Raw genomic sequence first — 57,671 nt, forward strand, 5'->3', positions numbered from 1 at the left:
GCGAGCTCCTGGAGCAGGCTTTCGAGACCTACCGGAGTTCGGCGCCCTGGGTGGCCGAGCACGAGCTGACCCCAAAGTCGGTGGTCCGGGACATGTACGAGCGGGCCATGACCTTCGGGCAGTACGTGCAGTTCTACAGCCTGACCCGCTCCGAGGGCATCCTCCTGCGCTACCTGACCGACGCCTACCGCGCGCTGCGGCAGACGGTGCCGATCGAGCAGCGCACGGAAGCGCTCGAGGACATCATCGAATGGCTCGGCGAGACCATCCGGCAGACGGACAACTCCCTGCTGGACGAGTGGGAGAAGCTCGCCCGCGGCGAGGAGTCTCCCGCCGGCACCTCGCAGGACTCCCTGACGGAGCTCATGCAGGAGCAGGCTCCGGCGATCACCGGCAATCCCAGGGCCTTCCGGATCATGGTCCGCAACGCCCTCTTCCAGCGGGTCGAGCTGTTCGCCCAGGAGAAGGACAAGACGCTGGGCGCCCTGGACGGCGACACCGGATGGGACCGCGATCGATGGGCCCAGGCGATGGACGACTACTTCGAGGAGCACGACGATCTCTATACGGACGCCCAGTCCCGGGGGCCGTCGCTGATCCGCATCGACGAGAAGCCCGCGGGGCTTCCCGGCTACTGGACAGTCCAGCAGGTCTTCGACGATCCCGACGGCCATCACGACTACGGCATCAACGCCAGGATCGACCTGGCGGGCTCCGACGAGGACGGCTTCCCCGTGGTGCTGGTGGACAACGTCGGTCCGATCACGGAGACCGGGCGCACCGCATAGCCGAACGAAATGCGGTTATAGTTACATATAAACCCGATATGCAGCGGAGAGTGCATCAGGAGGTCGTATGCCCTACGTACTGACCGTGGACCGGCGAGCCTCCCGGCAGCAGTCCGGCAACCTCAAGATGGCCGAGCATCGGGACGCGCTCGAGGCCGAGCACCCCAAGCCGCTCCTGAGCTGGCAGGTATCGGCGGGAGACGAGCTCCAGGGGCTCTTCGCCGACGCCGGGCCCGCCGTCGCCGCTGCCCTGCAACTGGCCGAATCCGGCGACTGGCATGTCGGCCTGGGCGTCGGGGCCGTCGACACCCCGTTGCCGCAGACCGTCAACGAGGCGACCGGCAGCGCGTTCGTCTCCGCCCGCGAGGCCGTGGAAGCGGCCAAGACCGCCACCGCGGCAGCGGCGGTGAGGGGTGCCGACGGCGGCGTCCGCAGCGACCAATCGGATGCTCTGATGGCTCTCCTGGCCTCCATCCGGCGCAGGCGCACCCCGACCTCGAGGCAGGCCGCGGCCTATGCCGACCGGGGACTGACCCAGCAGCGCATCGCGGACGTGCTGGAGATCAAGCAGTCCTCGGTCTCCAGGCGCCTCTCCACTGCTCTGTGGCACGAGGAGCGGGCTGCCCGCGACGTCCTGATCCAGCTCCTGCGCGAGGCGGACGAGGTGCATCTTGCCGGCTCCTGACGTCCAAGAATCCAGCGCACCCGGTGCCCGCGGCTCCCTGACCGGCTGGCGCGGTGCGCTGACCGTGTGGCTTCCAGCGGCGCTCACGGCGATCACCGGGCTCTGGGCCGTCATCGCCCCTCCCGTACCGGCATGGTGGCTGGGGCCGGCTGTGGTCGCCGTCGTGGCGCTGTCCGGGGATCCCGTCATCCGCCTGATCCTCCACCTCGCCCGTGACGCCGAGGCCCAGCGCACCGCCAGACGGCAGGCCATGACCTCCAGGACGCCTCAGCCGCCGCTGGCCGGCACCCAGCTCGAGCAGCGGGAACAGGTCCCGGAGCCCCTCGGTCCCCCGCTCCGGGGCGGCCTGATCATCGGAGTCCTCGAGCGCCTCGCTGTGGTGATCTGCCTGGCCCTGGGGTATCCGAACGGCGTGGCGATCGTCATCGCCGTCAAGGGGCTGGCCCGCTACGGGGAGTTCACGAACGCCCATCAGCGCGAGCAGTTCATCATCGGCACGCTGGCGTCCCTGCTGTGGGCGGCCGCCGGCGCGGGCGTGATCGTGCTGGCCGCCTAGGCCTGCCAAGAGCGGAAACCCGCCTCGGACACAGCGGTGGCCCGCTCCTGGGAGGAGCGGGCCACCACATGTCTTGAAGCCGCCGATCCGGCTCAGCCGGCGTCAGGCCGGTCGGTCACGAGTCACTCCTTCTCGGGCAGCTTCTCCGGTTCCGGGGCTTCGCCCGTGCGCTCGAAGTGCTCGTGCTTGCCTCGTGCCCTGGCCAGCAGGCTGCGGAACTCGGCCTCTTCCTCGATCAGCTCGTCCTGGTACTTCTGGGGCACGTTCGGCATCCGTGCGGCGAACTTGGCACCCTTGGCCGCCAGGCGCTCGCGATCCTCCGCCGGAGCGTCCTGGGGCAGCGTCACGTAGGCCTCGGCGACGTTGCGCACGCCGGAGATGACGCGCAGCGCCCGGCCCTTGGGGCTGTAGAGCGAGAGCAGGACGGTGACCACCAGGACACCCACGATCACGGTGAGCGACTGGCTGATCGTGACCTCCGGCGGGAAGTGCACGGGCTGGCCGCCGTTGATGAAGCCCAGATCGTTCTCGTGCAGGGCGTGCACGATCAGCTTGTACCCGATGAAGCCCAGGATGATCGCCAGGCCCCACGACAGGTAGATCAGGCGATCCAGGAGACCGTCGATCAGGAAGTACAGCTGTCGCAGACCCATCAGGGAGAACGCCACCGCGGTGAACACCAGGTAGGTCTCCTGGGTCAGGCCGAAGATCGCGGGGATGGAGTCGAAGGCGAACAGGATGTCCGTGCCGCCGATGGCCACCATCACCAGCAGCATCGGGGTCATGGCCCGCTTGCCGTTCTCGATGGTGAACAGCTTGTCGCCGTCGTAGTAGTCCGTCGTGTGCATGAAGCGCTTGGCGGTACGGACGATGAAGTTGTTCGCCTCGTCCTCCTCGTCCTTGTGCTTCAGTTCACCCTTGATGAGGTTCACGGCGGTGAAGATGAGGAAGATGCCGAAGATGTAGAACAACCAGGCCAGGGCGTTCAGCGCGGCCGCGCCCACGAAGATGAAGGCGGTGCGGGCCACCAGGGCGAAGGTGATGCCGAAGAGCAGCACTTTCTGCTGGTCCTCGCGCGGTACCTTGAAGGAGGCGATGATGATCAGGAAGACGAAGAGGTTGTCGACCGACAGCGCCTTCTCGGTGATGTAGCCGGCGTAGTACTCACCGGCGAAGGTGCCTCCCCACTCCCACAGCACGAACAGGCCGAAGAGCAAGGCCGCGCCCACGTAGATCGCCGACCAGATGGCGGCTTCCTTGATGTGCGGCTCGTGCGCCTTGCGCACGTGGAAGAAGTAGTCGAAGGCGAGCATTCCGAGGATCACCGCGATGGTGACCGTCCAGACCAAAGGTGATACTTCCACAGAAGCGTCCTCTCCAAGCGGGGTATGGTTCGAGAACGCAAGTCTCTCCGCCAGTGACCCCGCCGCCCGTCGACTGCTCGACGGTGGTGTGACCGGCCGTTGTGCCCGGCGGGACCCTCACGGGCCCTGCGTGTTGACGTTCACAACGCGAGTGGATACTCCCTTACGCTGCGCAATATCGTACACGGCCCGTCACCGGCATGAAGGATCACGAGCCGGCAGCGTCCCTCACGTGACGCAATTCGCGTTTGAGATCCGCCAATTCGTCCCGGATCCGCGCCGCCAGCTCGAACTTGAGATCCGCGGCGGCCTGGTTCATCTGCTCCGTCAGCTGGAGCACCAGGTCCTCCAGATTCTCCGCCGGGGCGGTGTCGAGACCGTCCTCGCGCATGCGCTGGCCCGCCCGCTCCACCACGGAGCGATCGGCGCTCTTGGGGGGCGCCGTCTTCCCGCTGGCCGCCGCGCGGGTGGCCAGCAGCTCATGGGTGTCCTCGGCCTCCCGGGCCAGCTGGTCCGTGATGTCGGCGATGCGCTTGCGCAGCGGTTGCGGATCGACGCCGTGCTCCTTGTTGAAGTCGACCTGCACCTGGCGGCGGCGGTTGGTCTCGTCGATGGCCGTCTGCATGGAGTCGGTGATCTTATCCGCGTACATGTGGACCTGGCCGTTGACGTTGCGGGCGGCGCGGCCGATGGTCTGGATCAGGGACGTGGTGGATCTCAGGAAACCCTCCTTGTCCGCGTCCAGGATGGAGACCAGCGAGACCTCCGGCAGGTCGAGCCCTTCACGCAGGAGGTTGATCCCCACCAGGACGTCGAACACCCCCTGGCGCAGCTCGCTCAGCAGTTCGACGCGACGCAGGGTGTCGACGTCGGAGTGCAGGTACTGGACCTTGACGCCGTGCTCCATCAGGTAGTCGGTGAGGTCCTCGGCCATGCGCTTGGTCAACGTGGTCACCAGCACGCGCTCGTCGCGCTCGACCCTGGTGTTGATCTCGTCCAGCAGGTCGTCGATCTGACCCCGGGTGGGCTTGACCACCACCTCCGGATCGACCAGGCCCGTGGGCCGGATGATCTGCTCGACGTAGCCGTCGGCCTTGCCGAGCTCGTACGATCCGGGGGTGGCCGAGAGATAGACCGTCTGACCGATCCGTTCGAGGAACTCGTCCCACTTCAGCGGACGGTTGTCCATGGCCGAGGGCAGCCTGAACCCGTGCTCCACCAGGGTCCGCTTGCGAGACATGTCGCCCTCGTACATGCCGCCGATCTGCGGGACGGTGACATGGGATTCGTCGATCACCAGCAGGAAATCGTCGGGGAAGTAGTCCAGCAGGCAGTGCGGAGCCGATCCCGGGCCCCGCCCGTCGATGTGCCGGGAGTAGTTCTCGATCCCGTTGCAGTAGCCCATCTGCTGCATCATCTCGAGGTCGTAGGTGGTGCGCATCCGCAGGCGCTGAGCCTCGACCAGCTTGTTCTGGCTCTCCAGAGCCTCGAGGCGCTCACGCAGTTCGTCCTCGATACCGGTCACGGCCTTGGCCATGCGCTCCGCACCGGCGACGTAGTGGGAGGCCGGGAAGACGTACATCTCCTCCTCGTCCCGGATGACCTCCCCGGTGAGGGGGTGCAGGGTGTAGATCGCCTCGACCTCGTCCCCGAAGAACTCGATCCGGATCGCGTGCTCCTCGTACATGGGGATGATCTCGACCGTGTCACCGCGGACCCTGAAGGTGCCGCGGTGGAAGTCGACGTCGTTGCGCGCGTACTGCATGTTCACGAACTGCCGCAGGAGGTCGTCGCGATCCCTCTCCTCCCCCACGCGCAGGGTCACCATCTGCTGGATGTACTCCTCCGGCGTCCCCAGGCCGTAGATGCACGACACGGTCGAGACCACCACGACGTCGCGCCGCGTCAGCAGCGCGTTGGTCGCCGAGTGCCGCAGCCGCTCGACCTCCTCGTTGATCGAGGAGTCCTTCTCGATGAAGGTATCCGTCTGCGGCACGTAGGCCTCAGGCTGGTAGTAGTCGTAGTAGGAGACGAAGTACTCCACCGCGTTGTGCGGCAGCAGTTCCCGCAGCTCGTTGGCCAGCTGGGCGGCGAGGGTCTTGTTCTGCACCATGAGCAGCGTGGGCCGCTGCACGGATTCGATGAGCCAGGCCGCGGTGGCCGACTTGCCGGTACCGGTGGCGCCCAGCAGCACGATGTCCTTCTCGCCGTCGTTGACGCGCTGAGTCAGCTCCGCAATGGCCTTGGGCTGGTCGCCCGCGGGCTTGTACTCGGATACGACCTCGAACGGTGCGACGACGCGGTGGATCTCCTGTGCCAGGCTCATGCGTCAAGCCTACGCCGGGGGTCAGACACCCCCGTTGCGCTGCCGGTACGCCTTGACCATCTCGGGCTGGTCGGGATGCTCCAGAGGCGCCGCATTCTCCGGCTCCGAGCCCTGGATGTGATCGGGCGCGACCACCTCGTCGGTCAAGGCGCCGGTGTCCGCCCGCCGTTCGTACTCCTCGGGCGGCAGGGTCCTTCGCCACTGCCGGCTGCGGATCACGCCGACCTCCCCGGCGTCCTCCCGCATCGCCCGCAGCAGGGACCACATCATGAAATACCCCAGCACGAAGAACGGCAGTCCGATCAGGATCGCCACGTTCTCCAGCGCCGTCAGGCCCGTCTGCCCGGTGGCCGTCAGCAGGACGGCCGCCACCACGCCGATGGCCACGACCCAGAACACCCGCTGATGCCGCGGCGCCGCGTCGTCGTAGCCGCTGGCCATCGAATCCATGACCAGGCCCGCGGAGTCCATCGAGGTGATGAAGAACAGCGTCACGATCAGGATGCCGACGGCGGACATGACGGCGGCCCACGGGAAGTGCCCCAGCAGTTCGAACATGGCGCCGGGGATGTCGCCCTGGCCCACCACGGTCTCCACCAGGCCGCCCTCACCGTTGAGCTCGACGTCGAAGACGGCCGTCCCGAAGATCCCGAACCATACGACCGAGAACAGGGTCGGGAAGGCCAGGACGCCGATGACGAACTGGCGGATGGAACGCCCCCGCGAGATCCGGGCGATGAAGATGCCCACGAACGGCGACCACGTGATCGTCCAGGCCCAGTAGAACACCGTCCAGCCGTCCTGCCAGCCGGTGTCGGCCAGGGTGTCGTTCCAGAACATCAGGCCGGGAAGGCTGGACAGATAGGCTCCCGCCCACTCGACCATGCCCTTGAGCAGCATGACCGTGGGCCCCGAGATGAGGATGAAGACCAGCAGTCCCACCGCGATCAGGATGTTCGTGTTGGAGAGCACCTTGATCCCCCGGTTCACCCCGAGCGCCGCCGAGATGGAGGCGACGATGGTGACGGCGGCGATGATGCCGATCTGGCTGATCGCCGACTCCGAGATCCCGAACAGCCTGGCCAGGCCCGCGTTGATCTGCAGCGTCCCCAGCCCGATGGACACGGCGACACCCGTCAGGGTGCCCACCAGGGCCAGGATGTCGATGATCTTCCCCGGGGCGCCGTGGATCTTCGCGCCGAGCAGAGGCTGGAACATGGACGAGACCCGCGGCGGCAGGTTCCGCTTGTACATGAAGTATCCGAAGGCCAGGGCGGGAAGGGTGAAGATCGTCCAGGTGTGCAACCCGAAATGGTAGAGGGTGATCGACATCGCGTTCGTCGCCGCTTCCCGGCTCTCCGGCTCCACGCCCTCGAACGGGGGCTCGGCGAAATGCGAGACGGGTTCGGCCACCGCCCAGAACATCAGGATCGTGCCGATACCGGCGGCGAACAGCATGGCGAACCATGCGACATTCGAGTGCTCAGGGCGTTCGTCGTCGCTGCCGAGCCGCAGCCCGCCGAATCGGCTGAGGGCCACGTAACCCAGGAAGATCAGGAAGACGGAGACACCCAGGATGTAGAACCAGCCCAGGTTGTGCATCACCCACCCCGCGCCCCCGGCGAAGAAGGCGTCGGCGGCGTCGGTGAAGAACACGGCGGTGACGACGAAGAAGATCACCACCGCGGCGGCTCCGAAGAAGATTGCCGGATTCGTGCGGAGTCTCAGGGCATCGTGCAATCTTTTGAGCATGAGGATTCCTCGACCCGCCGGAGTCGTGGCGCCACGGTCATCCGGCAAGCGCTAGGTCGTGGTGGAGGGTGTTCAGGCGGCATCGCATGACGTCGGTCAACGCGCGCCTCAGCGCCCCTTCAACCTTAAGCAAACTGCCGATGAGTGCAATTTCCGACCCGCAACGCCGCTCTGACGTGCGGCTTCATCTTCGGGCCACCCCGCGGTATCCGCCGAGAGCGCCCTTAGAGGCGCGGCTCCCCCACCCGGCGACGCCACCACTCGTCCACCGCGTCGACGAGCTCTTCGGTGGTGCCGTCGTTGATCAGAAGATCGTCGGCCGCCACACGACGTTGCGCGTCGGTGGCCTGGGCGTCGATGCGGGCGGCGGCCTCCGCCTCCGCCATGCCCCGGCGCTGCACCATCCGCTGGATCCTCAGCTCCCTCGGGGCTTCGACCACGAGCACCAGATCGAAGTCGCCCGCCTGACCGGTCTCGACGAGCAGGGGGATGTCGTGGACGAACACCACGTCCTCCCCCCGTTCGGCGAGGGTCTTCTGCACCAGGTCCGTGGACTGCTGCCGGACGAGCGGGTGGATGACGGCATTGAGGCGGGCCCTCGCCGCGTCGTCGTCGAACACGACCGCGCCCAGCGCCTGACGGTCGAGGTCACCGGCCGCGGTCAGCATCCTGGGGCCGAATTCGGCCACGATGGCCTCCAGGCCGGCCTGGCCGGGGGCCTGCAACTGCCGCACGATCGCGTCGGAGTCGATCAGTACCGCGCCGAGGTCCACGAGGCGGGCCGCGACCACCGACTTGCCCGCTGCGATTCCGCCCGTCAGTCCGATACGCATCATGCGCCCAGACTACCCAGCCACGGGCGCCGGCTGCGAAGCAGCGTCGAGGGCCGGTCGTCCCTAGACTCGGCACATGCCCCAGCGATACACGGTCCTGCAGCCGGATCAGGAGATACGTCACGAGATCGAGATCAAGAGGTCCCGGTTCCTCGCCGTACTCCGCCGCGTGAATACGGAGGAGGAGGCTGCGGCGATGCTGGCGGGGCTCCGCCGGGAGTTCCACGACGCACGGCACCACTGCTCGGCCTGGTTGGTCGGCCCCGATCGCACGGTGCAGAGATCCTCGGACGACGGCGAACCCTCCGGTACCGCCGGGATGCCCATGCTCGAGGCCATGAGCCTCCGCCGCACCCGCGTGGACGACTCCGGGCAGGAGGTGAGCGACCTGTCTGATCTCTGCGCCGTCGTCGTGCGCTGGTTCGGAGGCACCCTGCTGGGTGCGGGCGGCCTGGTGCGCGCCTACTCCGACGCGGTCTCGCAGGCCCTGGGGCAGGCCACTATGCTCCAGCGCGCCCGGGTGCAGGTCTTCGCTGTGGCTGCGCCCCTGGCAGACGGGGCCCGATGGGAGAACGAGCTGCGCTCGGCGGGGACGGCCGTGCTGGGAACGGACTGGTCGGCCACGGGTGCGACCTTGCGGATCGCCGCCGCCGACACGCCTGAAGATATTGAGAAGCTCCGCGCGCACCTGGCCGAGCTCACGGCGGGGGCGGCCAGGCCCGAGCCGATCGCGACCGAATGGGTCGACCTCCCGGCTCCGTTGCGCTGACAGCCGCCGAGGCCGGTGCAAGGCGGACCCGAAAAGGGGAAGACCCCCCGCTCTACGAGCGAGGGGTCTTCGAGGTGACCGATCAGAGGATCAGTTACCGGGATCAGTTACCGGTGAGCTTCTCACGCAGGGCGGCCAGGGCCTCGTCGGAGGCCAGGGTGCCCTCGTCATCGGCGGGTGCCTCCGAGGAGTAGGAAGCCGGAGCGGCGGCAGGAGCCACGCCTGCGCCTGCGACGGCGGCCTCGGCATCCTCGTTGAGGTGACGGCGCACCTGCTCCTTGTGGGCTTCCCAACGGGTCTGGGCATCCGCGTACTGCTGCTCCCAGGCGGCGCGCTGCTCCTCGAAACCTTCGATCCACTCGTTGGTCTCGGGGTCGAAGCCCTCGGGGTACTTGTAGTTGCCCTCGTCGTCGTACTCCGCGGCCATGCCGTACTGAGCGGGATCGAACTCGGTGGAATCCGGGTCCACGCCCTCGTTGGCCTGCTTGAGCGACAGGGAGATGCGGCGGCGGTCCAGGTCGATGTCGATGACCTTGACGAACAGGTCCTCACCGACGGAGACGACCTGGTCAGCCAGATCGACGTGACGCTGAGCCAGCTCGGAGATGTGCACCAGGCCCTCGATGCCGTCCTCGACGCGGACGAACGCACCGAACGGAACCAGCTTGGTGACCTTGCCCGGCACGACCTGGCCCAGGGCGTGGGTCCGGGCGAAGAGCTGCCACGGATCCTCCTGGGTGGCCTTCAGCGACAGGGAGACGCGCTCGCGGTCCATGTCGACGTCCAGGACCTCGACCTTGACCTCCTGGCCGACCTCGACGACCTCGCCCGGGTGGTCGATGTGCTTCCAGGACAGCTCGGAGACGTGCACCAGGCCGTCGACGCCGCCCAGGTCCACGAAGGCACCGAAGTTGACGATCGAGGAGACGTGGCCGGAACGGACCTGGCCCTTCTCCAGCTTGTTGAGGAAGTCGGAGCGGACCTCGGACTGGGTCTGCTCGAGCCACGCACGGCGGGAGAGCACCACGTTGTTGCGGTTCTTGTCCAGCTCGATGATCTTGGCCTCGAGCTTCTGGCCGATGTAGGGGGCCAGGTCGCGCACGCGGCGCATCTCGACCAGCGAGGCGGGGAGGAAGCCGCGCAGCCCGATATCGATGATCAGACCACCCTTGACAACCTCGATGACGGTGCCGGTGACGACGCCGTCCTCTTCCTTGACCTTCTCGATGTCGCCCCAGGCGCGCTCGTACTGGGCGCGCTTCTTGGACAGGATCAGACGGCCTTCTTTGTCCTCCTTGGTGAGGACCAGGGCTTCGACGTCATCGCCCACGGCAACGACCTCGTCGGGGTCGATGTCGTGCTTGATGGACAGCTCGCGGGACGGGATGACACCTTCGGTCTTGTAGCCGATGTCGAGGAGGACCTCGTCGCGGTCAACCTTGACAACAGTGCCTTCCACCAGATCGCCGTCGTTGAAGTACTTGATGGTCGCATCGACAGCTGCGAGGAACTCGTCCTCCGAGCCGATGTCGTTGACGGCAACCTGCGGGGTGGTGGTGGTCATGTAGTAGGGACTCCGATGGGATTGAAAATGGTCAGTGTGAAGCATCCGTGAGGCACAGCCCCGTGGACGCTTCGACTTCTTTGGACGACGCGCGCAGAACGCACGCCCGTACATTTTAGACATCGTGGCGGCATGGAATCAACAGCGAGGCCGCAGGTGTCGGGCGGAACGCCTGGGTTCGTGTGCCGGCGGCCGTCAGTGGGCGGCGGCGTTCCAGTCCGGGCCGACCCCCACGTTGACCTCCAGGGGGACGGACAGCTCGATGGCCCCGCCCATCTCGGTCCGCAGGATCTCGCTGATCGTCTCGACCTCACCGGGGGCCGCCTCGACGACGAGCTCGTCGTGCACCTGCATCAGCACTCGTGAGCGCAGGTTCTGCTCCTTGAGCGCGCGATCCACCCTGATCATCGCCTTCTTGATGATGTCCGCGGCGGATCCCTGGATGGGGGCGTTGAGGGCCATGCGCTCGGCGGCCTGGCGCAGCTGCCGGTTGTCGCTGGAGAGATCCGGCAGGTACCGGCGACGTCCGTCGATGGTCGCGGTGTAACCCTTCTCACGGGCCTCGTCCACGACCCCGCGCAGGAAGTCGCGGACTCCGCCGAAACGCTTGAAGTAGTCGGACATCATGGTCCGCGCCTCATCCACGGAGATGTTCAGCTGCTGGGACAGCCCGTAGGAGCTCAGGCCGTAGACCAGGCCGTAGCTCATGGCCTTGACCTTGGAGCGCATCTCCGGGGTGACCTCCTGCGGCTCCACGCCGAAGACCTTCGAGCCCACGTAGCGGTGCAGGTCCTCCCCCGCACGGAAGGCCTCGATCAGCCCCTCGTCGTCGGACAGGTGGGCCATGACCCGCATCTCGACCTGGGAGTAGTCGGCGGTGACCAGGGACTCGAAGGGCCCGTCCGCGTCGGAGCCCACGACGAACGCGGCGCGGATCCGCCGCCCCTCCTCGGTGCGCACCGGGATGTTCTGCAGGTTCGGGTCCGTCGACGACAGACGTCCCGTGGCGGCGACGGTCTGCTGATAGTCGGTGTGGATCCGGTCGTCGTCCTTGATGGCGGCACGCAGGCCCTGGACGATCTGCTTGAGCTTGGTGGTGTCCCGCCACCGGCGCAGGGCGAGCAGGAACTGCGCCCCCGGCGAGTCGAGGTCCACCTTGGTCAGAAGCTCCTCGAGCGCCGCGGCGGAGGTGGTGTAACCGGTCTTGATCTTCTTGGTCGGCGGCAGCCCGAGGGTATCGAACAGGACCGTCTGGAGCTGTTTCGTGGACCCCAGGTTCACCTCGGGCTCGCCCTCCTCGCGCGGGACCAGCGCCTGGGCGGCGTCCCACGCCTGGCGGATGGGACCTTCCAGGTTCTCGATCAGGGTGTCGATGCGACCGCGGTCGACCGCCACGCCCGTGAGTTCCATCTGTCCCAGGACCTTGGCCAGGGGGAGGTCCATCTCGGCCAGCAGCGCGCTCTGCCCGTCGGCTTCGAGCCGGGAGCGCAGGAAGGACGACAGCTGCAGGGAGGCGATGGCCAGCTCCGCCTCCCGGAGGGCCACGGCGGGGTCGGTGCGGGGTCCTTCGCCCCCGGTGTCCGCGACGTCGAGGGCCAGCTGGCCGTCTTTACCCACCGATGCGGACTCCTCGAGCTCCGGCACCTCGATGTCCAGATGCTGGGCGAGCAGCGGCTCGAGATCGTAATGCCGCCGGGCCGGCTCGATCAGGTAGGCCGAGAGCGCGACGTCGTCCACGGCGCCCTGGAAGTCGATCCCGCGCAGGGCCAGGGACTTCCACAGGTCCTTGAGGCCGACGACCACCTTCGGTGCCGAGGGCTCGCCGAGCCACGCGGTCAGCACCCCGTCCAGGTCGGCATCCGCTCCCACGAGGTCCACGAGGACCGCCGTGGCAGGGGCCCCCTCCGAACCCTCGCGGGCGAGCAGCAGCTCCGTGACCTCGCGTCCGCCGGGCTGCGGGGCGTCGTCGTCATGGCGGACCGGGCGGACCGCGGTCTCCTGCCCCTCCCCGGCGTCCAGCCAGGTGCTCAGCTCCTCCGCGGTCAGGACGCCCTGCACCGCTTCGAGGCCGGAGGCGGCGGCCGACGGGCCGGCGTCCTCCTCCGAGAAGGCGTCGAACACCCGCCCCCGGAGCCCGGATCCGAAGTCCAGTTCGTCGAACAGGGCGTTGACGGCCTCCTGGTCCGGGGTGGGCAGCACGGCGTCCTCGAGCGCCAGCTCCAGGTCCAGGCCGGTCTCCAGCCTGTTCAGCTTGCGGTTCCTGCGCACCAGCTCCAGGTTCTCCCGGAGGGCGTCGCCCTTCTTGCCGGTGATCTTCGCGGCGTTAGCCAGCACCGACTCGACATCGCCGTAGGCCTCGATCCACTTCGCCGCGAACCCCGGTCCCACGCCGGGCACCCCCGGGAGGTTGTCGGCCTGCTCCCCCGTTAGGGCGGCCAGGTCGGGATAGTGGGCCGGCGGCACCTTGTACTTCTCCATGATGGCCGCGGCGTCCATGAGCTTGAGGTCCGACGGCGTCCGGCCCGGGTAGACCACGGTCACGTGCTCGCCGACCATCTGGAACGCGTCGCGGTCGCCGGAGAAGACCAGGACCTCGAAGTCCTCGTCGGCTCCGCGCCTGGCCAGCGTGGCGAGGACGTCGTCGGCCTCGTAGCCCTCCTTGGTCACGACCGGTACGCCCAGGGCCTCCAGAATGGCCTGGATGCGGGGCACCTGGCCGTGAAAGGCCTCGGGGGTCTCGTCGCGGCCGCCCTTGTACTCCTCGTACTCCTGCGACCTCAGCGTCGGTCCGTCCAGGTCGAAGGAGACCACCAGGTGGGTGGGCTTCTGCTCGCGCACCATCTTGGTCATGGTGTTCAGGAATCCGTAGACGGCCTCGGTGTGCTCACCGCTGTCGGTGACGAAGGCCGGGCCGTTGCCGTACTCCGCGGCACGCGAGAGGGCGAAGAAGGCCCTGAAGGCCAGCGAGTGGCCGTCGACCAGCAGCAGGCGCCGCTCGGGGCGCGAGACGGGGGCCGGAAGCTCGATCTCCTGGGGGTGATCGGTTTTCGATCCGATGACGACGACGGCTGGCTGGGAGTTGCTCTGATCGCTCACGCCCCCATCCTAGGGGTGCCCGCCGACAGGCCGGATCCGGCCCGGGGCGCCAGCGGGCACCCGACCCGGCTCAGGACACCTGATTGAGGATGGCCTCGGCGACCTCGCGCATGGACAGGCGGCGGTCCATGGAGGTCTTCTGGATCCAGCGGAAGGCCTCGGGCTCGGTCAGGCCCATCTTGGTGATCAGCAGGGACTTGGCCCTCTCGACCAGCTTGCGGGTCTCGAACTGATCCTTCATCTCGGAGACCTCGTCCTCCAGCGAGACGATCTCCTCGAAGCGCGACAGGGCGATCTCGATGGCGGGGACCAGGTCGGCCGCCGTGTAGGGCTTGACCACGTAGGCCATCGCGCCGGCCTCACGGGCGCGCTCGATCAGCTCCTTCTGGCTGAACGCCGTGAGCAGCACCACGGGTGCGATCCGCTCGGAGGCGATCTCCTCGGCCGCGGTGATCCCGTCCAGCACGGGCATCTTGACGTCCATCAGCACCAGGTCGGGCTCCAGCTCCTTCGCGAGCTCCACGGCGCGCCGGCCGTTGTCGGCCTCGCCCACGACCTCGTAGCCCTCGCCCTCGAGCATCTCGATCACGTCCATGCGGATCAGGGACTCGTCCTCGGCCACGAGGACCCGGCGGCGTGCGCCGAAGGACTCCGGTGCCCCCACGCCCTTCATGGTCTCGGCCTGGCTGACGTCGACCGTCGTTTCGGCGCTGCCGCCTGCGGACTCCTCCGCCGTGGTCGGGACGGGCTGCTGCTGGTCTGATCGACCGGGGGTCTGACTCACTGTTGATACTCCTCGACGCTGTGGGTTCGACGCTGTGGATCGCTGGCTTCCAGGGTACAACCGGATGTGGGGTAGACTTCCGCGGGTGCCTGGCCCAAGTGGCGGAATTGGCAGACGCGCCGCACTCAAAATGCGGTTCTACGGAGTGTGGGTTCGAGTCCCACCTTGGGCACCGAGTCAGTCCTCCTGAGTCGCGACATCGTTCACGAACGGTGTCGCGACTTCGTCATTTTCAGACCGCGATCATCGTTTTCCCGCCGAGAAGCGAGTTGGACCGCCCATCGGGGGCGATGGGCGGTCCAAGTCACAGCTCAGGCACAATGCCGGGGCGGCCTCAACCGTCCTCGCGCCACGGGCCGACGGTCTCGACCGGCTGCGTGACGTCCGAGGCCAGGGCCCCGGCGTCCTGCTGGTCGCCCACCCGGTGCACCTTGACCAGGTTGGTGGATCCGGCCACGCCTGGGGGCGAGCCGGCGCAGATCACCACGAGGTCGCCGGCGCTGGCCGTCCCGGACTTGTAGAGGTAGCGGTCGACCTGCTTGGTCATGTCGTCCGTGTGGCCCACGGACTTCGCGTGGATCGACTCGACGCCCCACAGCAGCGCGCAGAACGCCTGGACCTTGGGGTTCGGCGTGAAGGCCAGGATCGGCTGCGGCGGGCGCAGGCGGCAGAGCCGGCGGGCCGAGTCGCCCGACTGGGTGAACGCGGTGATGTAGGGGATGTCCAGCTGACGCGCGATGGTCACGGCCGCGCGGGTGATGGCACCGCCGCGGGTGCGCGGTTCGGTGGTCAGACCGCCGATGCGCTCCAGGCCGTGGCGCTCGGTGGCCTCCACGATCTGGGCCATGGTCTGCAGCGCCTCGATCGGGTACTTGCCGATGGAGGTCTCACCGGAGAGCATGACGGCGTCCGCGCCGTCCAGCACGGCGTTGGCGCAGTCCGAGGCCTCCGCACGGGTCGGGCGCGGGTTGTCCATCATGGTCTCGAGCACCTGCGTGGCCACGATCACCGGCTTGGCCCAGCGGCGCGCGAGCTCGATCGCGCGCTTCTGCACCAGCGGGACCTCCTCGAGGGGCAGCTCGACGCCGAGGTCGCCGCGGGCGACCATGATGCCGTCGAAGGCGTCGATGATCTCGTGGAGGTTCTCCACGGCCTGCGGCTTCTCGATCTTGGCGATCACCGGGAGGCGAATGCCCTCCTCGTCCATGATCTCGTGCACGCGGGAGACGTCGTCGCCGCTGCGCACGAAGGACAGGGCGATCATGTCCACGCCGGTGCGCACGGCCCAGCGCAGGTCGTCCTCGTCCTTCTCCGACAGGGCCGGGACGTTGACGGCGACGCCGGGCAGGTTGATGCCCTTGTTGTTGGAGACCTTGCCGGGGACCTCGACGACGGTGGTGACGTCCGTGTCGGAGACGGCCGTGGCCCGCAGGCGGACCTTGCCGTCGTCGATCAGCAGTTCGTCGCCGACCTTGACGTCCTGGGGCAGGCCCTTGAAGGTGGTCCCGCAGCGTTCCTTGGTGCCCTCGATGTCCTCCACGGTGATCGTGAAGACGTCGCCGACGTCCAGGAAGTGGGGGCCATCGGCGAAGGTGCCCAGGCGGATCTTGGGGCCCTGCAGGTCGGCCAGGATGGCCAGGTTGTGGCCCAGGTCCGCCGCTGCCCGGCGCAGGGTCTCGTACTGCGCGAGGTGGGTCTCGTGGGTGTCGTGGCTCATGTTCAGGCGCGCGACGTTGAGTCCCGCCTGAATGGCCTCCGTGATCTTCTCGTAGGAGGAAATAGCCGGCCCGATAGTGGCCACGATCTTGGCGCGTCTCATAGTTGATACCTCTCGGTCGAGTACTGCTTGCGGCGTGAACGGCGCGCACGTCGACCCGTAACGTGCGTAGCTCCGGGGGCCGACGCGGCGTCACTGCCAGGACGTAGCGGAACATGGATGCCCGCTTCCCTGCTAAGCCTACCCGTACGCTTCGCCGGGGGCAGGAACGGCAGCGGCGGCGGGTTGCTCGGCCCGCCGCCGCGGTGGGGCACCGGGTTCACGGGTGCCGGGTACTGGACCGGCCCGGTGCGAGCCGATCCAGTACAGAACAGTTCAGTACAGGACAGTTCAGTACAGGACAGTTCAGCGCAGGTCGATGCCCCGCGTGGTCGGTCCCACGGGGAAGGGCAGCCGGGTGTCACCCGTCAGGAACTCCTCCACCGCGGCGGCGCAGGCGCGTCCCTCGGCGATGGCCCATACGACGAGCGAGGCCCCGCGGCCGGCGTCGCCGCAGGAGAACACGCCGTCGACGTTGGTCATGTAGGCGTCATCCCGGGCGATGTTGCCGCGGCGGTCCAGGTCGGTGCCGATCTGGGCCACCGCCTGCTCCGACTCGTTGCCGGTGAAGCCCAGCGCCAGGAGCACCAGATCCGCCGGCACGATCCGCTCCGTGCCCTCCTTGGGCACGCGGCGGCCGTCCGGCAGGTACTCCGTCTCGGCCACGCGCAGGCCGGTGACCCTGCCGTCCTCCCCCAGGAACTCCACGGTCGAGGACAGGTAGACGCGGTCGACGCCCTCCTCGTGGGACGAGGAGACGTCCTGGACCCGCGGGTCCATGGGCCACGGCTGGTCCTCCGGCCGGTCCAGGGGCAGCTCGAAGCCGATCGCGATGTTGGTCACCGACGCGGCGTTCTGCCGGTTGGCGGTGCCGATGCAGTCCGAGCCGGTGTCGCCGCCGCCCAGGACCACCACGTGCTTGCCGTCGGCGCGGATCTGGTCGGGCACCTCGTCCCCGGCCACCACGCGGTTGGACTGGGTCAGGTACTCCATGGCGTGATGGACGCCGTCGAGCTCCCGTCCGGGGGCGTTCAGCTCCCTGGCCTCCAGGGCGCCGGTGGCCACCACGATGGCGTCGTAGCGGCGGCGCAGCTGATCCCAGGTGATGTCCTTGCCGATCTCCACGCCCGTGCGGAAGCGGGTGCCTTCGGCCCGCATGACCTCCAGCCGGCGGTCCAGCACCTCTTTCTCGAGCTTGAAGTCCGGGATGCCGTAGCGCAGCAGGCCGCCGATCCGGTCATCCCGCTCGTAGACGGCGACCGTGAAGCCGGCCTGGGTGAGCTGCTGGGCCGCAGCGAGCCCCGCGGGTCCCGACCCGACGACGGCGACGGTCTGGCCGACCAGCCGGTCCGGGATGAAGGGCTGCACGATGCCCTCGTCGAAGCCGATCTCGCCGATCGAGTACTCGACCTGCTTGATGGTCACGGCCGGCTGGTTGATGCCGAGCACGCACGAGGTCTCGCACGGCGCGGGACACACCCGTCCCGTGAACTCCGGGAAGTTGTTGGTCGCGTGCATCCGCTCCACGGCCTCGCGGCTGCGGCCGCGCCACACCAGGTCGTTCCACTCCGGGATCAGGTTGCCCAGCGGGCAGCCCCGATGGCAGAACGGGATGCCGCAGTCCATGCAGCGCCCCGCCTGTGCTTTGAGCACCGCGGAGTCCTGCTCGGTCTGGACCTCGTTGAAGTCCATGATGCGCACGGGGACCGGCCGCTTGGGGCGGTCCTGGCGTTCGGTGGTCTTGAGGAATCCGCGCGGGTCAGCCACGGGTGGTCACCTCCAGGATCTTGTTCCAGGTGTCGGAGCCGTCGGGGTCCGCCCCGCTGGCCTCCGCCTCCGCACGGATGCCGAGCACGGCGGAGTAGTCGCGCGGCAGGACCTTCGTGAGCCGGGCGATCGTCCCCGGGAGGTCGCACAGCAGGGACTCGGCATGGGCGGAGCCGGTCTCCTCGACGTGACGCCGCAGCAGGTCCCTGACGGTGTCGACGTCGTTGTCGTCCAGCCCGGAGAGCGTGAGCTCCCCGGAGGTGCGGGACTGGAGGTTGACCGAGGTCTCGGCCAGGTCCAGGACGTAGGCCACACCTCCCGACATGCCGGCGCCGAAGTTCCGGCCGGTGGGGCCGATGATCAGCGCACGGCCACCGGTCATGTACTCGCAGCCGTGGTCGCCGATGCCCTCGACCACCGCGGTGGCCCCGGAGTTGCGCACCAGGAACCGCTCCCCCACGCGTCCGCTCAGGAAGATCTCCCCGCTCGTGGCGCCGTAGCCGATGACGTTGCCGGCCACCACGTTGTCCTCGGCCGCGAAGCCGGCATCGCGCTCGGGACGGACGATGATGCGTCCGCCGGAAAGCCCCTTGCCGGTGTAGTCGTTGGCGTCGCCCTCCAGCCGCAGGGTGATCCCCTTCGGCATGAAGGCGCCCAGCGACTGGCCCGCCTGCCCCGACAGGGCGACGGTGATGGTGTCATCGGCCAGCTCGTCGATCTGGAAGGTGCGGGTGACCTCGTGGCCCAGCATGGTGCCCACGGAACGGTCGGTGTTGACGATCGTGTGCTGCAGGGCGACGGGCTCGCGACCGGTCAGGGCCGGAGCCGCCTCCTCGATCAGGCGGACGTCGAAGTGCTTCTCCAGCTCGTGGTTCTGGCCCTTGCCGGAGCGCACCGCGCGCCCCTCGTGCTCGAGCACCGACGAGTGCAGGATCGGCGACAGGTCCAGCCCGCTGGCCTTCCAGTGGTCGATGGCCTTTTCAGTGCGCAGCACCTCGGCGTGGCCGATGGCCTCCTCCAGGGTGCGGAAGCCCAGCTGGGCCAGCAGCTCGCGGACCTCCTCGGCGATGAAGCGGAAGAAGTTCACCACGTGCTCGGCCTTGCCGGTGAAGCGCTCGCGCAGGACGGGGTTCTGCGTCGCGACCCCCACCGGGCAGGTGTCCAGGTGGCACTTGCGCATCATGATGCATCCCTCGACCACCAGCGGGGCGGTGGCGAAGCCGAACTCCTCGGCGCCCAGCAGGGCGGCGACCATGACGTCGCGTCCGGTCTTGAGCTGCCCGTCGGCCTGCACCACCACGCGCTCGCGCAGGTTGTTGAGCATGAGCGTCTGCTGGGTCTCGGCCAGGCCGAGCTCCCAGGGCAGCCCGGCGTGCTTGAGCGAGTTCAGCGGCGCGGCACCCGTTCCGCCGTCGTGGCCGGAGACCAGCACGACGTCGGCCCGTGCCTTGGTCACGCCGCTGGCGACGGTGCCGATCCCGATCTCCGAGACCAGCTTGACGTGCACCCGCGCGCTCGGGTTGGAGCGCTTGAGGTCGTAGATGAGCTGGGCGAGGTCCTCGATCGAGTAGATGTCGTGGTGCGGCGGGGGCGAGATCAGCGACACCCCGGGGGTCGAATGACGGGTCCGGGCCACCCAGGGGTAGACCTTCTGCGCCATGAGCTGACCGCCCTCGCCGGGCTTGGCGCCCTGGGCCATCTTGATCTGGATGTCCGTGGCGTTGGTCAGGTAGAGACTGGTCACGCCGAAGCGTCCCGAGGCCACCTGCTTGATCGCCGAGCGGCGGACGGGGTCCATGAGCCGGTCGACGTCCTCGCCGCCCTCGCCCGTGTTGGACTTGCCGCCGATCTGGTTCATCGCGATCGCCAGGGTCTCGTGCGCTTCCTTGGAGATCGACCCGTAGGACATGGCCCCGGTGGAGAAGCGCTTGAGGATCTCCTCGGCGGACTCGACGTCGTCGATGGAGATCGGCGTGCGGGAGTCGTCGAAGGCGAGAAGCCCGCGGATGGTCTTCAGCTCCTCGGCCTGGTCGTCGACCAGGCGCGTGTAGGTCTTGAAGATGTCGTAGCGGCCGGTGCGGGTCGCATGCTGCAGGCGGAAGACCGTCTCCGGGCTGAACAGGTGCGGTGCGCCGTCGCGGCGCCAGTCGTACTCGCCACCGGTGTCCAGGCCGATGTAGGGCTCCTTGACCCCGTCCGCCGGGTAGCCCCGGCGGTGCCGGGCGGCGGCCTCCTCGGCGATGACGTCCAGGCCCACGCCGTCGATCTGCGATGGCGTACCGGCGAAGAAGTCGTCGATCAGCTCGCGGGACAACCCCAGGGCCTCGAAGGTCTGGGCGCCGCAGTAGGAGGAGACCGTGGAGATGCCCATCTTGGACATGATCTTCTGCACGCCCTTGCCCAGGGCCTTGATCAGGTTGGTGACGGCCTGTTCCTCGGTCCGGCCTTCGACCTGGCCGGTACGCACTAGCTCCTCGGCGGACTCCATGGCCAGGTAGGGGTTGACGGCGGAGGCGCCGTAGCCCACGAGCAGCGCCACGTGGTGCACTTCGCGCACGTCGCCGGCCTCCACGATCAGCGAGCACTTGGTCCTGGTGGCCGAGCGCAGCAGGTGGTGGTGGATCGCGCTGGTCAGCAGCAGGGACGGGATGGGCGCCCACTGGCCGTTGGAGTCGCGGTCGGAGACCACCACGAACTCCACGCCGCGGTTCACGGCGGCGGAGACCTTCTCGCAGATCTCGGCGATCCGCTCCCGCAGGCCGGCTCCCCCGCCCTCCGGACGGTAGAGGCCGCGGACCTTGAGGGCGATGGGCATGCCGTCGTCGTCGTCCAGGTGCAGGATCTGGTCGAGCTGGTCGTTGTTGATCACCGGGAAGTCCAGGCCGACCTGGTGGGTGCGCACCTGCTTCGTGGTCAGCAGATTGCCCGTGGGGCCCAGGGCTCCCTTGAGGCTCGTCACGAGCTCCTCGCGGATGGCGTCCAGCGGCGGGTTGGTGACCTGCGCGAAGGCCTGTACGAAGTAGTCGAAGAGCAGCCGCGGCCGGTCGGCCAGCACGGCGACCGGGGTGTCGGTGCCCATCGCGTAGATCGGCTCCGCACCGGTCGTGGCCATGGGGCCGATGATCTTGCGCAGCTCCTCGTAGGTGTAGCCGAAGGTCTTCTGGCGCAGCTCGATAGACCGGGGCGGGTGCACCATGTGCTCGCGCTGGGGCAGGTCGTCGAAGCTGACCAGGTTGCCGGCGGTCCATTCCTTCCAGGGCCTGAGCGTGGCGACCTCGCGCTTGATCTCCTCGTCCTCGATGATCCGGCCGGCCACCGTGTCGACCAGGAACATGGTTCCCGGCGAGACCCGGCCCTTGCGCACGATCTTGCGGTCGGAGAGGTCGACGACGCCGACCTCCGAGGCGAAGACCACGAGGCCGTCCGCGGTCTCCCAGTAGCGGCCCGGCCGCAGGCCATTCCGGTCCAGGACCGAGCCCACGCGGCGCCCATCCGTGAAGGCGACGGCGGCGGGGCCGTCCCACGGCTCCATGAGCGTGGAATGGTATTCGTAGAAGGCCTTGCGGTCCGGGTCCATGGTCTCGTGGTTCTCCCAGGCCTCCGGGATCATCATCATCATGGCCTGGGTGACGGGGCGGCCCGAGAGCATGAGCAGCTCCGCGACCTCGTCCAGCGACTGGGAGTCGGACGCGCCGTCGGAGCAGATCGGGAACAGCTCCTCCGGGTTGCGGCCCAGCAGAGGGGACTTCAGCTGCGACTGGCGGGCCCGCATCCAGTTGCGGTTGCCCTTGACCGTGTTGATCTCCCCGTTGTGCGCCAGGATCCGCATGGGCTGGGCCAGCGGCCACGAGGGGAAGGTGTTGGTCGAGAACCGGGAATGGACGATGGCCAGCTGCGTGCCGAACCGCTCATCGGACAGGTCCGGGTAGAACGGCTCGAGCTGGGCCGTCGTGAGCATGCCCTTGTAGACGATGGTCGACGACGAGAAAGAGGGGAAGTAGACCCCCAGGCGGTTCTGCGACCGCTTGCGCAGCCGGAAGGCCTTCTGGTCCAGCTGCCGCTGGGCCGCTTCGCCGTCGAGGCTGAAGACGGGGATGTGCCCGGTGAAGGCCTCGTCGGCGTCGGCGGCCTCGCGGACGAACATCTGCACGAAATACGGCATGACGGAGCGCGCGGCGGAGCCGACGGCGGAGACCTCGATGGGCACGTCGCGCCAGCCGAGGACCTCGAGGCCCTCGGCCTCCGCGATGCCGGTCATCGCGGCCTTGAGCTTCTCGGCCTTCTTCGTCCCCTGCGTGTCGGTCGGCAGGAAGGCCGAGCCCACGGCGTAGCTGCCGAACGGGGGCAGCTCGAAGTCCAGGATCTCGCGGAAGAACGCGTCCGGCAGCTGCAGGAGGATCCCGGCGCCGTCGCCCGTGCCCTCGTCGCCGCCCACAGCACCGCGGTGCTCGAGTGCGCGCAGCGCGATGAGTGCCTTCTCGACGATCTCGTGGCTGGCCTGTCCGTTCAGGGTGGCCAGGACGGCCAGGCCGCAGGCGTCCTTCTCCTCCTGGGGCTTGTAGAGCCCCTGTTCCTCAGGTGCCGTGGAGAAGCGGCGGAACGGGGAGATCACCGGTTCCTCGCCGGACTCTCGCGCCTCAGCGGAGGCCTCCGCGGGGCGCGGATCCGCGCCCTCTTCGACGACGGCCTCATCGGCCTCGACCTGGCTCTGGGGATCCTGCTGTCCGCGATCGGACTGCGACATAGGGGTTCTCCTCACTGGACGGGACTGTAACCCTCCTCATCGGGCCAGCGCGGGCAAGCGGCAACACTAAGGAGTGGATGAGCGGTTCGTCCTCGGACCGGTCGTCGAGAGAATACGCCGACGACGTTGCACACTTGTTACCTGGCTGAAATCTCCGGATCGCGGAGCCCTGGTCAGCCTGTGGGCGCGTGTCAAAGTGCAGTCGAAAATCTATCACGGCTCCGGGGCTCTCCCGCGCTCGCGGACATGGCGGCGGCCGGCCCCGGACGCCTCAGGAGAGCCGCGTGGGCCCGGCGCTGCCGGGGCCCGGTGTTCGCGCGGATCCGGATGTTTCTTCCCGCCGGCGGGCACGGGCACCCAGCACTACGAACAACGCGGCCCCGATCAGGATGATTCCCGCCGCCGTGTATACGTGGATGCGCAGCCCCCACAGCATGTAGGAGGGGTCGATGCGCAGGAACAGCTCGATGAGCATCCGGCCCAGCCCGTACCAGACCAGGTACAGACCGAAGAGCCTGCCGCCGTCGTCCGCTGCTGCGGTACGGGGCGATCTGCTGAGCCAGATCAGCACCGCTGCCCCCAGCAGATTCCAGATCGACTCGTAGAGGAAGGTCGGGTGGAAGAGGGTGTCGGCGGGCATGCCCGCCGGGAAGTTCCCGGAGGCGGGGTCGATCTCGAGGCCCCAGGGCAGGGTGGTGGGGCTGCCGAAGAGCTCCTGGTTGAACCAGTTGCCCCACCTGCCGATGGCCTGGGCGACCAGGAGGCCGGGAGCCAGGCAGTCCGCGAAGGTCGCGAAGGACACCTTGTTGCGGCGGCAGATGATCCAGACGCCGATGGCGCCGAAGGCCACCGCGCCCATGATCCCGAGGCCGCCGTGCCAGAGCAGGGGGATCTCCCGGAAGCCCTCCCAGGAACCGAAGTAGTAGGTGGGATCCGTGATCGCCACGTGGTAGAGCCTGGCACCCACGATCCCGAGGGGAATGGCGAGCAGCGCGGCGTCCAGGACGATGTCGGGATCCAGTCCGCGGTCGCGCCACCGCTTGCGGGCGATGAGCACCGCGGCCACCATGCCGAGCATGATGCACAGCGCATAGGCGTGGATCGTGATGGGCCCGATGCTGAGACCGGACCAGCTGGGCGAGGGGATGGCGAGGGGCGTCAGCACCATGGGCGTCAGCTCCGTCCGGCCAGTTCCGCGGTCAGCTTCCCCACGGCGGCCGGGCCGCCTTCGCCGAGTGCCTTGACCAGTGCCGTGCCCACGATGACGCCGTCGGCGTAGGCCCCGAGCTCCTCGACGTGCTCCCTGCGCGAGACCCCGAGGCCCACGCACACGTTCTCGGCGCCCGCGGCCCGGGCGCGCTCGACGACCGACTCCGCGGCGCTGGAGACCACGTCCCGAGCTCCGGTCACGCCCATGACCGACACGGCGTAGACGAAGCCGCTGGAGGCCTTGACCGTCAGTTCCATGCGCTCGCGGGAGCTGGAGGGGGCGACGAGGAAGATCCGGTCCAGCCCGTGCCGGACCGAGGCCTCGAACCATTCCGCGGCCTCGTCGGGGATCAGGTCCGGGGTGATGATCCCCGCGCCTCCCGCCTGGGCCAGTTCGCGCGCGAAGCGGTCCACGCCCCGTTGCATGACGGGGTTCCAGTAGGTCATCACGATCGGCACGGCATCGGTCCGGGTGGCGATGGCCTCGATCACCTCGAAGACCTGGGCCACCCGGAAGCCGTTGGCCAGGGCCGTGGTGGTGGCGTGCTGGATCACCGAGCCGTCCATGACGGGGTCGGAGTACGGGATCCCGATCTCGATGACGTCCGCGCCGTTGTTGCCCAGGGCCACGGCGGCGTCGATCGATTCCTCCAGTGTCGGATAGCCGGCGGGCAGGTACCCGACCAGGGCCGGGCGCCCCTCGGCTCTGCACTGCGCGATCCGCGCCGAGAGCCTCGAGTCCCGTGGGGTGAGCACCTCGGCGGGCAGGATTCGCGATACCAGGTCTGCGGGCTGTTCCACAGTCATCACTGGGCCTCCTCGTCCATCTCGTCGTGATTCTCGGAGACCATGCCGAACCATTTGGCGGCCGTGGCCACGTCCTTGTCGCCTCGTCCCGAGAGGGAGACGACGACGACCTTCTCGGCGGCCGCTTCCTCCCCCAGCTCGTCGCGCCAGCGGCGGCCGAGTTTCACCGCCCCTGCCAGGGCGTGCGAGGACTCGATGGCGGGGATGATGCCTTCCGTCCGGCACAGCAGCCGGAAGGCGTCCATGGCCTCGGAGTCGGTCACGGCCTCGTAGGTGGCCCGGCCCGCAGCGCTGAGGTGGGCGTGCTCGGGCCCGACCGCCGGGTAGTCCAGGCCCGCGGAGATCGAGTGGGACTCGATGGTCTGCCCGTCCTCGTCCTGCATCAGGTAGGTCCTGGCCCCGTGCATGACCCCGGGACGGCCCAGGGAGATCGTGGCGGCGTGACGCGGGGTGTCCAGGCCGTCTCCGCCGGCCTCGAAGCCCCACAGCTCGACCGATTCGTCGTCCAGGAACCCGTGGAAGATGCCGATCGCGTTGGACCCTCCGCCCACGCAGGCCGCGACGGCATCGGGGAGGCGGCCCAGCTGAGCCAGGCACTGCGCACGGGCCTCGTCGCCGATCTGCTGGTGGAACCAGCGGACCATCGCGGGGAACGGGTGGGCGCCGGCTGCGGTGCCCAGCAGGTAGTGGGTGGTGTCGACGGAGGCCACCCAGTCCCTCAGCGCCTCGTTGATCGCGTCCTTCAGGGTCCGCGAGCCGTTCTTGACCGGGACGACGGTGGCGCCCAGCAGCTCCATCCGGGCGACGTTGAGAGCCTGGCGCTGGGTGTCCTCCTCGCCCATGTAGACCACGCACTCCATGCCCATGAGCGCGGCGACGGTGGCCGTCGCCACGCCGTGCTGGCCGGCGCCCGTCTCCGCGATCAGGCGGTGCTTGCCCATGCGCTTGGCCATGAGGGCCTGGCCCAGGACGTTGTTGATCTTGTGGGAGCCCGTGTGGTTGAGGTCCTCGCGCTTGAGCAGCACGCGGCAGCCGACCGCCTCCGAGAACCGCTCGGCCTCCGTGAGCAGGGAGGGCCGGTTGGCGTAGTCACGGCTCAGCCGCTGGAACTCCTGCTGGAACTCGACGTCGGCCTTGGCCTTCTCGAAGGTCTCCTCCAGCTGGTCCAGGGCTGCGATCAGGGACTCCGGCATCCACCGGCCGCCGAACTCCCCGAAGTAGGGTCCCGGCGCCTCGGACCAGCGATGGCCACCGGTGGTGCGTTCCGCGCGTGCCGCCGCCCGGGCGGAGGCGCCCACGGTCCGGAACGCCGTCACGGTTCCGGTGGGATCCCCGGCCCGGACGAGCGCCTCCCCGGTCAGCACGGCATCGGCGCCGTGCCGGGCGTACAGCTCCACCTGTTCCCCGGAGCTGACTCCGGATTCCGCGACCAGGACGGCGTCGTGCGGCAGTTTCTCCGCCAGGCGCCCGAACAGGTCCGGGTCGACCTCGAGGGTCTTGAGGTTGCGCGTGTTGACGCCGACGATCTTCGCGCCGACGGCCCGGGCCCGCTCGACCTCCTCGTCCGTGTGCGTCTCCACGAGGGCCTCCATGCCCAGGCTGCGCGTGAGCTCCAGGAAATGCCGCAAGGTCTCGTCGTCCAGGGCGGCCACGATGAGCAGTACCAGGTCGGCGCCGTGGGCACGGGCCTCCCAGATCTGGTAGTCGTCCACGGTGAAGTCCTTGCGCAGCACCGGGATCCCCACGGCGGCGCGGACGGCGTCGAGGTCCTCGAGCGATCCGTTGAAACGGCGGGCCTCGGTCAGCACCGAGATCACCGCGGCCCCTCCCCGCTCGTAGGCCGCGGCGAGCAGCGCGGGATCGGCGATGGGCGCCAGGGCACCCTTGGACGGCGAGGACCGCTTGACCTCGGCGATGACCTCCAGGGAGTCCGGGTGGGTTCCGCGCAGGGCGCTCACGGCGTCCAGGGCAGCCGGAGCGGCCGCGGCCGCGGCCTTGATCTCCTCGAGCGGGATCAGCTCTTGACGGGCGGCGAGATCCTCCCGGACGCCGGCGATGATGGCGTCCAATACCGTGCCCGTGGTCTCGGCACGGCCGGCTCCGGTGTACTGGGTCATGCTGGTCTCAATCCTTCATGCGTTCTCGCCGGTCATGATCGCCCGTGCCGGCAGGCCGTGGTGCAGTGTCCAGGCCCGTCAGACAAATGACCAGTCCCGCGCGAGGGACTGGTCATTGCGGTGGGTTCTGCGCGAACCCCGGTTGCAGTTGCCTCGACGCCCCGGCGGACTCACGGCGCACGCGGGCCTCAGCCCGCGTTGCCGCTTCCCCGCCGTACAGCGATCAGTGCGCGGGGCCGCCGTTCTCCGCGGCGCGCTTGGCCTCGCCTTCGTAGCCGAGACCCATCTTCTTCATGATGTAGCCGACCACCAGGCCCACGACGACGATTGCGACCCCGACCCACAGCATCGGCATCACGCTGATGGTGAAGCCCACGACGGCGACCAGGACGCCCACCGTCATAATCGCGATGCAGGCCCAGGCAGCCGGAGTACTGCCGTGGCCGACGTAACCGGTGTGGTCCAGGACGATCTCATTCTGGTTCGACATCTACTCGGTCTCCCATGGAATTGTGCGGTGGTTCTGTGCGGGTGCGCTCGTGGTGCGTGTCCGTGGCGCCGCTCTTCGTCCCATTGTGCCATTGAGCGGACTGTGCGGCGGACTCAACGCCCCGTGGGGTCCTCGCCCTCGCTCAACGCGTCCCAGGTGTCGATCCCATCGCGCCGAGCGGCGTCCGGGTCGTGCACCGCCCCGGTGCCTCCGTCCACGGCTTCCGCGCCGGAAGCTCCCTGGACCGCGGCGGCTCCCGCGTCCCGTTCGCGCCGGTACTTCGTGACGCCCGTAGTGCTCCACGAACGCATGGCCACGAGGATCCACGCTCCCGCCAGGGCCAGCAGCACCGCCATGGCGAGGCTCAGCCACGGCCATACCGTGATCGAGTGCTGGCTCTGCGAGCCGATGATGCCGGCGGTCTCCCCGACCGTGGAGGCCGCTGAGCGCTCAGGGTCGGCGACGGCGGAGACCACGGAGAACACGGCCCCGACGGCCGCAGCCGTCAGCGCGCCGGCCACGACCCAGCGCAGCCTCGGACCCGCGATGGTCAGGGCGAGTGCCGCGGCAGCGCTCACGAGCGCCAGCGCCGGGACGGCTGGCGTGGCGTCGGTGCCGCGCACCTCGACCTGGATCTCCTGGACGGGGCTGGGGACGGTCACCTGGAACCAGACCATGGAGGCGGTACCGAACAGGAGCGCTGCCAGGAGCAGGCCCACCACGATCAGCCGCGACTTGGAATGCCAGGCGGTCATAGGCGCTCCCCTTTCTCCAGTCCGCGCAGTCTCGTCGCGGTGAGAGCCGCCCTCATGGGCGCCGTCGCCTTGTTGAGGGATTCCGTGGCCTCGGTCTCGGGCACCGAGTCCGCCACGATCCCCCCGCCCGCCTGCACGTAGGCCTTGCCGTCGACCAGCAGGGCGGTCCGGATGGCGATGGCCATGTCCATGTCCCCGGCGAAGTCCATATAACCGACCACCCCGCCGTAGATGGCGCGCCGGAACGGCTCGTACTCGTCGAGCAGCTGCAATGCCCTCGGCTTGGGCGCACCCGAGAGCGTGCCCGCCGGGAAGGTCGCAGCTAGGACGTCGTAGGCGCTGGTGCCGCGGCGCATCTGGCCCACGACGTTCGAGCACAGGTGCATGATGTGGCTGAAGCGCTCGACCTCCATGAACTCGGTGACATCCACCGAACCCGGGACGCAGACCTTGGACAGATCGTTCCGGGAGAGGTCCACGAGCATCAGGTGCTCGGCGCGCTCCTTCTCGTCCGCCAGCAGGTCCTTCTCCATCACCAGGTCCTCGGCGGGAGTCGCGCCGCGCGGGCGGGAACCGGCGATGGGGTGGGTGACCACCTCCCGGTCGGTCACCGTCACCAGTGCCTCCGGGGAGGAGCCGACCACCTGGTAGTCGCGCCCGGTGGCGTCCTCGAAGGAGTACAGGTACATGTACGGGCTCGGGTTGATGCGGCGCAGCGTCCGGTAGACGTCCAGCGCCCCGGCTTCGCAAGGCGTCTCGAAGCGCCTGGAGATCACCACCTGGAAGATCTCGCCGTCCACGATGGCCTGCTTGGCCTCGTTGATCGAGTCGATGAAGATCTGCCGGTCCCAGGACTGGTCGACGACCGCCTCCAGGTCCCCGGTCCCGTCCGCATCCCCCCGGCCGGTGTCCCGGAGCACGCTGACCTGGCCGGCCGGCGAGGACAGCTTCTCCAGCATCGCGTGCACGCGCTCGACCGCGTCGGCATAGGCCTCGTCAACCCGCTCGTCGGTGCCGTCCGTGTTGATGGCGTTGGCGACCAGGGTCACGGTCCCGTTCTGGTTGTCGTGCACGGCCATGTCGGACACCAGATTCATGGCGAGCATGGGGATCCGGAGGTCGTCCTCAGGAGGATTGGGCAGTCGCTCCCAGTGGCGCACGGCCTCCCAGCCCACGAAACCGACCATTCCGGAGGTCAGCGGCGGGGCGTCCGTGAACCGGGAGGTGTGCAGCAGCTCCATGGTCGCCTGCAGGACGTCGACGGGGCTGCCTTCGGTGGGCACACCCGCAGGCGGCTGCCCGATCCAGTGCGCCTCGTCGGCCTTGCTGGTCAGGGTGGCCCGGGAGCTGACCCCGACCCACGACCAGCGCGACCAGATCCCCTGGGCCGCGGACTCGAGCAGGAAGGTCCCGGCGGGCGCGGTCCCGTCAGGGCGCATGACCAGGGTGCGGTAGATCCCGATGGGGGTCATGGCGTCCGCGAGGACCGTGGTCCGCACCGGGACCACCCGGTGGGATGCGGCCAGTTGCCTGAACTCCTCCAGCGAGGGGGTGATCGTGCCCAGCTGCTCCATGTGCGCTCTCCTGAGATTTCGACGGACGGGTGAGGGACGGGTGCCTGCCGTGACGGTGCCCCGTCATCGCGGGGGCATCGGGCCGCGGGTCAGGTCCCGGTCGGGGCGCTTCCGACCACGGCCGGCAGCCGGCCGCCGTCGAAGCACGTCCGGGTGTTGCGATGGCAGGCGGCTCCGACCTGTTCGACCTCGACCAGCAGGGCATCGCCGTCGCAGTCCAGAGCGACGGATTTCACGTACTGCCGGTGCCCGGAGGTGTCCCCCTTGCGCCAATACTCGCCGCGGGACCGGGACCAGAAGGTGACACGTCCTGTGCTCAGGGTCCGGCGCAGGGCTTCGTCGTCCATCCAGCCGAGCATGAGCACCTCGCCGGTGACCTGCTCCTGGATGATCGCGGCGACCAGGCCCTGGTCGTCGCGTTTGAGCCGCTCGGCGATCCGCGGGTCCAGCATGGAGGCGGACTCGCCCGCCGCGGTGAGGTGTCCGGTCTCGGGCTGCCGACCGGGTGAACTCGGTGAGGGTTGTTCAGGCATCACGGGACACTATAGGCGCGTCGGCAGGCTCCCCGCGCCCGCTCATCGGACCGGGTGTCCCTCGGCGCGCAACGCGGCCTTGACCTCTGCGATGGCTCCGACGGGCCCGAAGTGGAACACCGAGGCGGCGAGCACCGCATCCGCTCCGGCGGCCACGGCCGGGGGGAAGTGCGCCGGCTCCCCGGCGCCGCCGGAGGCGATCAGGGGGACGGTGGTGGCCGCGCGTACCTCGCGGATCATCTCGAGATCGAAGCCGGCCTTCGTCCCGTCGGCGTCCATCGAGTTCAGCAGGATCTCCCCCACGCCCCGGGCCTCCGCCTCGGCGGCCCATTCCACGGCGTCGATCCCGGTCGAGCGGCGACCGCCGTGCGTCGTCACCTCGAACCCCGAGGGGGTGGATCCGGTGCGTTTGGCGTCGCAGGAGAGCACGAGGACCTGGTTGCCGAACCGCCGGGTGATCTCGTCGATCACCTCGGGCCGGGCGATGGCCGCCGTGTTGATGGAGGTCTTGTCCGCCCCGCACCTCAGGAGACGGTCCACATCCTCGACCGTGCGGACGCCGCCACCCACCGTGAGCGGGATGAACACCTGCTCCGCCGTGCGCGCCACCACGTCGAACATGGTGGCCCGTGCGGAGGAGGAGGCCGTGACGTCGAGGAAGGTCAGCTCGTCCGCCCCGGCCCGGTTGTACCGCTCCGCGAGCTCGACCGGGTCCCCGGCGTCGCGGAGGTTCTCGAAGTTCACGCCCTTGACCACGCGCCCGGCGTCGACATCCAGGCAGGGGATCACGCGCACTGCAACGGTCACGGGAATCGATCCTCTCGATCGGGGCGGGACAGCGGCTCGGCGCCCGTTCCGGGCACGTCCCGCGTGGTTGAGGTCAGATGCGCGCCGCGTGGATGGGCGAGACCAGGATGGCACGCGCGCCGGCGGCGTACAGGGCGTCCATCACCTTGTTGGTGTCCGCGCGCAGCACCATCGCGCGAACGGCCATGGAACTGCCGTGGCCCAGCGGAGAGATGGTCGGTCCTTGCATCCCCGGGGTGATGGCGGTCGTGGCGGCCAGGTCCTCCTCGGCGACGTCGTAGTCGATCATCACGTACTGCCGTGCCACCAGGACACCCTGAAGGCGGCGGCGCAGCACTGCGAGTCCCTCCGGCTCGACCTCGTGGCGCGAGCGGATCAGCAGCGCCTCCGACTTCATGATCGGCTCACCGAATACTTCGAGCCCGGCCGCGCGCAGCGTGTTGCCCGTCTCCACCACATCGGCGATCGCATCGGCCACCCCCAGTCGGATGGAGGACTCCACGGCACCGTCCAGGCGGACGACCTCCGCCTCGATCTCGCGCTCACGGAGGTAGGTGCGCAGCAATTCCGCATAGCTCGTGGCGATGCGCTTCCCCGAGAGATCCTCGAGCCGGCCGAACTGCCCGGCGGGGCCGGCGAATCGGAAGGTCGAGCGGGCGAAGTCCAGGGCGAGGTCCTCATCCGCGTGCGCCCCGGAGTCCAGCAGCAGGTCCCGTCCCGTGATCCCGACGTCGAGCACGTCCCCGCCGACGTAGACCGCGATGTCGCGCGGACGCAGGTAGAAGAACTCGACCTGGTTCTCGGGGTCGATCAGCACCAGTTCCCGTGAGTCGCGGCGCTGCCGGTACCCGGCCTCCCGCAGCATCGATGCGGCGGCTTCGGACAGGGCGCCCTTGTTCGGAACGGCGACGCGCAGCATGGAGATTCCTTTTCCTCTGTGGGTTCAGTGGTCGTACGGTGTCCGGGGTCAGGGTCACGGCGGCTCACGATCGCGCCGCCGGCCCGGTCACAGATGCTTGTACACGTCTTCGAGGCTCAGCCCCTTGGCCACCATCATCACCTGCAGGTGGTAGAGCAGCTGGGAGATCTCCTCGGCCGCCTCGTCCTGGGTCTCGTACTCGCAGGCCATCCAGACCTCCGCGGCTTCCTCGACCACCTTCTTGCCGATACCGTGAACGCCGCGATCCAGCTCGGCCACCGTGCCCGAGCCCTCGGGGCGTTCCTGGGCCTTCTGGGTGACCTCGGCAAAGAGCTGTTCGAAAGTTTTCACGGCCCAACCTTAGCCGCCCGGGACGACGTCCCGGAAACTCGCCCTTGGCCCGCATGGCATCCGCCGGCCCGCCACCGCCCGAAGGGACTCGCCCTGAAAAGAGAAGTCCCCGCCGGCCCGTGGGCCGGCGGGGACTTCTAAGACTGCTGCAGCTCAGTGCGCGTGATCACCGGTGCTGTACTCGTAGACCAGACCGAGCAGTCCGACGATCGCGAACGGAACCGCCAGGCCGACGATCCACCAGTCGATCGCAAGGCCCAGCACCAGGATGGTGCAGGCTCCGCCGATCAGCAGGGGCCACCAGCTCCACGGCGAGAAGTGCCCGTAGTCGCCGGCCGCCTGGGAGATCTCACCGGAGAGGTCGTCCTCCGGCAGGATGGCCTTGGTGGACCGCAGGACCAGCATCAGGTAGATGGCCAACATGAAGCACATGGCGCCGGTAGCAAGGAGAGCGGGGAACCCGGCCAATTCATTGAAACCGGTGACGAACCCATAAACGACGCCAGCACCGAGCGCGAACACGCCGACGATCCAGAGCGTATGGATAGTTGCCTTCATCGATACATCAGCCCTTCGTGCCAGCGTGGGTGTTAATGGACCGCTGAGGCGAGCCCTGGGCCAGCTCAGGGTGGTGGAGATCCAGTGCCGGCCGCTCCGAGCGGATCCGCGGCAGGGAGACGAAGTTGTGGCGCGGCGGCGGGCAGGAGGTCGCCCACTCGAGCGATCCGCCGAAGCCCCAGGGATCGTCGACCTCCACCTTCGGCGCGTTCTTGTGCGTGGTGTAGACGTTCCAGAACCACGGGATCATCGACACCGCCAGGAGCATCGCCCCGATAGTGGAGACCTCGTTCATCCACGCGAAGCCGTCCTCGGGCATGTAATCGGCGTAACGCCGCGGCATGCCGATCACGCCCAGCCAGTGCTGGATCAGGAAGGTCGTGTGGAAGCCGACGAACAGGATCCAGAAGTGGACCTTGCCGATGCGCTCGTTGAGCATCTTGCCGGTGAACTTGGGCCACCAGAAGTACAGCGCGGCGAACATCCCGAAGACCACGGTGCCGAAGAGCACGTAGTGGAAGTGCGCGACCACGAAGTAGGAGTCGGAGACGTGGAAGTCCAGCGGCGGGGTGGCCAGGATCACGCCGGTGACACCGCCGAAGAGGAAGGTGAACATGAAGCCGAGCACCCAGAGCATGGGGGTCTCGAACGTGAGCGACCCCTGCCACATCGTGCCGATCCAGTTGAAGAACTTCACACCCGTCGGGACGGCGATCATCATCGTCATGAACGAGAAGAACCCGAGCAGCACCGAGCCGGTGACGTACATGTGGTGGGCCCACACGGTCACGGACAGAGCGGCGATCGCGATGGTCGCGAAGACCAGGCCCTTGTAGCCGAACAGCGGCTTACGCGAGAAGACCGGCAGGATCTCCGAGATAATCCCGAAGAACGGCAGGGCGAGGACGTAGACCTCCGGGTGGCCGAAGAACCAGAACAGGTGCTGCCAGAGGATCGCCCCACCGGCTTCGGCGTCGAAGATATGCCCGCCGAGCCGCCGGTCCATCCCCAGGGCGAACAGCGCCGCTGCCAGCGGGGGAAAGATCATGATGACCAGCAGCGCGGTCACCAGAGTGGTCCACACGAACACCGGCATACGCCACATGGTCATGCCCGGGGCGCGCATGCACAGGATGGTGGTGATGAAGTTGACGCCGCCCATGATGGTGCCGAAGCCCTGCAGGGCCAGGCCGAAGACCCATAGGTCACCACCCACCCCTGGCGAGAACGTCGTGGAGTTCAGCGGCGCATAGGCGAACCAGCCGAACGAGGCCGCGCCCTGCGGGGTGATGAAACCTGCGATGGCCACCAGGGAGCCGAACAGGAAGAACCAGAAGGCCACGGCGTTCAGGCGCGGGAAGGCGACGTCGGGCGCGCCGATCTGCAACGGGACGATGACGTTGGCCAGGCCCACGAAGAACGGGGTGCCGAACATCAGCAGCATGATCGTGCCGTGCATGGTGAACAGCTGGTTGTACTGCTCCTTGGTCTCCAGGATCTGCATCCCGGGAGCGAAGAGCTCGGCACGGATCAGCAGCGCCATGACGCCGCCGACGCAGAAGAACACGAAGGCCGCGATCAGGTACATGTACCCGATGGTCTTGTGGTCGGTTGAGGTCAGCCAGTTGACGATGATCCGACCCTTGGAGCGCGGCACCACGCGGGGCGCGACGGCTGCGGACTCATCGGCTGAGTACTCGAAAGTAGACATCTTCAGCCCCTTAGTTTTCGTTGTAGCTGTCGTAGCTCGAGCCGACAGGGTTGTCGCGCATGATGGCACCCTCCGGTTCCTCGTTCACGTTGCGCCCGTACTCGGAACCGAGCTGACCCGAGTTGCCCTGGTCGCGCAGCTGCTGCATCTGGCTGTCGTACTCGGCCTGGGAGACGACCTCGACGTTGAAGAGCATTTCGGAGTGGTACTCGCCGCACAGCTCCGCGCACTTGCCCTGGAACGTGCCCTCGCGTTCGGTGTGGAAGCTCATGTGGTTGGTGCGGTTCGGGATCATGTCGATCTTCTCGAGGAAGGCCGGGACCCAGAAGGAGTGGATGACGTCGCGCGAGGAGAGCTCCACCTCGACGTCGCTGTCGACGGGCAGGTAGAGGGTCGGCAGGGTCTCCTCGACGCCTTCGGCGCCGTCGGTGTTGAGGTGCGCCTGCGTACCGGAGTAGTAGACGTCGTCATCGACGTAGTTGAAGTCCCAGGCCCACTGCTTGCCGATGACCTGGATGGTGACATCGGGGTTCTCGTGCCGGGGGATGATCTGGGTCAGCGCCCGCTCGGAGAAGAAGAACAGGGAGACGACCAGGGCGATCGGGACGATCGTGTAGAAGATCTCCAGGGGCAGGTGATAGGCCACCTGCCGGGGGTAGCCGACCTCGTTCTTGCGACGGCGGTAGGCCACCATGCACCAGAGCATGAGGCCCCAGGCCACGAGGCCCACGACCAGGGCGGCGACCCAGGAACCGACCCACAGATCCATGATCTGCTGAGCGTTGTCGGTGGGGGCGGAATCCCCGATCGGCATCCAGCCGTTGCGGACTTCCTGACTACAGCCCGTCAGGGCTAGGACTGCAATAGCTCCGAGGCCGGATAGCTTCAGCGCCCTGGTGCGACGGCTGTCGGTTCGGGGATGCGAACTCACAGACGGCCCTTCCTCTTTTGGTGGTGCGCCAGGCACGGAGATATGGGACGACTCCGGCCGAGGCATGCTGTTTCCCCATGAGCTTACCCCCTGCACTGGCGCTGTGCTGACACTGTGTCAGTCAGTGTGTCCGCGTCCCGGAGACCGGGCTGCCCCGTGTCCGGGACGCCCGCCGCGGGCGGTCGCGGACAGAGCAAGGCCCCGCGCACTCGTGCGAGTGCGCGGGGCCTTGACGTGCCGCTTCGGCGGAGGCGTGCTCAGTGGAAGGAGTCACCGCACGCGCAGGAACCCTGTGCGTTGGGGTTGTCGATCGAGAAGCCCTGCTTCTGGATCGTGTCCTCGAAGTCGATGGTCGAGCCCTCCAGATAGGGCACCGACATCTTGTCCACGATGACCTCGACCCCGTCGAAGCCCTTGACGGCGTCCCCGTCCAGGACGCGCTCGTCGAAGTAGAGCTGATAGATCAGCCCCGAGCAGCCTCCGGGCTGCACGGCCACCCGCAGGCGGAGGTCGGTGCGGCCCTCCTGCTCCAGCAGGGCGCTGACCTTCTGGGCGGCAACGTCCGTGAGGTTGACACCGTGGACCGGCAGGCCCTCGGTGGTGACGTTCTCGGTGGTGACGCTCATGCGTTGATCTCCTCCATACGTGCGGCGGGCACGATCTCAGCGCCCGTCCTGGGCTCGTAACGGTGCAACCACGCAACCGTGGATTTCATTCCGGCTGTGTTCCCCGGTTCGGTCCAGCCTACGCCCGTGCCCTGCTGGCCAGCCACAGCGCCTCGGCGAGGATCACCCTCCGGAAGTCCTCGATGTGCAACGACTCGTCGATCCCGTGCGCCCGGGTGTCGGGATCCTCCACCCCGGTGATCAGGATCGCCGCCTGCGGATACGCCTCCTTCAGCGAAGCGGTGAACGGGATCGAGCCGCCCATGCCCGCCTGGAGGACCTCCGTGCCCCATGCCTGGCCGAGGGCGCGGATGAGGTCCTGCGCCGCCGGCGATCCGGTGTCGGTGCTGAACGGCTGCCCCAGCTCGTGGATCTCGACATCCACCCGGGCGCCGAACGGCGCGTGCGAGGTGAGGTGGTCGGCCAGGGCCCGTGCGGCCGCCGCGGGATCCTGTCCGGGTGCGATGCGCAGCGACACCTTGGCGCGGGCAGCGGGTGCGATCGTATTGGAGGCCACCGCCACCGCGGTCGAGTCGATGCCGGTCACGGCCAGCGCAGGCTGGCTCCATAGCCTGGAGGTGACGCTCCCCCGCCCCGCGAGGCGCACGCCGTCCAGCATGCCCGCGTCCGCCCGGAAGCGGTCCTCCGGATAGTCGATCCCGGGCTCGTCCGCATGGTCCAGGCCTTCGACGGCCACCGCGCCGTCGTCGTCGTGCAGGGTCGCGATCAGTCGGGCGAGCAAGGTGTTGGCGTCCAGGACCGGCCCGCCGTAGACACCGGAGTGCAGGGCGTGGTCGAGCGCCCGTACCGTGACCTCGGCGCCGACGACCCCTCGCAGCCCGGTGGTCAGCGTGGGTGCTCCCACCTCCCAGTTGGAGGAATCGGCGATGATGATGGCGTCCGCCGCGAGTTCATGGCGGTGCCGGTCCAGGAACTGCTCGAAATGCGGGGAACCGGCCTCTTCCTCGCCCTCGACGAAGACGGTGATCCCGAGCCCGTGGTCGTCGCCGAGCACCTCCCGCAGCACGCGGACGGCCCCGACATGGGCCATCACCCCTGCCTTGTCGTCCGCGGCTCCGCGCCCGTACAGGCGCCCGTCCCGTTCGACGGCGGAGAACGGATCCGAATGCCAGGCCCCGAGGTCTCCGGGAGGCTGGACGTCGTGATGCGCGTACAGCAGCACCGTGGGCCTACCGGGCGCCGCCGCGCGGTGGGCGATGACCGCCGGGTGGAGATCGGCGCCGTCGGCCGGCAGGATCTCCACGGAGTCGAAGCCCTCGGCGGCGAGCAGGGACTCGACGGCCTGGGCGCTGCGCATCAGATCGGCGGGGTCGAAGGCCTCCCACGCGATGCCGGGGATGGCCACCAGTTCCTTGAGGTCTTCCAGGACGCGACCGAACAGATCGTCGTTGACTTTCCTGAAGACCGCCACGTCGGGGGTATCGGTCGAGGGGCCGTCGGCCTGCCCGGAAGGAGATTCGTTGTGGGTCATATCCCGAGCTTAGGCAACGTCCCCCGGTGATCGCTGCCCGTTGTTCCGCGCGTGCGGTGCCGGGCGGGGTCGCTCTCCGGTATTCTTGGGCGGGTGTTTGGACGTAATAAGAAGACTGAAGCCGATCCCGAGCCCGCCGAGAATCCCGCAGCCGAGGCCGATGACGCCCACGGCAGGCGCGGTGTGACCGAGAGCAAGGGCCGTCCGACACCCAGCCGGCGGCAGCAGGAGGCCGCTCGCCACCAGCCCCTCGTGCCCAAGGATCGTAAGGCCGCCAAGGTCAACGAGCGTCAGGCCCGTCGTGAGGACCGCCTGTACGCCCAGCGCCGGATGGCCTCGGGGGACGAGCGCTACCTGCCCCAGCGCGACCGGGGCGCCCAGCGCGCCTTCATCCGCGACTGGGTCGACGCCCGTTTCTGCATGGCCGAGATGCTCATGCCGATCGCCATCCTCGCGCTGGTCTTCATGCTGATCCCCACCGGCCTGCAGGAGATCGGCATGGCCGCCTTCTACGCCCTGCTGGTCATGGTCGTGCTCGACTCCCTGCTGATGGTCACGGGCCTCAAGCGCGCCGTCCGCAACAAGTTCGGGACCGTTCAGTCCGGCTCCGGGTTCTACGCGCTGACCCGCAGCATCAACTGGCGTTCGACGCGTATGCCGCGGCCCCGGGTCCGCAGGGGCCAGCGCCCGTCCTGACCCGGATCCGTCAGGGCCTGCCCATCCGCAGGGAGCGCAGGCCTCTGACGATACGAGCCGCCCAGAGAGGGCCCTCGTACAGGAACGCGGTATATCCCTGGACCAGGTCGGCCCCCGCGGCGAGGGTGTCCTCGGCGTCCTGGGCCGTGGTCACGCCGCCGACGCCGATGAGGGTCAGCCTCTCCCCCACGTGCCCGCGCAGGTGACGGATCACCTCCAGGCAACGGTGCCGCAGCGGCTCCCCCGACAGCCCGCCGGCCCCGCAGGCGGCCACCGTACCGGGATCCGACAGCAGGCCCAGCCCGTCGCGGGCGATGGTGGTGTTCGTCGCCACGATCCCGTCGAGCCCCAGTTCCAGGCAGAGGTCGGCGACGGCGGTGACGTCCTCGTCCGCCAGGTCCGGGGCGATCTTGACCAGGAGCGGAACCCTCTTCCCGGCGGCGGCGGTGGATTCCTCACGCACCGCGGTCAGGATCGGGCGCAGGGACTCCACGGCCTGCAGCTCCCGCAGGCCGGGGGTGTTCGGGGAGGACACGTTGACGACCATGTAGTCCGCCACGGGAGCCAGCTCCCGGGTGGAGATCCGGTAGTCCTCCACCGCGTCCTCGAGCGCGACCGCCTTGGTCTTGCCGATGTTCACCCCGATGATCGGCCGGGTCCTGCCCGCCCAGTCATTCCGGAACGACTCCAGGGCGCGGGAGACCCGCGGTGCGACGGCCGCGGCGCCGTCGTTGTTGAAGCCCATCCGGTTGATCACGGCCTTGTCCTCCACCAGGCGGAACAGGCGGGGCTTGGGGTTGCCGGGCTGCGCCCGTCCGGTCACCGTCCCGATCTCGACGTGGCCGAAACCGAGGTCGGCCAGGGCGGCGACTCCGGTGGCGCCCTTGTCGAAGCCCGCCGCCAGGCCGAACCGGGAGGGGAAGGAGAGTCCCATGACCTCGACCGCCTGCTGGGACGCGGGCCGGGTGAAGAGGCGGAGCACCCGCGAGACGCCGGACTTCCGGCAGGCCTTGACCCCCAGGAAACCGACGCGGTGGGCCTGTTCCGGGTCCATCCACGAGAAGCACACTTTGAAGAACGTAGGGTAGAGGCGCATGGGGCAAGTCTTCCATGCCGGACCGGTGAAGACCGTGCAGAAGGGTGCTCAGGAGGACGGTGACATGGTCTCTGGGATAGTGTCGTGGGGCCCGGATGTCCTGGGGCCGTCCTTCAGCGCCTCGTCCTTCGCCGTCGCGGGCCGGGGCGAGCACACCTCCGCCACGCTGGTGCGCTACGAACCCGGTCGCGGGCCGGCTACCCGGGGCACCGTGCTCTACGTCCACGGCTGGTCCGACTACTTCGCCAATCCCGAGCTCGCCCGGACGGTGACGGCCGCCGGGTTCCGTTTCTACGCGCTGGACCTCCACGGCTACGGACGCAACCTCACGGACGAGGTCCTGGCCTCCGGCCACATCCCCGGACTGGCCACCGATCTGCGCGAATACTGGCCGGACTTCCAGGCGGCCCGCGAGGTCATGATGGCCGACGGCGCCGCCGTCGATCCCCGTCATCTCGTGGTCCTGGCGCATTCCACGGGCAGCCTGACCATGTCGCTGCTGCTGATGGAGCACCCGGGGCAGGTGGCGGGCCTGGGGCTGGCGACGCCGTGGATCGCCCCGCACGGCTTCCCTTGGATCGACCGGCTGGTCCTGGCCGCGGCCGGGCTGCTCCCCGAGCGGTTCCACGACCGGAGGTTGCCGGTCCGCGCCAACACGCACTACCACCGCACGCTGTCCTCGACCCGCGACGGCGTGTGGGAGGTCGATCCCCGATGGCGGCCCGAACGTTCGTTTCCCATCACCCCCAGCCTGCTCACCTCCACCGCGCAGGCCAGGGAGCGGCTCCTGGACCTCCACGCCGACGGGCGCGACGTAGGGGCGCCCGTGCTGGTCCAGACCTCCAAGCGCAGCCTGCTGCTGCCCTGGTGGGACGAGCGCAAGCACGCCCGCGACAGCGTCCTGGACGTCAAGGCCATCCGGCGGCGCAGCACCGTCCTCCATCCCGCGCCGAAGGTCATCTCCTACGACGGGGCGATCCACGACGTGCACCGCTCGGCGACGCCGATCCGGGAGCAGGCCTTCCGGGATCTGCAGCAATGGCTGGGCGAGCTGGATCTGGGGTGACCTCCGGCCCGCCGGTTGCCGGCGGGCCGTTCCTCACGCCTTGCGCTGGGGCTTGTCCACTGCGGCGCCGTAGCGCCGGTCCCTCCTGGCGTAATCCTCCACGGCGGCCCACAGCGTGAGCCGATCGACGTCCGGCCACAGCACGTCCTGGAAGACCATCTCCGCATATGCGGACTGCCACAGCAGGAAGTTCGAGATCCTCTGCTCACCGGACGAGCGCAGGAAGAGATCGACGTCCGGCAGATCCGGTTCGTCCAGGTAGGACCGCACGGTGGTCTCGTCGACCTTCTTGGGGTTGAGCAGCCCCGCTGCGGCGTCACGGGCGATGGCCGCGGCGGCGTCGGCTATCTCGGCACGGCCCCCGTAGTTGACGCACATGGTCAGCGTGGTGACGTCGTGATCCCGGGTCTCCCGTTCCGCCGTCTCCAGCCGGTCGATCACGGAGCGCCACAGCCTCGGCCTGCGCCCGGCCCACCGGATCCGCACGCCCCATTCGTGGAACGTGGCCAGTTGCCGCTGCATGACCTCGGCCGTGAAGTTCATGATGAAGCTGACCTCCGACGGCGATCGCTTCCAGTTCTCCGTGGAGAACGCGTAGGCGGAGACGTACGGGATGCCCATCTCGATCGCACCAGCCACCACGTCGACGAGCGCCCGCTCGCCCGCTCGGTGCCCCTCGTTGCGGGAGAGCCCGCGCTCGTTGGCCCATCGTCCGTTGCCGTCCATGACGACCGCGACGTGCCGCGGTACGAAGGCGGGCGGGATCGAAGGCGGGGTAGCCCCCGTGGGATGCGGTGGGGGCGCGGTGAAGCGGGCCACGTCAATTCCTCTCAACCAGGTGCAGGGACCGAAGGGACTTCTCCAGGTGGAACTGGATGTAGGAGGTCACGACTCCGGCGGCCGCACGCCGGACCCGGGGAGCGGCGCCGTCCACGCGGGACCAGTCCCCCGTCAGCAGCGCTGACAGGTGGTCGAGGGTCTCCGGCCCCGGTGCCAAGGCGCCCGGCGGTCGGCAGTTCCCGCACACGACGCCGCCCAGGTCCGCGCTGAACGCATCGTGAGGACCCGGCGCGCCGCACCGGGCGCAGTCCGTGAACGACGGCGCCCACCCCGCCAGCGAGATCGCGCGCAGGAGATAGGAGTCGAGGACGGCCGCCGGCTCGTGCAGTCCGCGCGCCATCGCCGACAGCGCGCCGGTGAGCAGCAGATAGTGCTGGCGGGCCTCGCCGTCGTCGTCGGCCGTGATGCGTTCGGCGGCCTCCACCATCGCGGCGGCGGCGGTGAACTTGTCGTACGCGGCGGCGATCGGCGAGGCCCAGCCCTTCCTGCCGACGACCTGGGAGACGATGTCCAGGTTGCGGCCGTGGACCAGCTGCAGGTCGGAGACGTTGAAGGGTTCGAGCCGTGACCCGAAGCGCGAGGTGGTTCTCCTCACGCCCTTGGCCACGGCCCGAACCTGCCCGTGCTCACGGGTGAGCAGCACCACGATCCGGTCCGCCTCCCCCAGCGGGTAGGTGCGCAGCACCACCCCGGTGTCCCGGTAGGACCTGGAGGCGAAGGAGGTGGCACGAGGCATGGACGGGACGACCGCTTCCGGGCCTCAGACCAGCTGGGAGTCGCGGACGGCGCGGTTGACGGCCGACACGATGGCCTTGAGCGACGACCGAGTGGTCGAGGAGTCGATTCCAGCGCCCCACAGGATGCGTTCCCCGACCGCCAGCTCGACGTAGGAGGCCGCGTGGGCATCGGCTGCCGCGGAGAGCGTGTGCTCGCTGTAGTCCAGCAGCCGCAGGTCGATGCCCACCTCCTGGAAGACCTGGATCATGGCGTCGATGGGCCCGTTGCCGGTGCCGGTCCGCTCCACCTGACGGCCGTCGACCTCGAGCCCGATGTCCAGCCGGGTATCGCCGTCCGCCTCCGAGGTGGTGCGGATGCTGGTGATGAGGTAGCGGCCCCAGCGGGTCCCGGTACTGCCCGCGGGCAGGTACTCGTCCTGGAAGATGCCCCACAGGCGCTCCCCCGAGATCTCGGTGCCCGTGGTCTCCGTGTGCTTCTGCACGACGCCGGAGAACTCGATCTGCGCGCGCCGCGGCAGATCCAGGCCGTGATCGGTCTTGAGCAGGTAGGCCACGCCGCCCTTGCCGGACTGCGAGTTCACCCGGATCACGGCCTCGTAGCTGCGGCCCAGGTCCTTGGGGTCGATGGGCAGGTACGGTACCGCCCATTCGAGGTCCTCCGTGGAGACGCCCTGGTCCCGGGCGTCGTCGGCCATGGCCTCGAAACCCTTCTTGATGGCGTCCTGGTGCGAACCGGAGAAGGCGGTGAACACCAGATCGCCGCCGTACGGGGAGCGCTCGGGCACCGGCAGCTGGTTGCAATGCTCGACGGTGCGGCGGATCTCGTCGATGGAGGAGAAATCGATCTGCGGGTCGACGCCCTGGGTCAGCAGGTTCAGGCCCAGGGTCACCAGGTCGACGTTGCCGGTCCGCTCGCCGTTGCCGAACAGGCAGCCCTCGATCCGGTCCGCCCCGGCCAGGTACCCCAGCTCGGCCGCCGCCACGCCGGTGCCGCGATCGTTGTGGGGGTGCAGGGACAGGATCGTCGCATCCCGGTTGTAGAGGTTGCGGGTCATCCACTCGATGGAGTCCGCGTACACGTTGGGCGTGGCCATCTCGACCGTGGCGGGCAGGTTCAGGATCATCTCCCGGTCCCCGCCGATCTCGAAGGTCTCCGCCACCTCATTGGCGATACGGGCGGCGAACTCGAGCTCGGTTTCGGTGTAGGACTCCGGGGAGTACTCGTAGGTGACCGCGGTGTTCTTGAGCTGCTCCTCGTACTTCAGGCACAGCCGAGCGCCGGTCAGCGCGATGTCGACGATGCCGTCCTCGTCCTCGCGGAAGACCACCCTGCGCTGCAGCACCGAGGTGGAGTTGTACAGGTGCACGATGGCCTGCTTCGCGCCGTCGATGGCCTCGAAGGTCCGTTCGATCAGGTGCTCGCGCGCCTGGGTGAGCACCTGGATGGAGACGTCCTCGGGAATCCGGTCCTCCTCGATCAGGCGCCGGACGAAATCGAAGTCAGTCTGCGAGGCGGCGGGGAAGCCGACCTCGATCTCCTTGTAGCCCATGGCCACCAGGAGTTCGAACATCCGCAGCTTCCTGGCGGAGTCCATGGGGTCGATCAGTGCCTGGTTGCCGTCGCGCAGATCCACGGCGCACCAACGGGGTGCGGAGGTGATCACCTTGTCCGGCCAGGTCCTGTCCCTCATGTCGAAGGGCAGCTGCTCGTGATACGGACGGTACTTGTGGATCGGCATGCCAGAGGGCTGTTGGCGGTTTTGCATGGTATCGAGACCTGTTCTTTCCTGTCCCACGTGGCGTCACGTCCGAAGAAGGAGCTTCATGTCCCGAAGCTGCGCTGAGAGGAGGGACGTGACGGGCCGGGCATCACAGACACCGCAACGGGAGTCCGGCCCAAAGAGCGAGGTTCAGGACCCGTTGCGGCACCTAAGCAGAAGCATCTGGCCTGTGCGCATACGAGCAAGTTACCACTCTCGGCTCCGCATTGCCGACCGACTCACGGTCTGAGGTTCACTGCTGGCAGGTGAACTGTTCGGCCGTCTGGCCGGAGAACCCCTCGGGGACGGTGTTGTCCAGGTCCATGCGGTCCCCCGAGGTGAAGTCCTGGCCGATCGCCAGCTGGACCACCGTGGCGGGGTCACCGGAGGCCACCACCTGGGCGGAGGGGATCCCCAGCTCCTCGGCGACCTGCTGGGCGGCCGACTGCCAGCCCGGTCCGTAGAACACCTGGGTACCCGGCAGGGGGTCGATGGAATCGCCCTCGGCGGCCTGGGTGTATCCCGCCGCGGAGAGCACCTCGATCAGATCGGCGGCCCGCCCCTCCGTGTCCGAGGCGTCCACCACGTCGATCGCGATGTCGGACGGGTTGAACAGCAGGACCGACTCCTCCGGGGCGGCGGAGGGCGTGTCCGCGCCCTCGGGCTCCTCGGAGGGAGCGGCCGGGTCACCGGTCTCCGGGGAGGCTGAGCCCGCATCCGGCTCCGGCGACTGGGTCCCGCCGTTGCCCTGCGGGTCGGTCAGGGAGCCGTCCTCCTGCAGGGTGCGGAACAGGTCCTCGGCGGGCTCCTCGTCCAGCTCGAGGCGGTTGGGGTCCAGGGGATAGACCTTCGACGGCGCGGTGACGAACACGACGTTGGACAGGTCCACCCCGGACATCGTGCCCGCGATGCTCACGATGCGGGTGATATTGCCCAGTTCGTCGTCGACGTGGAGGTTGCGGGTCATCGCGTCGGCGATCTCGTAGAGCTTGCCCGGGTTGCCCAGGGTGCCCTCCTCCTTGATCTTCCGGGCGAGGGAGGCCATGAACTGCTGCTGGGAGCGGATCCGGGACTCGTCTCCGCCGTCGCCGAACGCGGCCCGCGACCTCAGGAAGGCCAGGGCCTGCTCCCCTTCGACCGTCGAGACGCCCGCGGGCAGCTTGAGGCCGGACTTGGGGTCGTCCACCTCCTGGTTGACGCAGACCTCGACGCCGCCCACCGTGCGGGACAGCTGGGTGACCGCGTTGAAGTCGGCGAGCATGAAGTGGTCGATGCTCAAGCCGGTGAAGTCGTTGATCGTGGCCACGGTGCATCCCGGCCCGCCGTTCTCCGCGGCCGTGTTGAGCATGGCCGATTCCATCGGCTCGAAGACCTCTCCCGTCTCCGGGTCCGTGCACTCGGGGATGTCGACCACGAGGTCGCGCGGGAAGGAGACCACGGTGACGTTCTCGCGGTTCTCCGAGATGTGCAGCAGCATCATGACGTCGGTGCGGCCGTCGCCGTTGCCGAACTCGACCTCGCCGTACTGGTCGTTGCCCTCGCCGACGCGGGTGTCGGAGCCCATGATGAGGATGTCCGTGGGGCCGTCGTCGCTGACCTGCTCGCCGCCCAGGTTCAGGGGACTGGTGGTGAGGTTCTGCTGGAGCCGGAACATCGTCAGGCCCCCGATGCCCACGACCACCACGAGCCCCAGTACGAGGCTGATGAGCGCCCACCGCAGCGCCCTGCTGCGTCCCGCCTTCGCACTCCAGTGGCGTCCGGCCTGCCGGGTGCCGGCCCAGGTGGTGCGCTCACCGTTCGGGGTGCGTGTGCTCACGGGCAGGTCTCCAAAGAAGTAGGCGGCGGTTCGGTCACATCGGATCGGGCGGCTGCCCGGGTGGATCCCGGGCCCTCCCGGACGGCCCTGAGGTTCGGGTCGACTCGGTTGAGAGTATCGCCGAGAGCTGCCGGATGGATATCGGGAGGATGGGATTTACGCCATGTCTTCCGTTTCCAGGGGTGAATTACGGCGGATTGTCCGGTGCCCCGCAGGCTCTGCATGACGGAACTCACACGGCGATCCCGCCGATGCGGGCCTTCCGCCTCGGTCCCCTCCCGGGAGCCGGGACGGGACCGAGGATCGGCAGGACCGAGGACTGGACACCGGGCCTAGAAACCGAGGCGCGAGAGCTGCCGGGGATCCCGCTGCCACTCTTTGGCCACCTTGACATGGAGGTCCAGGTAGACCTTCGTGCCCAGGAGCTTCTCGATGGACCGGCGGGCCGTCGAGCCGATCTCGCGCAGCCGTGAGCCGCCCTTGCCGATCACGATGGCCTTCTGCGACGGCCGCTCCACGTAGAGCGAGACGTGCACGTCCACCATGGGGTCGTCCTCCGGGCGGCCTTCCCTGGGGATCATGTCCTCGCACACCGCCGCCAGGGAATGCGGCAGCTCGTCACGAGCGCTTTCCAGGGCCGCCTCCCGGACGAGTTCGGCGATCATGGTCAGCTCGGGCTCGTCCGTGAGCTCGCCGTCCGGATACAGCGGCGGGGACACCGGCATGTGCGAGATCAGCAGGGCGGCCAGCTCGTTCACCTGGAAGCCGTCGACGGCGCTGACCGGGATCACGTCGGTGAAGCCGACGTCGGGCGGCACCGGCCTGGCCTCGTAGGAACGTCCCTTCTTCCGCGCGCGGATTCCCTTGCGCCGCTCCGTCTCGGCGAACTCCGCGGCCATGACCTCCCGGCCCAGGGCCTCGACGGCGATCAGCTGCTCGGTCAGCTCCCGCCGGCCCACCGTGTCGGTCTTGGTCACGATCGCCACGACGGGGCTTCCGTGCACCTGGGCCAGCTGCGCGGCGATGTACCTGTCCCCGGGGCCGATCTTCTCGTCGGCGGGGATGCACATTCCCAGGACGTCCACCTCGCTCAGCGTTTCCGAGACGAGGTCGTTGAGCCGCTCCCCCAGGAGGGTGCGCGGCCGGTGGATACCCGGGGTGTCGACCAGGACGAGCTGTCCGTCCTGGCGATGGACGATGCCGCGGATGGTGTGCCGGGTGGTCTGCGGCCGGTTGGAGGTGATGGCGATCTTCTCCCCGACCAGGGCGTTGGTCAGAGTGGACTTGCCGGCGTTGGGCCGGCCCGCCAGTACCGCGAACCCGGCCCTGAACTCGTCGTTCCCGGCCGTGAATTCCGTGCCCATGGAGGGCTCCTCTCCGCCGCTCATCGCATGGTCTCCGTGGGCGCGGGACGGCCCAGGAAGCTGGTGAGCAGGTCTCGTTGCAGATCGAACATGACCTGGCGCTCCTGGTCCTCCGCATGGTCATGGCCCAGCAGGTGCAGGATGCCGTGCACCGTGAGGAGGAAGAACTCGTCCTCCGTGGAGTGACCGGCGGCCTGTGCCTGGCGTGCCGCCACGGGCGGGCACAGCACGATGTCCCCCAGCGTGCCGTCCGCCGGTGTCTCTGCGGTCCCGGCCGAGAGCTCGTCCATGGGGAACGACAGGACGTCCGTGGGGCCCGGCAGGTCCATCCACTCCATGTGCAGCCGCGCCATCTCCTCCTCGTCCACCAGCGCGATGGACAGCTCGACCGAGTCGGCCAGGTGCAGGCGGGTGAAGCAGTGGCCGATCAGTGCCCGCTGGCGTTGCGGGTCGTAGGCCGCCCAGGCGTCGCGGTCGCCAGACTGCTCCTCTGGGAGCTCGTGGGGTTCGTACTGCATATCGATGTCGACGGTCATCCCGGTCTCACCCCCGCTCCTGCGTCTGTTCGGGATCCTTCTGCGGAGCCTGGCCGGGCGCATCGCCATGCCTGGCCTGCTTGCGCTGCCGGCGTTCGTTGCGCAGCCGGTTGGTGGCGTCGAAGTGCCCGTAGGCATCCACGATCTTGCCCACCAGCTCATGCCGGACCACGTCGTCGCTGTTCAGGGTCGGGAAGGCGATGTTGTCCACTCCTCGCAGGATGTGCTCGACCTGCCGCAGCCCGGAGGAGGTGCCACCCGGAAGGTCCACCTGGGTGACGTCGCCCGTCACCACGATCTTCGAGCCGAAGCCCAGGCGGGTCAGGAACATCTTCATCTGCTCGGGCGTGGTGTTCTGGGCCTCGTCCAGGATGATGAAGGCGTCGTTCAGCGTCCGCCCGCGCATGTAGGCCAGCGGGGCGACCTCGATGGTGCCCGCCTCCATGAGCTTGGGGATGGACTCGGGTTCCAGCATGTCGTGCAGGGCGTCGTAGAGGGGACGCAGGTACGGATCGATCTTGTCCGTCAGCGTGCCGGGCAGGAACCCCAGGCGTTCACCCGCCTCGACGGCCGGGCGGGTCAGGATGATCCGGGAGACCTCCTTGGCGTGCAGTGCCTGGACCGCCTTCGCCATGGCCAGATAGGTCTTCCCCGTTCCAGCCGGGCCGATGCCGAAGACCACGGTGTTCTGGTCGATGGCATCCGTGTACAGCTTCTGGTTGACCGTCTTGGGACGGATGGTGCGCCCGCGGGAGGACAGGATGTCCTGATTGAGCGCCGCGGAGGGGCGGGCCGCCGCGTCCCGGGCCAGGATGCCCAGCAACTGGGCGATGACCTGGGGAGTGATCAGCGTGCCCTTGCGAGCCAGCGCCTGCAGCTCCTCCAGGAGGGCCACGACGACGGCGGCGTCCTCGCCCCGGGCCTCGACCACGACCTGGAGGTCCTTGGCGAAGAGCCGGGTGCCGGGCCGGGCGAGCTCGATCTGGGTCAGTGCGGCGTCACCCTGTCCCAGGCACCGGACCATGGTCTCCCGGTCGGCGAAGGTCATCACGTGGCGTTCGCGATCCTGGCCGGTCCGCTGGGCGGCCGAGCGGTTCTCAGCCCGGTGACGGGTGGATGCAGTCGTGGGGTCGTGCATGGTGGCGGCCTCGGGGCCAACGCTCGCTTTCATGGTGTGTTCGTCGTCATTGGTTCAGGGTCTTCGTGAATCCCTGTCCGTGTGATCAGCGTACAACCGTCTAAGAACATTCCGATTTGGTATCGGTCCTCCGATTTCACCGGTCTGGGGGTGCAAGCCCGGAGGCCCGTATGTTTCGCTGAGCAGCGTTGTGCGCCCCCCGCGAGCCCTCTCCGGGCGCCGCCCACGGAAGGCGGCTCGTCCGCGCGGGCCGGCGATCGGGCCCCACGCGCTCGCATCCGTGACGAGACCCGCAAGACAGACAAAGGTAGACAAGGCAGGCAGACGAGGAGAAGGAGGTTGCGTGGCTGTTCGCGATGACTTCGTAGCGTCGCCGGATCGGGAAGCACATGCGATCCCCGGACGCCATGCGTCCCCGGCGACGGGAAGAGGCCGCCGCAATCTCAAGACCGTGGTGGGGGCCGGGGTCGTCGCCGTCCTCACCCTGGTCGCCTGCAGTTCACCGGGTGAGCCCGAGGGGGCGCCACAGGCCGGCTCGGTGACCTTGGACACGAGCCGTGAGCCCAGCTCGGTGCTGTCCCAGACCTATTCGCCCGTGTACTGGTCCGGAGCGGATACGCAGTCGCAGCGGTTGTTCCGGGAGACCTTGCGCGTCGAGAGCCCTTCCACCGCCGACCCCATCGAGACGGCCGTGCTCGCCATGACCCAGGCCCAGCCGACGGATGGCGACTACAGAACGCTCTGGCGCCCGGTATCGCACGTGGGGACGTCCTTCACGGCTGACACGATCACGATCGACCTGCCGTCCTCGGCGGTCTCACGGCACCTGGAGGAGGCGCAGGCGCGCCTGGCGGTCCAGCAGGTGACCCACACCGCCGTGGCGGCCGCCAAGGAAGCCGGGCTGGTCGGCCAGGACGCCGATCCGGGCGTGCGGATCCTCGTCGACGGCGCCGGAGAGCAGACGGTCTTCGGATCCTATGAGCTTCCCGACGCCCAGAACGCGGAACCCGGCTCCCTGGCCCGCCTGAGTCTCGATCAGCCCGCCCCGGGCCTGAGCCCCGGTCAGGTGCGGTTCACGGGCCGTTTCGACAGCGACCTGACCGATGCCGTGGTGACGATCACCCGCGTAGGCGCGTCCGAGCGGGAGTTCCTGCATCGCGAGCACCTCGACAGCGCCCCGGCCCCCGCCCGCCAGACGGAGGTGGCCGTCGAGGCCGACCTGGACGCGGGACGCTACGTGATCACCCTCACCGCGACCGACCGCGACGGAAACCCGGTGACCGACGACCACCTGTTCGCCGTGGGCGCGGAGGCCGACCGCGTCGTGGCAGAGGGCTGACCGCTGCCGTTGCCGCGGTAGGCACGCAACGCCCCCGCCGGCCCCGGGACCGTCAGCCCTGGATCACCTGCGGCTGCGCGACCGCCTTCAGCCCGGCGACGCCGAACTCCTGGCCGTAGCCGGACTGCTTCGCGCCGCCGAACGGCACGAACGGATTGATGGTGCCGTGCGAGTTGATCCACACGGTCCCGGCCTGGATGCGCGCCGCCACCTCGCGCGCCCGCTCGCGGTCCGAGGACCAGACCGACCCGCCGAGCCCCACCTCCAGGTCGTTGGCCTGCGCGATCGCATCTTCCAGGTCGGTGTAGCGGATGATCGGCAGCACCGGCCCGAACTGCTCCTCTCGGACGAGGTCGTTCCGGGGATCGATCTCGGCGATGAGCGTCGTCGGGTAGAAGTAACCGGGGGCGTCGTAGTCGGGATCGGCACCGATCACCACACGGGCGTCGGAGGCCGTGGCGGCCTTGACCAGACGGTCGACCACGTCGAACTGCATCTGGTTCTGAAGGGGCCCGAGGACGTTCTGCTCGTCGAGGCCATGCCCCATCGGCATGCTGCGGGCCACCTCGGCGAGAGCCTCGACCACCTCGTCGTAGAGCGAGTCGGGAACGTAGAGGCGCTTGAGCGCCGCGCACGTCTGGCCCGTGTTGATGAACGCCCCCCAGAACAGCCCTTCCGCGATGGCCTTCGGGTCGGCGTCGTCAAGCACGATGCCGGCATCGTTGCCGCCGAGCTCGAGGGTCAGCCGCTTGATGTTCCCGGAGCTCGCCTCGATGATCCGCTTGCCGGTGCGGGTCGAGCCGGTGAACATGATCTTGGCGATCCGCTCGCTCTCGACGATGCGAGCGCCGAGCTTGCCCCCGCCGACGACCGTGTTCAGGACCCCCTCGGGCAGCACGGAGTTCAGCACGTGGGTGATGGCGAGGCCCGAGAGCGGCGTGTGCTCCGAGGGCTTCGACACCACGGTGTTGCCCATCCGCAGCGACGGGACGATCTGCCAGATCGCGATCATCATGGGCCAGTTCCACGGCGTGATCGCCCCGACGACGCCGAGCGGCCGGTAGTGCATCTCGGCGTAGGTCTCGCCGTCGTCGACCACGACCTCGACCGGCAGCGGTGTGCCGGCGGGCACCCGCGTCCAGGCGGCGCATCCGCCGACCTCGAAGCGCGCATTCGGCCCGTTCAGGGGCTTGCCCTGCTCGCGCGAGAGCAGTTCCGCGAGCGCCTCGGCGTTCTCGTCGATCGCGTCGGCAGCCCGGTTCAGGTAGGCGACGCGCTCGTCGTCGCTCAAAGCGGCCCAGCTCTTCTGGGCGGCTTCCGCGCGCTCGATCGCGGCGTCGACGTCGGCCGCGGTATGCTCGGGCACCCGCCCGATCAGGTCCCCGGTGGCAGGGTCGAAGATCTCGCGCCCGTCGTCGACGGTGATGGCCTCGAGCAGGGTGTCATAGGTGTGCATGGTGGTTCTCCTTCACGGTGCGTCTCACGAGGGAAGTATCGGGCTGCTCCTGCGCTACTTGCCGCAGGCGCACCCGTCGGCATTGCCGCAGTTGCAGCCGTCGGAGCAGCACCCGCAGGTGCCGTCCGCGCAGCATCCCGCTCCCCCGGTCCCGCAGGCCGCCCGTGCGTCCTCGGGCAGGTCCATCGTCGGGTTCTGATCGAGGAAGCCGTGCGGCTTGAACCAGAAGCCCGAGTAGTCCACGGGCATGACCGGCCAGTCCTCGGTCCGGGGCAGGTGGGTCGGGCCGAACTGGTGCCACAGGACGATGTCCTCGCCGTCCAGGCTGCGGTTCGCCTTCGTCCAGGCCGGCAGCCCCTGCCAGCCGCTGCTCTGGCTCGGGAAGGTGCCGGCGGGATAGCGCTCGTCCTCGGCGTACCGGGTGCCCCACAGATGCTTGGTCGCGAAGTTGGCGCGGGCGAACACCGTCGAGTCGGGCTGCGCGAGAAGGACCGGCTTGCCCTCGGGGATCAGCCGGTAGCCCGTGGGCTTGCCGACGTAGTTCTTCCGATGGGCGCTGCGGACCTCCCAGACGCGGCCGGTGAGGCCGTCGGCCATCCGCTGCGCGTCCTGCTCGCAGGTCAGCTTCCTGTCCGACCACGTGAACGCGTTTCCGCGCCGGTTGAGCGGGCCCGTGGGCAGCGGGACCACGCCGATCTCGTGGAGGGTGTTGTCCTCGCCGTCGATCGCGACGTCCAGTCGGGCCGAGAAGATGTGCTGGTGCACGGGCGTGAAGAGCCCGGGCGAGATCTCGGTGTTGAAGGGATTGTCCGTCCCCGGCACGCCCGAGCCTCCGAACACGACGCCGGTCGCCTTCGCCTCCACCTGGATCGAGCCGTCGAGGTAGAAGTACCAGAAGAAGCCGTAGTCGTAGTTGCCGATCGTCGCGAAGTAGCTGATCACCAGGCGGCGGCTGCGCCTGGTGTCCGGCTTCCCGTCCAGGTCGGTGTGCTTCCACTGGATGCCGTAGTCCTCTTCGTGCATGCAGATGACCTGGTCGAGCTTGACGGGGTGGCCGAGGTCGTCGTTCACGAAGCCGTCGAAGTAGTGGATGACGCCGAGACAGTCGCATCCGAGCGCGAGCGGGTTGGCGTTGCGTCCGAGCAGGTACTCCCCCGCGTCGAAGTAGCTCACCCAGTAGCGCGTCTCGTCGACGTCGCCGTAGGGCACCACCATCTCGGGAACGCTCGCCCGGGTGATCACCGGGCGGTCCTCCGTCCCGTCCCGCCAGGTGATGTCGCTCAGCACCAGTCCTTCGCGGGAGTTGAAGCCGACGTGCAACGTCCAGTTCTCCCAGCGCACGACGTTGGCCTCGACCGAGAAGCTCGGCCCCTCCGGCTGGGTGATCTCGATCGGCTTGAGGCTCGTCCGGGCCGGCCCCTGCGCCTCGATCGAGTAGTTGCCGTGCTTGGTCGGGGTTGCCACGTCGCCTTCGTCGTGGACCTTGAAGACTTTGCGCTCGATCATGTCGACCTTGACGATGAGTCCCTCGACCGGGTGGGCCCACGGGCTGTCGCCCTCGTTCGGGACCAGGTAGGTGAGCGAGCGCAGGTAACGGCGGCTGCCGTCCTCGGTCTCATCCGGGAAGTAGCCGGGGGCCAGGGGCGAGCAGAAGCAGGTCTCGATGTAGTCCGCGAGACCGCGCCGCTCCATCGCCGCCCGCCATCCGGCGTCGGCCTTCACGATATCGGCGACCTCGAAGAACTCCTCCATCAGCACCGCCGCCTGGCCGCGCTCGGGCGTGGAGGGCAGCTCGTTCGCCTCGACGACCTTCTCCTCCGTGATCGAGACCAGGACCTCGGTGTGCGTTCCGTCGGAGCGGTCCAGGAGCGTCGCGCTGGCCCGCCGTTCGAATGGCTCGCCCGGGACCCATGCCGCGAGCGTGGCCTTGGGAGGGTCGACCGGCAACAGCATCGCCATGCGCACGTGCTCCGTCAGGTGACCGGCTCGTTCGAGCGTCTCCCGCACCGAGGTGATCTCGGAGGCGTTCAGCGGATCCAGCGGGTGCACCGCATCGAGCGGCGTGCTGACGCGCTTCCCGTGGGTGTGCGTGGTGTCGGGCTGGTGTGTCATGGGAGTCCTCATCGAGTCCGGTATGTGATCCTCACCATAGGTCACCTCGATCACCGGGGACTTGTCCGTGGGTGCTGAGCAATGGGCTGAGGACGCCGTCTGCGCAACGGACTCGCCGGATGTCACGCGCATCTGCCGGCGGTGGATCAGCACGAAGCCCGGCGGCACTCGCGCGGGCGAGGCGAGCACGAGCGGACTCGGGAAGGCCAGGTCCCCGGGTCGCATGCGGACCTCGCGCCCGTCCTGGATTAGGCTCAGCGACTCCTATGCCCACCGGCCGGTCGCGACGCTGAGGACGGCGGCAGCCGCCGCACCGGCCGTCGAGGACCGCAGCACCTCAGGACCCAGGCCGACCACGCGCGCGCCGGCCGCGCGGAACATCTCCGCCTCCCGGTCGCTGATACCGCCTTCGGGGCCGACGATGACGGCGATCGAAGAGGCCCCCAGGGCGGTCTCACCGAGTTCGTCGAGAACGGCGGGCAGGGAGGCCGATGCGCTCTCGTGCAGCACGAGCCACAGGGTCCCGGTCTCCTCGCCGATCAGTGCCGCGAGGCTCGCCGAGTCCACCGGGTCGCGCAGCACCGGCCAGAGGCTCCGCCGCGACTGCTTGGCGGCCGCGACGACGGTGTTGCGCCACTTCTCCAGCTGCTTCTCCGCCCTGTCCGGGCGGAAGCGCGCCACGGAGCGCTCGGCCTGCCAGGGCGTCACGGCGTCGACGCCCAGCTCCGTGCAGGCCTCGACGGCCTGGAGGTCCCGGTCGCCCTTGGCCAGCGCCTGGACCAGGGCCAGTCGCGGTGCGCGCTCCGGGGTGCGGCTCACATCCGTGGCCTCCAGGGCCAGGAAATCCTTGCCCGTCTCCCGGAGCAGCCCCGTGACACGGTGGCCCTGCCCGTCGACCAGGTCCAGCGCCTCCCCGGATCGCAAGCGCCGGACGGTGGTCGCATGCCGGGCCTCGGGGCCCGTCAGCGTGACGGTATCGCCGGCCGCCACGCCGCCCAGCGGGCCGTCCGACCGGAAGACCGGGAGGCTCACTGCTCGGCGAACCGGTCCCGGAGACGGGAGAAGAAGCCGCCCCCGTGGCCGCGCTCGTTCGAGGTGCTCACGGCGGTACCGGTATGGCTCTGCTCGCCGCGCAGCTCCGCGAGCTGCTCGAGCAAGGAGCGCTGCTGGTCGTCGAGGTCGGTGGGCGTCTCGATCTCCAGGTGCACCACCAGGTTGCCGCGCGCCCCGTCCCTGCTGTTGAGCTTGCCCGCGCCCAGCCCCGGCAGGACGCGTGTCCGGCCGGACTGCGTCCCGGCCTCCACGGGGACCTCCTGCGGACCGTCGAAGGTGTCGATCTTCAGCGTGGTGCCCAGGGTGGCGGCCACCATGGGGACGCGGACGACCAGGTGCAGGTCGTCGCCGTCGCGGCGGAAGCTGGGGTCGCTCTGGACGCGGGTCTCCACGTAGAGGTCGCCGTTGGGGCCGCCCGCGGTCCCGGCCTCGCCCTGGCCGCTCAGCCGGATCCGGGTGCCGGTGCGGACACCGGCGGGGATCTTGACGTTGAGCTGGCGCTTGTCCCGGACCCGGCCCTGGCCGTAGCACTCCTGGCACGGGTTCTTGATGACGGTTCCGAAGCCCTGGCAGGCGTTGCAGGGGGCGACGGTCATCACGGTGCCCAGAGGGGAGCGGATCGGCTGGCGGACCTGGCCCGCGCCGCCGCAGATATCGCACTGCGTGGGCTCGGTGCCGGGCTGGCAGCACGACCCGTTGCACTCGGGGCACACCACGGCGGTGTCCACCGTGATCCGCTTGTCGGTGCCGAACACGGCTTCCTGCAGGGAGATGCGCTCGGTGATCAGGGCGTCCTGGCCCTGGCGGGTACGGGACTTGGGGCCCTGCTGGCCGCCCGCGCCCTGGAAGAAGGCGTCGAAGATATCGCTGAACCCGCCGAAGCCCCCGGCTCCGCCGAATCCGCCCGCACCGAAGCCGCTCTGCCCGTTCTCGTCGCCGGTGGCGTCGTAGATGCGCCGCTTCTCCGGGTCGGACAGCACGTCGTTGGCGTGCGCCACGCGCTTGAACTCATCAGCGGCGTCCGGGGAAGGATTCACGTCCGGATGGAGGGTACGGGCCTTCTTACGGTAGGCGCGCTTGATCTCCTCGGCACTGGCATCCCGGGACACGCCCAAAGTCTGGTAGTGATCGCTCACCGATTAGTCCGTTCGTCGTCGTTCAGTAGTGGTTTCGAAAGCGGCGCTGGGACGGCTCCCCCGAGGGAAGCGCGCCGGGGCGGCCGCGGTGGCCGTCCCCGCTGGCGGCTCATGGGCCCAGGACCCGCGAGAGGTACCGGGCCACCGCGCGCACGGCCGCCATGGTCGAGGGGTAGTCCATCCTGGTGGGTCCCAGGACCCCCAGCTTCGCACTTTCCTGCGGACCGTAGCCCGTGGCGACCACGGCGGTCTCCACGAGGGGGTCGGAGGCATCCTCGGCGCCGATCCGCACGGCGATGCCGCGTTCGTCCTGCTGCATCTCCGAGAGCAGGCGCAACAGGGCCACCTGCTCCTCGAGGGCTTCGAGCACCGGGCCGATTGTACGGGCGAAGTCCCGGGTGGCGTTGGCCAGGTTCGCCGTTCCCGCCATCACCATCCGCTGCTCGGAGCTGATCGCCGCGAGTCCTTGGAGCGCCTCCGCCACGGCCAGCATGATGGGGCGCTCGGCGGAGGGGGCCTCCAGCGCCGCCGCCGAGATGGCGGGTATGGCCTGGACCACGCTGCGCCCGGTCACGCTCGCGAGGATCCGCAGCCTGGCGTCCAGGACCGAGGCCTCCGAGGTCGGCTCACCGAGGGTGATCACCCGCTGGGCCACCCGGCCGTCGGTCGGGATCAGCACCACCAGCACCTGATGCTCGTCCATCCGGACGAGTTCGACATGGCGCACGGTCGTGGCCTTGACCGTCGGGTACTGGACGACGGCGACCTGGTGGGTCAGCTGGGCCAGCAGGCGGACCGTGCGCTCCATGACGTCGTCGATGTCCTCCGCGCCCTCCAGGAGGGTGCGGATGGCCCGGCGCTCCGGAGCGGACAGCGGTTTGAGCGAGGTGATCTGGTCGACGAAGGTCCGGTAGCCCTTCTCGGTGGGGATGCGCCCGGCACTGGTGTGGGGGGCCATGATCAGGCCCGCGTCCTCGAGCGCTCCCATGTCGTTGCGAACGGTGGCCGAGGAGACGCCGAGCTTATGGCGCTCGACGAGGGCCTGGGAGCCCACCGGTTCCCGGGAGTGGACATAGTCGTCCACGATGGCCTGCAGGACTTGAAGGCGTCGTGGATGATCCAAGCCGGTCCTCTCCTTAGGAAGGCATCGCGGGTGCGCTCATGGCGACGTGCCGATGACACGCGCTCATGAATACATTGGCACTCTAGGGTCGACAGTGCCAATGAGTCTAACGCTCCGCGTCCCTCGCGGTCGCGATGCCGGTGACTTGCTACGCTCGCGGCTGATTCTCGTGCCCGGCCGTCTCGCCGGGGCACGGACCGAGCGACGCCGGCGGCTTCCGTCGTGTCCCTTCCGATCTCTTCCCGATCACTTCCCCAGCTCTTCCCCAGGAGGCGTCCTTGTCCGATCCGTCATGGGGCCCGCGCAGCCTCGAGGACCTCGCCGCCCAGCGCAGGGGGCCCCAGGCCCGGCCGCTTCCCGTCGCCCGTGGCATGGTCCTGGAGGAGGTCTCCACGGGCTGGGTGGGCGCCGTGGTCTCCCTGGAGACCATCGGGGGCATGCGGGTCATGAGCCTCGAGGACCGCCGGGGCAAGATCCGCGCCTTTCCCCTGGGACCGGGCTTCCTCCACGAGGGACAGCCCGTGATCGCCGCAGAACCGCAGCGCAGGGCCGCGCCCGCCAAGCCGCGCCGCACCCGCTCCGGGTCCGTCGAGGTCGAGGGCTTCCGGGCCCGGACCGCCCTGGCCTCGCGGATCTGGGT

At 68.8% G+C, this 57,671-nt stretch carries 46 protein-coding genes and 1 tRNA gene (2 of these 47 cut by a window edge); 9 read left to right on the top strand and 38 right to left on the bottom strand.

Annotation, left to right across the window (positions count from 1 at the left end; genetic code table 11):
• From FCK90_RS03540 to FCK90_RS03550, 3 genes are all read left to right on the top strand, one after another.
• A protein-coding gene (locus FCK90_RS03540; RefSeq protein WP_158032921.1) for a DEAD/DEAH box helicase crosses the window boundary here: on the top strand, positions 1-788 show its final stretch. The gene continues 1,837 nt to the left of window position 1, outside the view; only the last 788 of its 2,625 coding nucleotides appear in the window; its start codon lies off the left edge, out of view; its stop codon occupies positions 786-788.
• Between the two features lie 67 nt (positions 789-855).
• Entirely contained in the window at positions 856-1,473 is a 618-nt protein-coding gene (locus tag FCK90_RS03545; RefSeq protein ID WP_181954179.1) for a transcriptional regulator, read from the top strand.
• Complete coding sequence (locus FCK90_RS03550; RefSeq protein WP_158032922.1) at positions 1,460-2,029, top strand: hypothetical protein; 570 nt, start codon at positions 1,460-1,462, stop codon at positions 2,027-2,029. Before FCK90_RS03545 ends, FCK90_RS03550 begins: the two co-directional genes overlap by 14 nt.
• A 122-nt stretch (positions 2,030-2,151) precedes the next feature.
• On the opposite strand, the gene FCK90_RS03555 is transcribed toward FCK90_RS03550, so the two are convergent.
• The 4 genes from FCK90_RS03555 to coaE all read right to left on the bottom strand — a co-directional run bounded on the left by FCK90_RS03555 (position 2,152) and on the right by coaE (position 8,307).
• On the bottom strand, positions 2,152-3,393 hold the full coding sequence (locus FCK90_RS03555) for a TerC family protein (RefSeq protein WP_158032923.1): 1,242 nt from the start codon (positions 3,391-3,393) through the stop codon (positions 2,152-2,154).
• A 208-nt stretch (positions 3,394-3,601) separates the two neighbouring features.
• Positions 3,602-5,719 (bottom strand): excinuclease ABC subunit UvrB, encoded by a 2,118-nt coding sequence (uvrB, locus tag FCK90_RS03560; RefSeq protein ID WP_158032924.1) that lies wholly within the window; start codon positions 5,717-5,719, stop codon positions 3,602-3,604.
• Between the two features lie 21 nt (positions 5,720-5,740).
• Entirely contained in the window at positions 5,741-7,471 is a 1,731-nt protein-coding gene (locus FCK90_RS03565; protein WP_158032925.1) for a BCCT family transporter, read from the bottom strand.
• A gap of 224 nt (positions 7,472-7,695) precedes the next feature.
• Positions 7,696-8,307, bottom strand: coding sequence for a dephospho-CoA kinase (gene coaE / locus FCK90_RS03570; protein WP_158032926.1), 612 nt, complete (start codon positions 8,305-8,307; stop codon positions 7,696-7,698).
• A gap of 73 nt (positions 8,308-8,380) precedes the next feature.
• On the opposite strand from coaE, the gene FCK90_RS03575 reads away from it, so the two are divergent.
• Positions 8,381-9,073 (top strand): IMPACT family protein, encoded by a 693-nt coding sequence (locus tag FCK90_RS03575; RefSeq protein ID WP_158032927.1) that lies wholly within the window; start codon positions 8,381-8,383, stop codon positions 9,071-9,073.
• A gap of 103 nt (positions 9,074-9,176) precedes the next feature.
• Here the strand turns inward: FCK90_RS03575 and rpsA are convergent, their stop codons facing one another.
• The 3 genes from rpsA to FCK90_RS03590 all read right to left on the bottom strand — a co-directional run bounded on the left by rpsA (position 9,177) and on the right by FCK90_RS03590 (position 14,406).
• Positions 9,177-10,637 (bottom strand): 30S ribosomal protein S1, encoded by a 1,461-nt coding sequence (gene rpsA, locus FCK90_RS03580; RefSeq protein WP_158032928.1) that lies wholly within the window; start codon positions 10,635-10,637, stop codon positions 9,177-9,179.
• A gap of 195 nt (positions 10,638-10,832) precedes the next feature.
• Entirely contained in the window at positions 10,833-13,733 is a 2,901-nt protein-coding gene (gene polA / locus FCK90_RS03585) for a DNA polymerase I (protein WP_158032929.1), read from the bottom strand.
• 70 nt (positions 13,734-13,803) lie between these two features.
• Positions 13,804-14,406: an ANTAR domain-containing response regulator gene (locus tag FCK90_RS03590; protein ID WP_158033062.1), complete on the bottom strand. Its 603-nt coding sequence runs from the start codon at positions 14,404-14,406 to the stop codon at positions 13,804-13,806.
• A gap of 203 nt (positions 14,407-14,609) precedes the next feature.
• Here FCK90_RS03590 and FCK90_RS03595 point away from each other — a divergent pair.
• Positions 14,610-14,689 (top strand) — tRNA-Leu (locus tag FCK90_RS03595).
• A gap of 162 nt (positions 14,690-14,851) precedes the next feature.
• Here FCK90_RS03595 and pyk read toward each other — a convergent pair.
• The 18 genes from pyk to FCK90_RS03685 form a co-directional block, all read right to left on the bottom strand.
• The gene (gene pyk, locus FCK90_RS03600; RefSeq protein WP_158032930.1) at positions 14,852-16,336 is read right to left on the bottom strand and encodes a pyruvate kinase; all 1,485 of its coding nucleotides are present in this window, start codon (positions 16,334-16,336) and stop codon (positions 14,852-14,854) included.
• Positions 16,337-16,639: 303 nt separating this feature from the next.
• Positions 16,640-18,100, bottom strand: a complete 1,461-nt coding sequence (locus FCK90_RS03605; protein ID WP_158032931.1) for a glutamate synthase subunit beta — start codon at positions 18,098-18,100, stop codon at positions 16,640-16,642.
• A complete protein-coding gene (gltB, locus tag FCK90_RS03610; protein ID WP_158032932.1) occupies positions 18,093-22,844 on the bottom strand; it encodes a glutamate synthase large subunit in 4,752 nt (1,583 codons plus the stop codon). The genes FCK90_RS03605 and gltB overlap by 8 nt, the downstream gene beginning before the upstream one ends.
• 271 nt (positions 22,845-23,115) lie before the next feature.
• Positions 23,116-24,012 carry a prolipoprotein diacylglyceryl transferase gene (gene lgt / locus FCK90_RS03615; RefSeq protein WP_158032933.1) on the bottom strand — a complete coding sequence of 299 codons (897 nt, stop codon included), beginning with the start codon at positions 24,010-24,012 and terminating at the stop codon, positions 23,116-23,118.
• A gap of 5 nt (positions 24,013-24,017) precedes the next feature.
• The gene (gene trpA, locus FCK90_RS03620; RefSeq protein ID WP_158032934.1) at positions 24,018-24,860 is read right to left on the bottom strand and encodes a tryptophan synthase subunit alpha; all 843 of its coding nucleotides are present in this window, start codon (positions 24,858-24,860) and stop codon (positions 24,018-24,020) included.
• Positions 24,860-26,977, bottom strand: coding sequence for a tryptophan synthase subunit beta (gene trpB, locus FCK90_RS03625; RefSeq protein ID WP_158032935.1), 2,118 nt, complete (start codon positions 26,975-26,977; stop codon positions 24,860-24,862). Before trpB ends, trpA begins: the two co-directional genes overlap by 1 nt.
• Before the next feature lie 223 nt (positions 26,978-27,200).
• A complete protein-coding gene (locus FCK90_RS03630; RefSeq protein ID WP_158032936.1) occupies positions 27,201-27,467 on the bottom strand; it encodes an HGxxPAAW family protein in 267 nt (88 codons plus the stop codon).
• A 113-nt stretch (positions 27,468-27,580) separates the two neighbouring features.
• The gene (locus FCK90_RS03635; RefSeq protein WP_158032937.1) at positions 27,581-28,222 is read right to left on the bottom strand and encodes a Trp biosynthesis-associated membrane protein; all 642 of its coding nucleotides are present in this window, start codon (positions 28,220-28,222) and stop codon (positions 27,581-27,583) included.
• Complete coding sequence (locus tag FCK90_RS03640; RefSeq protein ID WP_158032938.1) at positions 28,219-29,796, bottom strand: anthranilate synthase component I; 1,578 nt, start codon at positions 29,794-29,796, stop codon at positions 28,219-28,221. Before FCK90_RS03640 ends, FCK90_RS03635 begins: the two co-directional genes overlap by 4 nt.
• A gap of 89 nt (positions 29,797-29,885) precedes the next feature.
• Entirely contained in the window at positions 29,886-30,248 is a 363-nt protein-coding gene (gene hisI / locus FCK90_RS03645) for a phosphoribosyl-AMP cyclohydrolase (protein ID WP_246179980.1), read from the bottom strand.
• A 123-nt stretch (positions 30,249-30,371) separates the two neighbouring features.
• The gene (gene hisF / locus FCK90_RS03650; protein ID WP_158032940.1) at positions 30,372-31,136 is read right to left on the bottom strand and encodes an imidazole glycerol phosphate synthase subunit HisF; all 765 of its coding nucleotides are present in this window, start codon (positions 31,134-31,136) and stop codon (positions 30,372-30,374) included.
• A gap of 73 nt (positions 31,137-31,209) precedes the next feature.
• A complete protein-coding gene (gene hisG / locus FCK90_RS03655) occupies positions 31,210-32,055 on the bottom strand; it encodes an ATP phosphoribosyltransferase (protein WP_158032941.1) in 846 nt (281 codons plus the stop codon).
• Positions 32,056-32,142: 87 nt separating this feature from the next.
• Positions 32,143-32,406 (bottom strand): phosphoribosyl-ATP diphosphatase, encoded by a 264-nt coding sequence (locus tag FCK90_RS03660; protein ID WP_158032942.1) that lies wholly within the window; start codon positions 32,404-32,406, stop codon positions 32,143-32,145.
• A 153-nt stretch (positions 32,407-32,559) separates the two neighbouring features.
• Positions 32,560-32,964, bottom strand: coding sequence for a cytochrome c oxidase subunit 4 (locus tag FCK90_RS03665; RefSeq protein WP_158032943.1), 405 nt, complete (start codon positions 32,962-32,964; stop codon positions 32,560-32,562).
• 7 nt (positions 32,965-32,971) lie between these two features.
• Positions 32,972-34,675, bottom strand: coding sequence for an aa3-type cytochrome oxidase subunit I (gene ctaD / locus FCK90_RS03670; protein ID WP_158032944.1), 1,704 nt, complete (start codon positions 34,673-34,675; stop codon positions 32,972-32,974).
• A gap of 10 nt (positions 34,676-34,685) precedes the next feature.
• A complete protein-coding gene (gene ctaC / locus FCK90_RS03675) occupies positions 34,686-35,606 on the bottom strand; it encodes an aa3-type cytochrome oxidase subunit II (protein ID WP_181954180.1) in 921 nt (306 codons plus the stop codon).
• A 257-nt stretch (positions 35,607-35,863) separates the two neighbouring features.
• Positions 35,864-36,232 (bottom strand): HesB/IscA family protein, encoded by a 369-nt coding sequence (locus FCK90_RS03680; protein WP_158032946.1) that lies wholly within the window; start codon positions 36,230-36,232, stop codon positions 35,864-35,866.
• A gap of 118 nt (positions 36,233-36,350) precedes the next feature.
• Positions 36,351-37,763 carry a dipeptidase gene (locus tag FCK90_RS03685; RefSeq protein ID WP_158032947.1) on the bottom strand — a complete coding sequence of 471 codons (1,413 nt, stop codon included), beginning with the start codon at positions 37,761-37,763 and terminating at the stop codon, positions 36,351-36,353.
• 93 nt (positions 37,764-37,856) lie between these two features.
• Here FCK90_RS03685 and FCK90_RS03690 point away from each other — a divergent pair, with 93 nt between their 5' ends.
• Positions 37,857-38,459 carry a DUF3043 domain-containing protein gene (locus tag FCK90_RS03690; RefSeq protein ID WP_246179952.1) on the top strand — a complete coding sequence of 201 codons (603 nt, stop codon included), beginning with the start codon at positions 37,857-37,859 and terminating at the stop codon, positions 38,457-38,459.
• Positions 38,460-38,469: 10 nt separating this feature from the next.
• Here FCK90_RS03690 and FCK90_RS03695 read toward each other — a convergent pair whose 3' ends face one another.
• Positions 38,470-39,555 carry a quinone-dependent dihydroorotate dehydrogenase gene (locus FCK90_RS03695; protein WP_158032948.1) on the bottom strand — a complete coding sequence of 362 codons (1,086 nt, stop codon included), beginning with the start codon at positions 39,553-39,555 and terminating at the stop codon, positions 38,470-38,472.
• Positions 39,556-39,619: 64 nt separating this feature from the next.
• On the opposite strand from FCK90_RS03695, the gene FCK90_RS03700 reads away from it, so the two are divergent.
• Positions 39,620-40,621, top strand: coding sequence for an alpha/beta hydrolase (locus tag FCK90_RS03700; RefSeq protein ID WP_181954181.1), 1,002 nt, complete (start codon positions 39,620-39,622; stop codon positions 40,619-40,621).
• A gap of 33 nt (positions 40,622-40,654) precedes the next feature.
• On the opposite strand, the gene FCK90_RS03705 is transcribed toward FCK90_RS03700, so the two are convergent.
• The 7 genes from FCK90_RS03705 to FCK90_RS03735 form a co-directional block, all read right to left on the bottom strand.
• Positions 40,655-41,440 (bottom strand): isoprenyl transferase, encoded by a 786-nt coding sequence (locus FCK90_RS03705; protein WP_158032950.1) that lies wholly within the window; start codon positions 41,438-41,440, stop codon positions 40,655-40,657.
• A gap of 1 nt (position 41,441) precedes the next feature.
• Entirely contained in the window at positions 41,442-42,197 is a 756-nt protein-coding gene (gene recO, locus FCK90_RS03710; protein WP_158032951.1) for a DNA repair protein RecO, read from the bottom strand.
• 24 nt (positions 42,198-42,221) lie between these two features.
• Entirely contained in the window at positions 42,222-43,964 is a 1,743-nt protein-coding gene (leuA, locus tag FCK90_RS03715) for a 2-isopropylmalate synthase (RefSeq protein ID WP_158032952.1), read from the bottom strand.
• Between the two features lie 247 nt (positions 43,965-44,211).
• Positions 44,212-45,774, bottom strand: coding sequence for an LCP family protein (locus FCK90_RS03720; protein WP_246179954.1), 1,563 nt, complete (start codon positions 45,772-45,774; stop codon positions 44,212-44,214).
• A 332-nt stretch (positions 45,775-46,106) separates the two neighbouring features.
• Entirely contained in the window at positions 46,107-47,138 is a 1,032-nt protein-coding gene (locus tag FCK90_RS03725) for a GTPase Era (RefSeq protein WP_158032954.1), read from the bottom strand.
• A gap of 20 nt (positions 47,139-47,158) precedes the next feature.
• Positions 47,159-47,674: an rRNA maturation RNase YbeY gene (gene ybeY, locus FCK90_RS03730; protein WP_158032955.1), complete on the bottom strand. Its 516-nt coding sequence runs from the start codon at positions 47,672-47,674 to the stop codon at positions 47,159-47,161.
• Positions 47,675-47,681: 7 nt separating this feature from the next.
• The gene (locus tag FCK90_RS03735) at positions 47,682-48,845 is read right to left on the bottom strand and encodes a PhoH family protein (protein ID WP_220433264.1); all 1,164 of its coding nucleotides are present in this window, start codon (positions 48,843-48,845) and stop codon (positions 47,682-47,684) included.
• Between the two features lie 310 nt (positions 48,846-49,155).
• On the opposite strand from FCK90_RS03735, the gene FCK90_RS03740 reads away from it, so the two are divergent.
• The gene (locus FCK90_RS03740) at positions 49,156-50,151 is read left to right on the top strand and encodes a GerMN domain-containing protein (RefSeq protein ID WP_158032956.1); all 996 of its coding nucleotides are present in this window, start codon (positions 49,156-49,158) and stop codon (positions 50,149-50,151) included.
• A 52-nt stretch (positions 50,152-50,203) separates the two neighbouring features.
• Here FCK90_RS03740 and FCK90_RS03745 read toward each other — a convergent pair whose 3' ends face one another.
• The 5 genes from FCK90_RS03745 to hrcA all read right to left on the bottom strand — a co-directional run bounded on the left by FCK90_RS03745 (position 50,204) and on the right by hrcA (position 57,031).
• Positions 50,204-51,607: an aldehyde dehydrogenase family protein gene (locus tag FCK90_RS03745; protein ID WP_158032957.1), complete on the bottom strand. Its 1,404-nt coding sequence runs from the start codon at positions 51,605-51,607 to the stop codon at positions 50,204-50,206.
• Positions 51,608-51,661: 54 nt separating this feature from the next.
• Positions 51,662-53,944 carry a primary-amine oxidase gene (locus FCK90_RS03750; protein WP_246179956.1) on the bottom strand — a complete coding sequence of 761 codons (2,283 nt, stop codon included), beginning with the start codon at positions 53,942-53,944 and terminating at the stop codon, positions 51,662-51,664.
• Positions 53,945-53,983: 39 nt separating this feature from the next.
• A complete protein-coding gene (locus FCK90_RS03755; RefSeq protein WP_158032959.1) occupies positions 53,984-54,751 on the bottom strand; it encodes a 16S rRNA (uracil(1498)-N(3))-methyltransferase in 768 nt (255 codons plus the stop codon).
• Complete coding sequence (gene dnaJ / locus FCK90_RS03760; RefSeq protein WP_158032960.1) at positions 54,748-55,908, bottom strand: molecular chaperone DnaJ; 1,161 nt, start codon at positions 55,906-55,908, stop codon at positions 54,748-54,750. The genes FCK90_RS03755 and dnaJ overlap by 4 nt, the downstream gene beginning before the upstream one ends.
• Positions 55,909-56,017: 109 nt before the next feature.
• A complete protein-coding gene (gene hrcA / locus FCK90_RS03765; protein WP_158032961.1) occupies positions 56,018-57,031 on the bottom strand; it encodes a heat-inducible transcriptional repressor HrcA in 1,014 nt (337 codons plus the stop codon).
• Positions 57,032-57,309: 278 nt separating this feature from the next.
• Between hrcA and FCK90_RS03770 the strand changes: the two genes are divergently transcribed.
• Positions 57,310-57,671, top strand: the 5' end (the start) of a protein-coding gene (locus FCK90_RS03770; RefSeq protein WP_158032962.1) for a DUF3097 domain-containing protein. 511 nt of this gene lie beyond the right edge of the window; only the first 362 of its 873 coding nucleotides appear in the window; its start codon is at positions 57,310-57,312; the stop codon falls past the right edge of the window.

This window comes from Kocuria coralli, assembly GCF_008831305.1.
GTDB lineage: Bacteria > Actinomycetota > Actinomycetes > Actinomycetales > Micrococcaceae > Kocuria > Kocuria coralli.

Bases quoted from the DNA above. Each gene is read 5' to 3' on its own strand.
- FCK90_RS03545 (WP_181954179.1), top strand. From the start codon at position 856: ATGCCCTACGTACTGACCGTGGACCGGCGAGCCTCCCGGCAGCAGTCC.
- uvrB (WP_158032924.1), bottom strand. From the start codon at position 5,719: ATGAGCCTGGCACAGGAGATCCACCGCGTCGTCGCACCGTTCGAGGTC.
- FCK90_RS03565 (WP_158032925.1), bottom strand. From the start codon at position 7,471: ATGCTCAAAAGATTGCACGATGCCCTGAGACTCCGCACGAATCCGGCA.
- coaE (WP_158032926.1), bottom strand. From the start codon at position 8,307: ATGATGCGTATCGGACTGACGGGCGGAATCGCAGCGGGCAAGTCGGTG.
- FCK90_RS03575 (WP_158032927.1), top strand. From the start codon at position 8,381: ATGCCCCAGCGATACACGGTCCTGCAGCCGGATCAGGAGATACGTCAC.
- rpsA (WP_158032928.1), bottom strand. From the start codon at position 10,637: ATGACCACCACCACCCCGCAGGTTGCCGTCAACGACATCGGCTCGGAG.
- FCK90_RS03590 (WP_158033062.1), bottom strand. From the start codon at position 14,406: ATGAAGGGCGTGGGGGCACCGGAGTCCTTCGGCGCACGCCGCCGGGTC.
- pyk (WP_158032930.1), bottom strand. From the start codon at position 16,336: ATGAGACGCGCCAAGATCGTGGCCACTATCGGGCCGGCTATTTCCTCC.
- gltB (WP_158032932.1), bottom strand. From the start codon at position 22,844: ATGTCGCAGTCCGATCGCGGACAGCAGGATCCCCAGAGCCAGGTCGAG.
- lgt (WP_158032933.1), bottom strand. From the start codon at position 24,012: ATGGTGCTGACGCCCCTCGCCATCCCCTCGCCCAGCTGGTCCGGTCTC.
- trpA (WP_158032934.1), bottom strand. From the start codon at position 24,860: ATGACTGTGGAACAGCCCGCAGACCTGGTATCGCGAATCCTGCCCGCC.
- trpB (WP_158032935.1), bottom strand. From the start codon at position 26,977: ATGACCCAGTACACCGGAGCCGGCCGTGCCGAGACCACGGGCACGGTA.
- FCK90_RS03630 (WP_158032936.1), bottom strand. From the start codon at position 27,467: ATGTCGAACCAGAATGAGATCGTCCTGGACCACACCGGTTACGTCGGC.
- FCK90_RS03635 (WP_158032937.1), bottom strand. From the start codon at position 28,222: ATGACCGCCTGGCATTCCAAGTCGCGGCTGATCGTGGTGGGCCTGCTC.
- FCK90_RS03640 (WP_158032938.1), bottom strand. From the start codon at position 29,796: ATGGAGCAGCTGGGCACGATCACCCCCTCGCTGGAGGAGTTCAGGCAA.
- hisI (WP_246179980.1), bottom strand. From the start codon at position 30,248: ATGCTGGACCCGCGGATCGCCGAGCGGCTCAAACGCGACGACCAGGGC.
- hisG (WP_158032941.1), bottom strand. From the start codon at position 32,055: ATGCTGCGCGTCGCCGTTCCGAACAAGGGCGCCCTGTCCGAAGCCGCC.
- FCK90_RS03665 (WP_158032943.1), bottom strand. From the start codon at position 32,964: ATGAAGGCAACTATCCATACGCTCTGGATCGTCGGCGTGTTCGCGCTC.
- ctaD (WP_158032944.1), bottom strand. From the start codon at position 34,675: ATGTCTACTTTCGAGTACTCAGCCGATGAGTCCGCAGCCGTCGCGCCC.
- FCK90_RS03680 (WP_158032946.1), bottom strand. From the start codon at position 36,232: ATGAGCGTCACCACCGAGAACGTCACCACCGAGGGCCTGCCGGTCCAC.
- FCK90_RS03685 (WP_158032947.1), bottom strand. From the start codon at position 37,763: ATGACCCACAACGAATCTCCTTCCGGGCAGGCCGACGGCCCCTCGACC.
- FCK90_RS03695 (WP_158032948.1), bottom strand. From the start codon at position 39,555: ATGCGCCTCTACCCTACGTTCTTCAAAGTGTGCTTCTCGTGGATGGAC.
- FCK90_RS03700 (WP_181954181.1), top strand. From the start codon at position 39,620: ATGGTCTCTGGGATAGTGTCGTGGGGCCCGGATGTCCTGGGGCCGTCC.
- recO (WP_158032951.1), bottom strand. From the start codon at position 42,197: ATGCCTCGTGCCACCTCCTTCGCCTCCAGGTCCTACCGGGACACCGGG.
- leuA (WP_158032952.1), bottom strand. From the start codon at position 43,964: ATGCAAAACCGCCAACAGCCCTCTGGCATGCCGATCCACAAGTACCGT.
- FCK90_RS03725 (WP_158032954.1), bottom strand. From the start codon at position 47,138: ATGGGCACGGAATTCACGGCCGGGAACGACGAGTTCAGGGCCGGGTTC.
- ybeY (WP_158032955.1), bottom strand. From the start codon at position 47,674: ATGACCGTCGACATCGATATGCAGTACGAACCCCACGAGCTCCCAGAG.
- FCK90_RS03735 (WP_220433264.1), bottom strand. From the start codon at position 48,845: ATGAAAGCGAGCGTTGGCCCCGAGGCCGCCACCATGCACGACCCCACG.
- FCK90_RS03745 (WP_158032957.1), bottom strand. From the start codon at position 51,607: ATGCACACCTATGACACCCTGCTCGAGGCCATCACCGTCGACGACGGG.
- FCK90_RS03750 (WP_246179956.1), bottom strand. From the start codon at position 53,944: ATGCGACCCGGGGACCTGGCCTTCCCGAGTCCGCTCGTGCTCGCCTCG.